We start from the raw sequence: 53,962 nt of genomic DNA on the forward strand, positions 1-53,962 counted from the left end.
CATAAACCCATACGTCGGCGATGACAGAACATTGACCAAGGATGTACTCCAGACAGGTGGCGATAACCTCGGCAGATGGAATGCCAGCGCCGGCCGTGATGACAACGTCGACCGTGCCCGCTCCCCGACGCTTGGGCAGTACCAGGGCGTCCGTGACGCCATCAACCTCTTTGGCCCAGCGTTCATAGTCATAGTCCGCACCACCCGCTGGCGGCCTCTGGATAATGTCCAGAAGCCTGGCTAACAGAGACTCGACCTTTTCCTGGTCCTCGCCGCCGGTAGTGGGCTCGCTGAATGCCGCTGCCGAATCCATGCCCAGTGGGGGACTGGTCAGTACGAGGTCGCCGGTAAGGCCGTTAAGTGCGCTACCGACTGTTTGAGCCTTCACGACGACTGTCGCGGTGTCATCGGTGCCAATTGTCGCACTAGATACAGCGGCGAATGGCTCGCCGGTCACAACATGCTTAAAGGCGGCTCCCTCCAGCAGCTCGATGCCTACCGCCCCGGTCAAAGTCACTGGCCCGGTTGCTGCTACTGCGTCCTTGCGCAGAACCCCGCGAATGGCGGCAGCATGGATCACTTCCGCCTCATCAGCGGTGTCAGGGAAGATTTGACGGTAAACCCAGCCGATCTTTTGATACAGCCCCTCAATAGCCGCCGCAATCGCGGCAGAGCGGATGTAGTGGTCGCTGTCGGTGCCGATGTCGGCTTCGTCCTGGACGTTGCGAATGTCCCGCAGGATGCCCGCGAGAATGCTTTCCAGGGATGGGAAGGTATAGGCCATGTCAGATCACCCTTACAGGTTGGCGAAACACCTGCGGATTGCCGGTGGCGTCCATGATTTCAATGTGTAGAAAGAGCCAGCCGTTATGGGGCTGCTCGACGGTTACGGTGATCGCCTTTGCGCGGTCGTCATCGAGCAGTGGCTGGAGGGCCTGCTCGGCGTATTGCTTGGCAAGGATGCCAACCCGAGGACGGTCTTTTTCGCGGCGAAGTTCATGCAGGCGAGAACCCAAAGTGGGATCTTTCCACCAGGTCCCGAGGGGAGTCATGAGGCGGATGTAGACGGCGTTTGCCAGCGTATTGATACGCTGGCCCGTCAAGTCACCTGTAGTTGGGTCTATGCCTGCGTCCATGGGGAGGCATGGTGACGCGCACGCAGGAAATACTGAGTATCAGCCCCGTTAAAGCTTGCAACAGTCAATGTCGTAGTGGTGCAAGGATTACTGTTGCTGCGTCGGCGGTGGCCCGCCGTTGTGGCTGTGCCCGTTATAGATACCTCGGTCGGCCTGCATGCTGCGCGTATGATCGGTGATCTCGCCCTTGGCCTTGATGTCCTTAGTGACCACCAGGTTTTCCGACATTTCGACCAAGGGCGTTTCAAAGCGAACTTTGTTCTTCACCTTGAACAACAGTTCATCGGTTACGACCTCAATCACCCGGCCGCGCTTCAAATGGACGTAGTCACCTTCATCGGTATAGAGCGATACCTCGCCGTCTTTTAGCGTCAACCGATAGCGGCCGTCCTCGCTGGCCACGACCACTGAATGCTTGCTGTTGCCCCCGACAGGGATAACGATGTATTCCGCACCAGGTAATGGCGCAGAGCTGAACCCATAGTTCTGGAACTGCTCCCCAACGACGGTTTCGCCTGATAGGCCCTGCATCTGCACACCAATCAACTTGCCGTGGGTGTTCCGGGCGGCTACAGCGCGAAATGGCTGGCGAATGTTCGCCATAACCCGGTTGATCTGCTCGCGCATGAGGCGCGCCATGGTACTCATCAGAGCCCCTTATAGAGTTCGATTAAGGCCGCATCCGGGTCGGCTTTCTTACCCTTACGTTTTTTCGTTGGGTTGCCGTCGAGTACCCACATTTTGTCTTCTCGCAACCGCAGCTCCGCAATGCAGCCTTCGCTTCGGGTCACGCGAAGGGTGCGCGACATCAGAAAATAGACGGCATCCAGCCCGTGGGGCTCACTGCGGACGGTGATCCGCTGCCCAGGTGTCCAGACCTGGCCGTTATCGGCGCGGTGGCGATCAACGATGGCGCGGATTTCGAAGCCCTCCAGACGAGTATCGGCCAGCAGTTTGCGGGCTCGAGTGGTCGCCATGTCCTGGCTCTCGCTGGCGCTATCAATGATCACCTTCGGCCGAAAGATCCCGCGCCGCGCCAGGGTTTCGTCCTGGATAACTGACTTGAGGTGCGAGCGCTTGGTATCAAGGCCGTCATTGTCATACTGCCCATGCTGGCCCAGGACGGTGATCTGGCTGTAACGATTGGCAATGGAGCGCCGCACACTCAAGCGCTCCACATTGTTTCCCACGCCGTTCTCACGCATGACCAGCGTTGCAACAGGCGCGGCGTTGTAGTCCGGCCCACCGACCACCAGGCGCCCATCCGGCTCAACCCAGGGCCATAGTCCGTTGGCCTCTGCCACCTGGAGCAGCGCCTCCCAAGCCGTTTGACCTGGCTCAATTTGAATGCGTCGCCGAGTCTTGGCATTGGCAGCGCGAATCTCGACCTGGTCGATACCCAATGGCTTTACAACCTGGTCGAGGATCTGGCTCAAACTCGCTTCACGCATCGCCACAAATGGCGCCGAGCAATCGACTAGGGGCGCGGCGCGGTCCCGGCCGGTGATGCGCATGAAAATTCCCTGGCGGGAAATGTCGTGCTCGAACTCGTCGATCTGCCCAGTCAACACCCTGTCTTTGCCCAACGTAAGCGAGCAAGGAGCACCCTCGGCCAGCACGCTTGGCAGTCGTGTGGCGTCCTTGGTGTACAGCTCCAGCTCGAAACCATCGGCAGGCGTCAGCAGGTCCGACTCTACGGACCACCCATCCCACGTTTCATGGGTCAGCCCACCAATGGACAGGCGGATCTCTTCATTTTGCGCTTCATTCGGCATAGGCACGCAGGATTACACCTGCCTCGATATTGTGAGGTGCTTTCAAGTCAGGATTGAGCCGGATCAGTTCCAGGGCGCGGTCATGGTCGCCGTACCAGCGGTGCGCCAGAAGACGCAGGCTGGCCGGACTGGCCACCACGCGCTCGACCAGCGGCGGGCTCTGCAAAATGACCTGCCGGGCGCGTTCCTGGATCAGTGCGGCAATGTTGCGCAACGACTCAATGACCTGCCGGGAGTCCTCTACGCTGTACAGCCGCCGTTGCAACAAGATCGCTGACAGGACGAGGGACCGCACCAGGTTAACCAACCCCTCAAGTTCCAGGGGGCTCAAAGTCGGTGTGTCGGCTTCGTCCTCGATGACGGTGGCCACCGCTTCGGCGTGGGACAAGGCCAGCTCAGTGATAACCAGGACGACCAGGGCGAAAGCATTCGCCGCGACAGGATCATCAGGCATTCCCTCTGGCAAAAGATCATCGGTTGACGCGGTCCCCTGGCGCGCACTGATCAAGAAGGCGTTGCCTGCTCGTGCTGCATCGGTGGTCAGGCTGGCAGCCCCTGGGAAGATGGCAGGGACACCAGATCGGGAGAGCAGCGCCGTAGACGAGGTGGGCGTACTCCCCTCGAAAGCGCCCCGTATCTCTGTTGGGGTTCGCATGAGGTCGGTCAACGGGTCAAACGCGCCTGACGTGTGCTTGGCCATGGAGCCAACCCCGGACACTACGCCCAGGATCTGCGAGCGGAGTTGTTGTAACCGCAGACCGATACCAGGAAGCCCCAGAGCCTTTTCGATCAACCCGACCCAGCCACCACCAATCCACGATTGAATCTCGCTGACCAGGGAATCAATCCGGCCGAACAGATCGAAGACACCATCTTGCCAGGTGTATACATCCGCCAGATCCGTCGTGCCGGAGTCGATGAATTCAAACTGACGCTCAAAGAACGGCAAATCAGGGGTGTCTTCGACGAACGTTAAACTGATCTCGGCGAAGTCTGGACTATCAGCGTGATGCTTTACTTCACCCGTCTGGTTGACGACGCTCAGTGTGCCGTAAATCGGGTGGATAAGTTCGCCAGGCCCTGGAGTGTTGAGGGCCTGCAACAGCTGCTGTAGTTCGATTTCGTAGTTGTCACCGAACAGCACCACCTGCATGGGAAAACGACGGGCGCCACGGCCAAGGTCTTTAACCCGGTCACCATCTTTAAAGGGCGTGCCATGCTCCGAAAGGGCTCTCTGCCATTGGAGGCTTTCACCCACGACATGGAAAGCCACTCCACGGTACGAGGCATCCAGAAGTGTCTGCGACCAGCTCATTTTCCGCGCCTCACTTCAATATCCGCACGGCGCCCGACCTCGGCAGTGATCATGCGAGAGTCAAGGCGAAGATCGATCACCAAGGGCTTGTCCAGGAGCGTTTGCAGGCGCGCCATAGAGGCCGGAGTTTCGGCTCCAGCGTTCGCTGCACGACTGGCCACACCCGCAGCCCAGGTACTGGCGCCATCCACTGATGTTCCTGTCGCGGTGAGTCCAGTTTGCTGATGTGCCAGGCGCTGCGCTTGAGTGGATAGCCAGTCCTGGCCCTGGTCGGGATTCTGGCCCGCCAGGGCAATTCGGTTGCGATAGAAGGCGTCCTGGTAGGTACGCTGACCATCGTTCAGCAGCTTGTTGCGGGAGACCATGGCCAGGCGGTCTTCATCCGTCCCCTGGACGCTTGATCCACCAACCTGGGCAGCAGACACACCCAGAGCAACAGGGGCAAGCCAAGGGGAAATAAAGCCCCCAGGCTTGCCTTTGCTGGCCGTTGAGTTAGCAGGAAGATCAGGCAAACCGCCACCCAGGGGTAGGTTGTTCGGCCAGTTCGTGACAAATACCGAAGTTACGCCGGTTGCTTCCTCCAGGACTTTGCCTACGGCAATGTTCTTGATGGTTTCGGGGCCGCCCAGGAACTTGTTCATTAATGCTCCTGCGCCGGCTTTGGCACCGCGCCCAGCGTAGTAACCACCAACACCGAGAGCCGCACCACCGGCCAACATTTGTTCGCCGGACAAGTTCAAGTCATCGAGCAGGTAGCGCCCCATATCAGCGAAGCCCTTGTTCAGAGGCATAGCCATACGGTCTATTGCCTCGCCCAAAGTTGCCTTCATACGTGAACCAACAGCGGTTGAACTATTCAGGTTGTCTGCTAGATCCTTCTCAATAATGCCTTTTGCATTATTAATGTCGCCGGTACTTTTAGCGAAGTTATCTAGACGGTCTCCCGTCAAGAAAGCATTCACACCTTTCTGAGTGTCTTGGTCCATTTTTCCGAAGACTACCCCCATGAATTTCGCGCGATCACGGTCCGTCTTTAGTTTTCCATACTTTCTCTTAAGGTCTAGGAAAACATCCTGCGTATTTCGCACATCACCTTTCTTGTCAAAGAAGTCTACTCCCGTCTTCTTAGTAACTTCTTGTCTGTAACCATCGTTATTAAATGCACGTAACGTTGACTGGGCGAGAGTTCCCAACCGATCAGGCTCAAGCTCAATCAAGGATAGTGTTTCAACAAACGAAAGGGACTGAGCCATGCTCATGCCAGCCTTTTTAGCATCTGCTCCAACTTTCGGGAAAATACTAGATAGGTTTTCTAGCTCAGCATTTCCCAAACGCCCAGCAACAATCATTTTTTGAAGCATGTCCAAGGCGGCCCCTGGTTTGGCCAAGTCAATATCAAATGCACTTGCACCAGTTACCAGCGCTTTTGCCAATATCCCTGAGTCAGCCCCTGTCACAGCAGTTGATTGAGCTATCGCCTCTGAACTTACCTTGGCCTTTTCATAGGACAGACCACTTGCAACTAAGGTGTCAAAGCCTGTTTGTACTTGTTCGCGCTCAATGCCGTAGTCTTTTGCTAGGCGCCATTGTTCGTTACGCCATTCTCCTTTTTGTTCACCAGTCATCCCCGCCGTTTGTTGAGTTCTGATTAGTTGACGATCTAAGCGGGCACTTCCAGTCAAACCAGATACGACGCCAACCCCAAGACCCAATGCCCCCAACTGTCCTTGCGCAGTAGTGCCCAGCCCTTTAATACGGTTGAACTCCTGGCGCACGCCCTGGGCAATCGCCTTGAGAGCAACAAGATGGCGTCCGCTGTTCTGCGCCATGCGACGGAAAGAGGACTCGGTCCGCTCGACACTCTGGCGCAGTGGCTGCACACCCTGACTGCCGGTATTGGCCAATTCGGTTTTGGCGTCCCGTGCGGCTTTGCGAGCAGCGTTGGCCATCTCTTTAAATTCGGCGGATGTTTTGCTGACCTCAATGCGCGTGCCTGAACCCGCTTGCGCTGTTTCACGCATGGCGCTACGAATGACTTTGTAACTGTTGGCCCCTACCTGACCGACCTTCCCGATAGCCGAAGAAGCCTTCCAGCTTTCATCGGCCAGGGACTTGGCGCCCTCCTTACCGGCCTTGCGAAGGTCGCGATTGATCTGCTCGATCTCGCGTCGACTGTTGCCAGCATGGGCTTGAAAGCGTAGCGCTACGCGCAGATCCGAACTCATCAAATACTCCCAACGAACTTACAGGGACAAGAAAGGCCCGATATCGAGCCTTGGTATTACTTCCGCTTCGGCAGCGGCTTACGGACGGCCTGACGCTTGCTGATGATGCGCCTGGCTTTAGGCTTGCCGATGATCAGATCCAGCCGAGCATCGATCTCTGCCCTGGTCATTCGGCGGATTTCGTCGACGCGGTATCCGTGTCGGACAAGGAAGTGTTCGACTCGACGCCAGTTGGCGTTGCCGCGCTCGGCGGCATGCGCTTTTTTTCCAGCTCAGCATCCGCATCAGCAATCACCGCCAGGTCAGTTTCGGTCAGCTTTTCGCGGAGCAGTTCGACGCTCAGTGATTCAACTGGAATGTCGCCCAGGGATAACAGCTGGCGCCGGTAAGCGGCGATGGTGACCAACTGAATGGAGGCGTTCGGGTATTCCTCCTGGACGCTGACCAGGTCACCCGCCATTGCCACCCGCAAAGTGAAATTCTTGTGGCGGCTGCCGGCGAAATAGACACCGTCGACCAGTTCGGCGGAAATCGTCAGGCCGTCCCATTCTTTATTGGTTTGCTCGCTCATTGCGTCACTCCGTGTAGTAGTTCAAAGCTGCGATAGTCAGATCGCGAGTGGCCTCGCCTTCGACCTGGTACTTAGAGCCGGTTTCCACCAGGCTACAGCCCGTCCAGGTTTCGCGATTGCCGCCGCCGTCCTGGGGATAAACCGTGATCTTGGCGTCGACCAGCGCACGCCAGTCAGGCTCGCCAGTCTTTGGAATGGCTACCGAGATTTTCAGTTCGTGTTCTTCAATGCCCTTCGCCGTGCCTGTTGCTCGGCCAGTCTTGTTCATCGTTTTCACGACCTTGCGCCCGGTCTTGAGGTTCGGCTCGACACTGGTTACTTCGTACTCCGTGCCGTTAATTTCCAGGACAATCAGCCCCACGTAGTCATCAGCCATCTAGATTCACTCCTTACAAAAGCAGGTCGATACGACCGGCGAACACATGCAGGCCGTTGACGATATCGGCGGGGATACTGGCTTTGAGCGTGCTTACATCCTGCCCCGAGCGCTCGACAACCAGACCCGCAGCGTTGGCGACGACTTCCTCTACGATCTCCGCGTCTTCCAACTTGTTGAGCACGTCGAGTAGTTCACCGCGTACCGCCGCCGGAGTTTTGTTGGTGAGTTTGGAACGTGGGAAGCGCAACCGAATACGGTCGCGGCACGCCTGGCGAACGTAGTAGAGCGTTCGCATGGTGGTCAGATCGAGCAACGACACGTCCGTCGCGCCGGTTGCCGACTTGGTATAGGTGCTGACAGCGCGGACGATCTGGACCACATCACCAGCACCGACCTCCAGCGGCGTGACGCCGTTGGCCAGGGCAGTTTCCTGTTCAACACGGCCGAGCCGCTTGGTGATTGGCGGCACCTCGATACCGCCGAGGACCAGGGTGTTCAGTGGACGCGCTGGATCTTCTTCAGAGGCGATCTGCGCGGCATATGCACACGCCACCTGGCGATCAGTCGATGCAGTCCCTGGTAGTACGGCCAAGCTGATAGCGCCGGAGTTCAGGCTCGCCGCCAGGGTGGTCGCCGCCGACAACGTAGTGGTGAGCGCTGCAACACCGATGATGCTCTGTTGCTCGACCGAGTCGGTATAGGTCTGGATGTGGGTGCGCAAGGCAGTCAGGGCTGTCTGGCTGAACCAGGCCGGCACGAGAATCGTGAAACCGCCCAGGGCGATAGAGTCCAGCGCTGCAACAATGCTCGGCTCAATTTCACCCTCGACCGCAACACCGACAATGGACAGCGTTGCATAGCGATAAGACTTGATAACAGCCTTGACCATTTCTTGGGCGACGGCGCTGTCTGTCATGGTCCCAGCTTCGATGTCATCTTTTACCTGGGTTGGCACATGAGGCAGCAAGGTTGCAGCTGCACCCAGCGGAACAATCAGGCAGATGCTCTGTTTGTTGGTTGGCAGATTGCGTACTGCGAGCCTGGTATTGAACTCGATGTAAACGCCAGGCTTGCGGATCGATGCCGGGATGGTGTCGAACTCAATCATTGCTCAGCTCCTTTCGCGGGCTCTTTGGCACTGCCGCGAGTCTTTTTGCCGGGCAGCAGTTCACCTGCTGCGAGACGGCGCCGGTAATAAGAGGTATCCGGCACATCGACAGATTCGGTGTCGCCGATGTACGCATATGGATCTTCTTGCTTGGGCACCTGATGACCAGGTGCGGCGATTACGTGCATTACACGTCCCTCAGTTCGATGTTGTCGGTAACAGTGATTTCGGGGTTGTCTGCCGGTACGTGATAGTCCAGGACAATGCGCTTCAACTCCGGCCAATCAGGTTCCGGAACGGTCCAGTCCAGGTCGATGGCGAACGACTGCCCGAGGACCGAGAGGCTTTGTGCCTGGAACCTTCCGCTGACCAGGTTGTTAAACTCGGTCGGCCGGACCCTGGCGCCATCGGTCTTGTGTTGCCAGTCAGTGAGCAGCCCCATGCAGGACTCCCACAGTAAGTAACTGCCCGGGTCGCTGATCTTGGCCTGGAGCTTTCGCTCGCGCTCCGAAGAGATGACTAGGCGAAATACCAGGGCAGCGGCATAGCGGCGATTGGTGCGCTGCTTAAAGCTGACTTTTGGGGTGGTGATCAGGATCGATGGCCCGCCAGCAATCAGCTTTACCATCTGGTCCGGGTCGCTCAATTCACCGCCATAGGTCTCAAGGCGCAGACGCGGGACCGCTTGTTTAAGCTCCCCCAGCCTGGCCAGTACGGCGTCTTCCAGTTCAGCCAGCATCACAACCCCTTCAAGCTGGTTCGCGAGAACAACCGCGGCTGGTGGACGATCTGCAACCCTGAATCACCGGCTTCCGATGCGCCCCGCGCTTCATCCTCGGCGGCCAGTTTTTCCAGACGCTTGATGATGTCGCGGTAACGAAGTCGCTTCGTTGAGTCTTCAACGGCCGTGCCTTCCAAGTGATAGCGGGCCAATTCAGGTAGGTCATCCTTGACCCAATCCGGCGCATCCTCGCCGGTCTTGCGAAACCGCAGGTAGAACGAGACCTCGCTACGAGCGCGGCCGATGGCATCGGCGATCCTGGCCAATGTATCCACAGCGGTTTCCACGTCCTCGGCGGGCCATTCATCCAGTGGCTTGCCTTCGGCAGCGGCCAGCAGCAGCGCGCTTTCGATAGGGTTACGTGGAGCCTTGATCGCCAGGGCGGTGATTTCTTCTTCACCAAACCGGTGCATCAGCTGTGCCGCGCTCGGTAACGAGATGTTCACTTGGCGTCGTCCTTGGGTTTGACTGCCCGAGTCTTGGCAGGCTTGGCCGGAGTTTCCGCAGTGTCCTGCGCCTGTTCATCGACCTGGTCAGCATCAGCCGAAGCCTGAGCAAGGTCAGTGGCCTGGCCGTCACGCTCTACCTGGTCGAGGTCATTCGCACCGTGGTCATCAGGTCCAGGTTGTTCGCTGTCCAGGATTTGTCGGCAGATCTCGCCCAATGCACTGCCCATAGGTGCAGTGCCTGCTTCAAGCGTTTGCGGCTGGGCAGCTTGTGGGATGTCGGGCGCTTCCGGTAGCGGACCCGAAATGGTCGAGGTACTTTCATAGCGTTGCTCCGATACCAGGTCCAGACCGTCTTCCTTGACGGCGAGAATCAGTTGAGGCTCTGCAAACAAGGCATCCCATTGCTTGTCCGTGAAAGCATCTTCGGGCCAGTCTTTCGGCTGGTCGGAGTGGGCCACACCGCAGCGGCGGAAGCCGTTGCGCTTGGAAATAATGGTAACTACAGTCGCCATGTCGCCCCCCCCTTACGCTTCGCCGCTCGAGCCGTAAGCCAACTGCCAGAAGCCGTAGCCACCAGCCGCCCGAGCTTCCGCACCGAACTTGTATTTCTTGCGGGTGAACACATCGTCCGCTTCGGGATCGACTTGCTGGACGAAGACCGGCGCCTTGCGCTCCTGATAGATGAACGGGCGGATGGGCTTGCTGGTGTCCAGGAGAAACCAGGCGGTGTCAGAGGTGATCCGGGTCGAAACCACCAGCTCGGCGGTGCCCTTGTAGAGGTTGACCTTGCCGTCTTCCAGGCGATCACTGGTCAACAGTGCGCGGGCGGTGTCCTCCAGGCCGGGGCCAACCAGGAGAATGGTTGGGTTCACATCCAGAGGGCGCCCCTCATCGTCCTTGAACTTACGCATGGCAGTACGTGCCGCGCCATAGCTGGCCTTTGCTGCCGCCTGGGTGGCGATAGAGAGTGGCGCGGTGCCTTTGTTACTGACACTGCCCCGGCCGACCGGGTGATCCGTGTCGAAGAAGTACTGACCGTCGTAGCAGAGGTTTTCAAAGCCGCCGTTCACCAGCTCATACACGATCTCGTCTGGCAGTTGCTTGGCCGAGAAACCAGCCATTTGCGCCTGAGGGGCATAGATCCCCAACTGATCGTCTTCAATATGGTTGCGGTCGACCTCAACGGTGGCTTCGAAGTCTTCGTTTTCAACGGTGTAGCTGAAGGCCTTGAGGCTCTTAACGTACTTCTCGCCGACCCAGCGGCGCATCTTGGGGAATGCCGACAACCAGGCGTACATGTTGCTCCCGGTCGTACTCGGAACCTTCATGGCGATTTTTTCCCAGGTGCTGGGTGCCGCTGAGAAGGCATTGTTGAAGAGGGTTTTCAGGGCAACAAAAGCTGCCTGAATCGAGGACTTATTAACTAACATGCGCGATGCGCTCCTATATAAGGTGGATTACTCGACCCAAACGCCGTCGGGATCGATGCCGACAATCCGACCGGCAGCGGAACGAGTGCCGGTGGCATCGCCAGCAGCAACTGTTTCGTCGTCGACGATGAAGGCGGTCTTGAAGAGATGGGCCTGGGTGATCGTGCCGTCGTTGGTCCAGCAGAAGGCTTTGCCATGGCGGACCTCGATTTGCAGCGCACCAGCGGCGCCGCCACGGTTGTCGGCGGACTCCTCAGCTCGGCCCAGGTAGGACAGATTCAGAGCAGCCGAACCAGGGGCGGCGTATCCGGTGGCGTTGGCCACGACCATCGACCCCGCGAAAATCAGGGTATTGGCTGCCACCGGAACGACCAGGACTTCCGTGTCCTTCATCGGCGTGTTGCGGTCTTGGGTCAGCGACATGGGTTAGCCCTCGCTCTGTTTGGATTTGGCGAACTCGACGGGGTCGATGCCGAGTTGCTGACACACCGCCTGTTCTTCGGAGTTCAGCGCCGTGGCGGTTTTCGGGTCGGCCTTGGCGCCGAGGCCCGACGCATCAGCCACCACCGGAGCGGCCGCAACGAATTCCTTGAAGCGCTGCAACCCGGCCTCGTCCTGGCACATGGCGCGGTGATAGTCGACCGTGGCCGGGGTGATTTTTCCGGCCTGGGTGGCCGAGGTGATCAGTTCGTCGACGGCCTTGTTGTGTTCGCCTGTCTTGTGAGTGGCCAGCGCTTGCTCGGCGTTGGTAGCTCGGGATAGCAGCGTGTTGTAATCCGCCCGAGGAACGAACTGTTCCAGGTTCGGCCGCTCGGTGTTCATCGCCTGAGCGGTGGTCTTGAGTTGATTGGTGGCCGCGATGGCCTGTTCTTCGGTGGCGGTTTCGGGCAAGCCGAGCGCGGCCAAAAGCGCAGGTGAAAGCTTCACTGGCGTGTTCTCCGGGTTTTCTTGGTTGAGAGCAGTCAAAAGGAAGTTGGGTTTGTTGGTCAGCGCGGCGCTGACCATCTGCACAATGCGAGTGCTGTCGGTTTCGTAATCGAATACGGGGGAGAGAAAGCGGTATTCGCGGCTTTCAATCTGGAGTGCACCGCGAGGGGTCCATTCGACTTTGGCCCAGAGCCCACCATTGCGGGTCTCAAAACTTTTGATCCAGCCACTGGCTGGGGACTCTAGGCCGACAGATGCGCGACGTTGCGTCGCATGTTCCCAATCTATTGGGAGATCAATTGCTCGGGCGACAAAGCTGGATTGCACCAGGTCGGCGGCTAGTTCATCGAATAACCATCGACGGCCATCACGGCCAACGACCATCGGACCAGGCGGAATAATCTCCACCCAATCGGGAGCCTGGCCATCGATGAGTTCGACGGAGCTATAGATTTCTGAATTGAGGGCGAGTTGAGTTTTCATGCCGCCAGTGTGAAAGGGCTGGCGGCATTACTGAGTATCAGCGGGGTTTAAGACTGAGCGGCGGGAGTCAAGCCGGGTTTCCGTTTAGCTCGCAGTCTCGTCATGACTGTGTCGCCATATGGCGTAAGCGTCCAGTAAGTATCTGTATCTTTCACACTTCGACTCTTGCTACTTTTAGTTATTAACCCTAAAGCGCGCAGCTGAATTATTATCGTCCGATAATCCTCGTCATGAACGGACAGGCTTTTTAGTCTCTTGTTCGCAAACTCTTCATCACCTGCCAGCTCTTCCAAACAGCAGTCACTCGTCATTTTATTTAGGGCGTCAAGGATTACTGCGTCGTTTGCCTCGTTCATCATGAATGGCGAAAGTGCGGAAAATATGCTGTTCCAGGTTATATTCAAAACATGTGTATGCCTCGTAACTTCTCCTCCCCATGCGGCTGTTGATACAGTAAAGTCGTAGCCTATTTCAAACCCATCATCTCCTTGAGCTAAACTGTCTGATCCCTCTGGCGCAGTCTGAGTGGCTGATTGAACTTCGCTCTCCAACTCTTCAATGCGACGCCGTAGTGTAAGAATTTCCTCCGCCGCACTCACACTTGGCATCAAGTCGGCTCTAACCCATCCAATGGCTGGATTACTTTTAATTAGCTTCACTAGGCTACGGCTGACCTGGCTTCCCAAGTCAGCTGGGCTCTCCCAAAACCGACATAGTTTTGTTTGGACTAATGCTTGAAATTCTTTGAGTTTGTTTTTTCCCTCCTCAGAAGCCTCGCAACGATTTGAGGGCAGATTCCCGGGGGCTTTATGAACAAAACCAATTACCGGCTTACCTGTTTCTTTTGCATACCGATACTCCATCTCGGTGTAGCTAAAACCATCTGGTCCGATGGAACCGTATCGGCCACCTAACAGGACAATGTAGTAATCGCTGTCATCAATTACTTTTTTTATCAAACTCCATTGGTCTTCATTAGCTGCTGGAAAAAGCTCCATGCCGGAGGGAATACAATCAAGCTCAAGCAACGCTTGCATGACCTCTTGCCTTTCCTCCTGTAAGTCTTGATAGGTTGAACTGACAAAAACCTGATAGCGTTTTTCCATGGTTTCGATGGCTCCATGCGTTTTTTAGGAGGACTGGTACCGACTCAATGCATTAGGCCGGCTTTGAGCCAATCTAACGTAGGTCTAACGCCTGCTTGTAGCGATATTTGTAACGACGTACCAATCCAATCAAAAAACGCCGCCAGCGAGCTGTGAGACAGTCATCTGTCATCCGGCGCCAACAGATAGTTTTGAATGATCAAAATGATTTCGTTCTCATCTTCAGAGGACATTCCTAAATATGGGCGGGCCTCAATCTCGGTCACGTGCGAACCACGGCTGACCCACTGCGCAAAGTTTGATTTCCGCTTGCTGACAAACCGGTTGCCGACCGAACCGTCTTTACCCTGACGGAAGTACACCTGCTGCGACCTGGCGGCGTGCTCGATCTTCCCGCCTTCCTGGTGGATAGCGCCATAGGGCCGGTCGGTACCGAAACTCATCTCAGTGCTACTGACGCTATGCCGCATGGTGTCCTGGAGCGTTCCTTTGTCCCGCAGGATGCGTCCACCTTTCTTGCGTGCCAGGGTTGACGCCGCCAGTGGCGCCCAGGGCGAACCATCCGGCGCCACCTGCTTAGCAAAGCGATCATCGGTCGACTGGTGCAGGTATTCCGCAATGTCGTTGAAAGGTGTTGTGAGGTCGCCCAGGCGTTCGACCAGTTCATCCAAGACCTTGCCGATCTGGCTTTCGTCGATGTTTACATCCAGCATGGCACCGGCCATATGTCCTCCTATTCGGCTCTACGATAGAGCCGTACACCCAGGCGCAACGCTTCCAGGTACTGCTCGCTGTCCTCCACAAAACCAGTGGCGCCAGTCCAGTCATCGGCGCCCTGGTCAAACACTGCGACAGCGGCTTGCCCTTTGACCTGGAAGTGGGCCAAGTAACGACGACGCAACACGGCCTTGCCCTGATCAGGCAGCCACTCAAGCCGCGCCCAAACTTCGTCCGGGGCTTTGATCGCCTCGGCGAGCAAGGGCAACTCACGCGGCAAGACATGGGGCGCCAACTGCACAGCGCCGGATTTGGCACCACTGAACATCTCCCGGCCTATTATCAGGGCGTCGCCTGTCACGTCGCGAAACACTGCCGGTGCGGTGTCGGCGCCGAACTCGCCCAGGAACTTGGCGACCGCCTTTGGGGCGGACGTGCTGACCGGCAGTAAACGTCCTGCAGGAACAGACCGGGGCATCGGCAATGCGCCTGCTGGACGACTGTTGGGCAAGCCTGGTGCTGGTACAGCGGGATGTTTACCAGGTGCCAGAGACGAATCGTTGGCGCGCAGCTGGGGCACCGAGTTAGAGAGACGGGATTGACCAGGTGCATGCTCGAAACCTGGATCAATACCTTTCGGCACCCGGACAGTGCGCGGGCCATTGGGGCTGTTCTTGCCAATGACTCGGTCTTCCCATTCGATCTCTGGAGCAGGGCCGACCTTGAGCCCCATACGTACCAGATCCCTGTCCGACGCCATGTACTTCTTACACTTGCAGCCCCAGCCGTTCTGCGGTGTGTGGTAGGCCCACCAGGGATCATCCAGCGGCAAGGTGATGCCATTCCAAGCCAGATGCTGCGGGCGTGGGTGTGCGCTGTCACCGTGCCGGTACACACCGTAAGGACGGCGCTTGCGTAACTCCGGGTCGGCCATCTGCGCTTCGCGGCCAGCGTTGTAGGACTGCCGCAGGTTGGTTTCCCAAATGACGTTTGTGCGCCATCCACGCTCGCCCTGGTACTGCCAGCCGTGTTTGCCCACGACCTGGTCAAAGTCCTTGCGGAACTGCTCCAGGGTGGTGCCGGTGGCAATGGACTTTTCAACGGCACCGCGCAGGTCGGCCAGCAGATCCCGCTTCACGGCACCAGCCACGACAAACGCATAGTCGTGTTCGGCGGTGTAGATGTCAGTCCAGGCGCGGGTCGGCAGGCTGACCTTGCTACGGAAGTAGTCGATCTGCTCTTTAAATGGGAGTGAGCCGTGGGAGACGGCCATGTGCTATACCTCAGACTCTGAAAATATGATCACTGCTCATCAAGCCAGGAATAGGAGTGCTTCATGAACCTCGCCGCCTTACGTCACATCGTTGAAAACAATCCAGAACTGATAGAAGAGAACGTTCCAGAAAGAGGCAATTCAGCAGCAACGATAGGGGTTGCCAAATTGCTTGTCGGTAACAACGGGAACGTAGCGGCCCTTTCTGAAAACCAGCGTTACCACTATGAAACTTATATTCGTCCGTTAGTTGAGAGCGTCCCATGTGACGGCATCTTTAGCGCTGACGCGGAAGGTGAGCACGATGGATGCATTGGTAACGGCATCATTGATGACGACGATTTAGAGGGCTGCTACATCTTGGATGAAATGCTTTGTCAGGAATGCCAAAGTCTTCAAGCCAGAATGGACGCCGATGATTAAAGCCCCCTCAAAATGTCATCCCGTCCAGCCAGGCTGGCAGCAGCCAAACCATCGGCAATAGCATCAGCCAGTTGGCCGGTGGTCATCGCCGGATAGGTCTCGATCAGCCGATCCCGGAATTCCTCCAGGCTTTCGACCTGGTCGAGCAGATCCTTGATTTGCTCGACCAGGTCATCCATATGACCCTCCACTGACTGCTCCAACGTCCGCACCTGGTTATCGACAATGTCCGGCAATACAACCGGCTTTGCAGGCTTTTGCTCGCTGTTCAGCGCCTGGGCCGTGGGCGTCTGAGCTGACTCCGCAGGTTTGCCCAGCAGCTTGGCGCCCTGGGCTGGTTCAGGAATGCCGAGCTTGTCGCGAACGACTGATTGCTCAACCTCCAACCCAAGCGGCACTAGCTCTTTTAGGGCAGTAACCAGGAGCGTCGTGTTTTCGGGCTCTGGGACATCAATGATTAACTTCGGATACTTTCGACCAGGTGCGAAGTTCAGTTCACACCAGGGCCGGACAAAGTAACGGTTCAACGTGTTTGAGAGCGCCTTTGCATCGGCTAGCAGCAGATCAAGGCGGACCTCATTATGGACCTTGGCCTGGGCCTGGCTGGAGCCGTCATCGGCCGACATGGTTTGGCCGACCACCGCCTTACTGACTTGCTTGTCCCACCACTCAGCCAGCCCCTTGAAGAAATCACCGGCACCGGCCACGTTCGCGGCCTGGGTGAATTCAATGCGCATACTGTCGGGGATCACTGCGGCGGCATCGCTGCCCAGGTTCGCAACTGCTGACATCAGGGTCAGAATATCGTCCTTGCTGGCCCCAGGCCCATAACGCCCCACGCGCATGGGCATCCCGAAGATGTCGGCAAAGCCCATCCAGTCTTTCCATGTCCAGGCCTTACACATGTAAGCCACAGCCGCGAGGCGGGCCAGGCCGCCCCGGATTGGCAGGCCTGACCGGATGCGCGGCAGATGCACAATAAACTTGTAGGGTGCCAGGGCCACCCCATTAATCATGTCGGCCTCATCCAGCAGACGCAGCTCCCGGCCGGTCTCGCGGTCGAATTGAAAGAAGCGCTGGTCGCGGGGCTCAAAGCGCGATGGGTTCCAGGTCTTGCCGCTGCGGTCCCACATGATTTCGGAGACGGCATAGCCCTTGCCCATGGCATCGGTCAGGTCGGCCTGGAGTTCGCCGAACTCAGCGGCTCCCACCAACTCCCGAAGCGCATCTGCTCGGCGGACATCTTCCGCGTCATCGCTGGCGGCTTCGACTCGAATATTCAGCCCGGCCAATGCCAGTTTGCGAGTGCCCAGGACAGAGGCGTAATGCAAGTCTCGCTCTTCCATTTCCTCTGCGAGCGTGAGGTAGTCATGGGCCGACCCTTCGGCAGCCGCCCGCAAGATGCTGTTGAGGCGGCCAGGTGTCAGTCCGCTTGCAACTGACGGGTGCCAAGGTTGGCGAACGCCAGTGATACGGGCTGCGGCCAGTTCTTCCGTGAGCTTGTCGTACTGGATAGGTCGGCCGTACTGGTCGACGATCTTGGACTGAGCCATTACCAAATGCCTTTTTGAGAGCGCCACCCAGCGCCCAGCCGGATATCACGATCCTGTTGGGCGGCCGGTTGGACTCGGTGGAATTCAAATACTTCAATGTCCTGACGGGACGCATAGTCAGCCAGGACGGCAGCGATACCGGCGTCGCCGTGACGCTTGGCACCGGATTTTTCGCTCTTTTCGTTGGTGCGCTTCTCCGGGATTCGGGCCACACCTTTGACCACCCGGAAGGCGCGCACATCGCCGACCACGTCTTTGTCAGCCGGAATGTCGTAAAAGGTGTCGTCTTCAAGCGCAGCCTTGAAGGGCGGCATGTTGTCGCGATACCAGCCCTCGGTCAGCATCACGCGCTCAATGCGGTTAAAACCGTATTCGACGGCGGTATCTTCTGACAGGTTGGAGCCGTTACCCCTAGCGTCATCGGCGCCTTTGATGAAGTTGGGAAGGCGGTCGAGGATGTAGAACTTGATCTGCCGCTGTTGTTTGAATGGCACGTTACGCAGCTCGACAACAAAGGGCGTGCGCTTGCGCAGGTTCTGCTCCTTGAGCAGTGGCCAGATCACCGACAGGTCTCCAGTCCGTCCAAAGTCCATGCCGTAGTAGCTCTGTACATCCAGCGGGATGGCGTCAAGCAATGGCTTCAGGTGTTCTTCACACCACTCCAGGGACTCGGCCAGGCGCAGATGTTCATCCAGAACTTCATATCCTGGCGGATACGCCAGACGCAAAACCGGCACGTCGCGATTGCTGCGCTGTTCGACCAGGGCAAGACTGAGGAAGGCACCACCGCCCTGGGACGGAACGCAATCCAGTTCCTCATCGGCAGCATCGCCATAGAAGTCGTACACGTCCTGGACCCATGCGGCTTCTTCCTCGGGCCGGTATTCGATGCCTTTACGCAGGCAAACCCGGTGATAGAGGCCATCGTCCACGGCTTCGCGGAACGGGCAGCGGAACAAGGCTCCCTTACGCTTGCCCGCACGAATATCGTTGATCAGCTCATTGAAGGCGTTTTCTGTGCCGTCGTGGGTACTGATTACATGAACCTCGCCGCCCCAGATCAGGAGTGCCAGCGCGGCTTTCAGCAGCTCGGCCAAGTCCTGGTGAAATGCCGCCTCGTCGATCACAACAACACCCTGACGCCCCCGTAGGTTGGACGGCCGACTGGTCAGCGCGACAATGCGATGCCCGCTGGGGAACACGATGGTGTAGGTCTTAATGTGTTTGTCTGGATCACTATCAGGCCATATGCCTTCCTCAATCTCTCCGGCTGCATAGTTGAATGCACGCGACCACATGGCGCAGGCCTGGATGTACTCGACAGTCATGTCCTGGTTGTAGCCCAGGTAATAAACGGTCTGGCCACCAGCTGGTTTTTCAGCTGCGGCGACCAGGACATTGTCTGCGGCCTCTGCCCAGGTCAGGCCAATACGGCGCGACTTTTCCCCGACCTTGAGTGGTGCACGAATGCCGATCCATTCTTTCTGGTACGCGAGCAGCACGGCTGGGGCGCTGAGGCTGGCGGTGTTATCCAGGACCAGGGGCAAGCTCAAGATGCCATCCCCAAGATTTCGCGTCGGATTTCGTCAACGGTGTCAGCACTCAAACCGCCTTTCTTGGCGATCTTCTCGACGCGCGCAGCAGCAGCCTCTGTCCTCTCCCGCCACTCGGCCTGCCATTTTTTCTGCACCACCGAAGCTTTACCCAGCTCAGCTACGGCCTTGGCCACCTTCGGCAAGTCAAACTTGTTGTCGCCCTCAGTCATCAGCAGCTTAAACAGGTGTTCCTGGACCAGGCGCATCAGCGCCTCGTTGACAGCGCCTTCCTCATCTGGTGCAGCAGCCACCACGGCGCGGGCCTGTTCGCTGGCCATCTTCAAGGCCGAGAGCTTGGACTCGAAATCCTGGCCGTAGCGATGCAGCGCTGACTTGCTGATCGAATAGCCCTGGGCCGACAGCTCGGCAGCAAGGCTTTCGTACTCGCTAAAGTTGTTTTCGGCCAAGGCCTTGTCTAGCCAATCCTTAACGGCCTTGGGCAGGCTGGCGACTTTGCTGCGCGGCGGCATTGATCAGCTCCAGTATTTTTCGGGGCGGGCAATGCCGGGATTGCAAGGAATGGTGTATTCGGCGATGTCGACGCCGTAGTGGGTTAGGCCACAGATCCAGACACCGTTCGGTTGTTTGTCCAGGGTGACCAGGTGACGGTCGGCCAGGTAGTCGAGTTCGCGTCGAAGCTCCATAGTTGTGGAGTCGGGAAAGATGCCCTGAATAGTTGCAAGGACGACGGCTTCGTGAGGGTCCACAGGACGGGATGTGTCCAGGGTCTTGATGATGTACCAGCGTAGGGATTCCCTGCGCACTTTGGCGGGATCAATCATTGTTTCATTCCTTTAAGTTGAACGTTTTCTAGCTTCAGTGCCAAGGCATCCAGCTTGGCCTCGATCACGGTTTGGTTGCGCACGTAGTCTTCGCGGCGGACGTAATGCAACGGCATGTCAGCGCGCAGACGTTCAAAGCTGAGTTCAAGGTTTCGCAGCCGCTCGCCATCCTTGGCGACGGCATTAAAGCGGTCATCCATAACCGCGTTGCGCTGATCCAAGCGCCTTTCCATTTGCAGCAACAGGAGCTTTACCAGTCCGGCAAAGCCACCAAGAACCGTCACGCCTACGCCGATCAACTGCCACGCAGGCATTTCGATCATCATCATTTGAAGCCCCTTTTTTCGCGGCGGGTTTGGCACTCGGCACAGAACTGCACACCCTCCATGGCATTGCGCCGCCCCTCGGGAATCGGCATTTCACAATCAGCCATCTGGCAGAACTCTGCGGAAGGACCAGTCAAGGTTTCGCGTTGTGCCAAATGCGCTGCTAAAGCGCTTTCGTTGTGGATCGCCTCCAGGTGGCTGGCGAAGTCATCTGCTTTCATTCAGAGCCCAATCAATCATGCGGTTGAGCTGCGCCCGACAAGCTCCGTACTGCTCGCCGTTGCGCACCTGGTTGAACAGGACTTGAGCCTGACCAATGCCGGAGTCGAGTTCGTCAGCGGCTCCGGCTCTGCTGGACGGCGCAGCAGTTCCGCTGGTGGTGTTCTGGGTTGGCATTGCGGTACTGGCGGTGCTGACTCCGTTGGCTGCGTTCCACACGCGGACAAAGCCAGTAGTGAAAACGCAAGCAGGTAACGGCTCGGGCTGCGCACCGATGGCGCGCCGGTAAAGGTTGGTGACATAGGAGATTTCCCCCGTGAGTTTGTCGGTGGTCTTGCGCAGGTTGTCCCTGGTGTCCGCAAGCTGGCTGGCCAACTGGTTGCCCTTGGCTTGTTCAGCCTGGAGATCAGCCAAGGCGCGATCTGTCGCGGCTTTTTTTTCCAGGGCGTGGGTCTCGCGCAGGATGGCGATTTCGGCTGCGCCATTGGCTTTGGCTTGCGCAAAGCCCTGGTCATAGCCGTCCTGGTGGTTCAGATGCAGGCCATACACCACGATGACGACAAGGGCGACGTACCAAGTTGCAGGGCTTAAAAGATTGAGCAGGTTTTTCATTGGCAGACTCCCTGGCCCCAGCCAGCAGCGACATATAGAGCTTCCCAGCGCAGCAGGATCAGGCGTGGGTATTGACGGTTTTCCTTGAATGCGGCGGCCGAGCGGCCATCGTTAAACCGCTCGACGGAGTTGAACCAGGTCAGCGGATCTGCCCCTTTTGCAGATGCCAACTTGCGGTCACGAATGACCCACCCCAAGCCGCCGTTGTAGGAAGACAGGAACATAGCGGCCTGTTCGCACGGGGTGCGTGCCTTGACCTTGGCATCCAGCCAGCGGTCATAGCTGACCAGCGCTTGCATGGACCAGATGGGGTTATACGGCTCGACCTTGCCCAAGGCCTTGGGGAACAGATCGGCTAGCCAGGTCGCGGTCGAGGGCATCACTTGGCCCAAGCCTTGCGCACCGACCGGCGATTTTGCGTCGAACCGCCAACGGCTTTCCTGGTGGATCTGCGCGGCGAAAGTCGCGACCGGAGCATCCAGCCCCCACTCGGCCTGGGCAATGCGGGTTAGGTCGCGTCGATAGTGTTCGGCCTGCTGGGGGATCTCGGCCTTGGCCTGGCCGTAAATGGCCAGGCCCGCGACCAGGAGCAGAAACAAGACAGAGGAACGGATACGGAGTCGCTGCATGTTCAGAGCCCCAGGGTCAGGCCGAGGATGCACGCAAGGACGACCAGGGCGCGGCGAACACCGGCCATGGCTCGTTCGGCACGCGCTACTTGATTGGGACGGGCATAAGGGAACAAGGCCCGGTCGATCCAGTAACCCAGGACGCCACCCAGGGTTACCAGGCCTGCCTTATAAAGGACGACCGGGAGTTTGGTGGGGGCGACCAGGGCCAGGCAGATCAGGAGTGCGAGGGTGATCAAGGTCCAGTCGGTCATGCGAGGCGCACGCGGGCGCCGCTTCGGAAAGTGGGTCATTGGGATGCTCGCGGTGATTGGATGGTGGCGCGCAGGGCGGCCAGGTGCTGGGCAGCAATCACAGGATTGCCAGGCACATGAACCGGAGCGCGATAGTCGGCAGTGGCTGGAGTGGCAGGGCTTACAGCGGGGCGAAACTTCTCGCGCTGGCGAACATGCTGTTGCGCTCGATCTTCACCGAGGGAAACATGGTCTTGAACCATTGCCTGCCATTCAGCAGGAACTTTGGCCCACAGCACCTCACGGGCGGTATCGCTCCCGGCTGCGAGAATCAGTTGTGCATGCTGACGCGGCCATTTAGGCCGGGTGATTCTTGAGTAAGAAGGGGCTTGCTGCATGGTGCGAACCTGCCGTTTAAGGTAACGGGGTCAGGTTCGCGTAAAGAGGGGATTGATTGAGTATCAGCGGGGTTTAAGAAAAAGCCCTGCTCGGTGGCAGGGCTGGATATCGCTGTATCTGATTTTAAGTTGGTCCAAGAATGCCGTTGTCGCGGCTGGCCTGAATGGTCTTATATGCGCCGATATGAGTAAGCCCACTTTCCCCTTCACCCGGAACCCTTAGCGTTAGATACATTGCAAGGATGCTCGCGCAATTCCAATCGGTCTTTCCATCACCAAGGGCGCTATAAACCACATCCAACAATTCATAATGCGTAATTGGAACCTGCGCTGCGTCCAGCTTCTGACGAGTAAAGATAATCATATTGCCAATATTCTCTGCCTCTTGACCCTTGGCGAGATTGTTATGACATTGCCGAGCCGCGCGCTGAGTCATTTCAAGCAACTGTTCTTTTCTTTCATTCGTTGAAGCTACGCCGCGCTCCTGATCTCTCTCCGCAAAGATGTCCGCTATAGATGAGTTGGTATACGCCTGTGCAAATGCATTTGGAGCAAGCATTAGTAGGGTGACTAGCGCCACAACATTCCTTTTCATCAGTGCAAAGTCCTTTCGTCAAACCCAAATAGATCAGGCTCATTTTTGCGATGCAAAGCCCGTTGGCGGCGGATGATCTCATAAATGGTCTGGCTCGCAAGATCGTACTTGCGCACCAGGTCTGGAATTGGGGCGCTCTCATCCCTCCACTCACGGAATATGGCAGCGTCCCGCATAGCCCGCTTTAAGGCATCCCCCCTAGGCAAGTAGATCACCCCGCCGCCCATGGTCGAGCAAATGGCAAAGACAACATGACGGGCCAGTTCGGGGGCGGTAGATGCTGGTCCCATTTCGGTAGCCAGCTTGGCCTCGGCAATCTCCACCATTTCCCTCAATGACCCTTCCCAACGAGAAAGGACCGTGGGGTCTTGCATGCTGTCCAAAACCTTTTTCGCATCCAGGTTGTCGATGTCACCAGGAAACATTTCATCGGTCATCGCTCAGGCCTCCCATTGCGGCGTGCATCATAGGTCAGTGCAGCAACCATCTTATGGAGCTGGACAGGGTCAAGCCATTCCGCACGCTCGACCTTGAACATACGTTTCGCCATGGCGTCGACGTATTCCCAGGGGCGCTTCGCCTCGGCCAAAAAAGCCTCGACCTTAGCTATCAGCTTCGCCCGATCTGGAACCGGCGCTGGGGCCTTCCGACCTTTAGCTTTCACCTTCGATGGCTGCCAACCCAGCCGAGTGAACTCGGCAAGTACCTGGCCAACTTGCTTCGGTGTGAGGTCTTTGGCCGAGCGCACACCGGTCACCCGAACCAACAATGCCCGGTACGTGTCATCGTCCATGCCGAGGTCTTTCTTTGCTATGTGGATCTTGCTCAGATCCAGGTTTCGTCTATTCACTTTTTTCTCCCTTCAGTGCGAAGTCGGGTCCAGACCGCTTTCGGTGATACGGGTGATGCTGGTGTTATTGGCCAGCAGGTGTTTTTTCAGGGAGTTGAAGCTTTTCCAGGACCAGTCATAGGTGATGAACTTGACCGCCTCTCTCTTCGTTGCTTCGCGCTTTCCAAAAAGCTTCCGGTAGACCTCGATATCCTTCTTGGTATGAAGGGCACGAGTCACCTTGCGCATGAATCGGCGAGTTTCCTCGTGTTCGGGTTCGCCGGTTTTGTGGTCGCAGGCCAGCCAGATACCCTTCAAATATCCATTCACATAGACCGTCGTCTCCCAATTCTTTTTAGTAGGGTTAGTCATCTGCACTAGGTCGATTTCAAACCCATCACACTTGAGCTTCATGCTGCCCCACGGGCTCGTCATCTGCTCCTTCAATGCATCCCAATCGGCTTGTTCCATTACGTCCTCGGCTGCTCATCAGTACCGGGCAACCACACCCGGCAGACCGTCCCGGAAGGCCGGGGCGGTTTCGCTCAGTGGAGGGTTGCGTTACTAGGCTGGCGGCGATGTGCTGGGAGTTCTCCCAGGATCTGCTCACAAGAGGCCATCCCCCAAAGCATGTCGGAGATAAAGCAAGCGGCGGATCGGTGGGCTGTACCAGTTGGCACACCCGACATGTCGAGGGTGACTGTCGGTGCACCATTGTCGGCGCGGCTGTCTTCTAAGGTGAAAATGATCTTGGCCATAAGTAGTTCCTTGGTTCCTGGAAAAAGTTAAATGCCCAGGGCTCGAAAGCCTGGCTGGTTGCTGCGAGCGAGCCACTGAATGAAACGGGCCAACGCCGTCAGTCCCTCGCGCTGGTTGGCAGCCTCTGGCACGCCAGGTACATAGAGTGTTTTGTTGTCGATGCGGGACAGGCGGGCGTTCACCTCGACAATCTCGCGAACCTTCTTTTCCTCGCCGACAGCAATGCTGATGCCGCCTTCTGGCACCTCAGTGCCGAACTCGATGTGGCCCGAGGCAAAGCAATAGGCAGTGATCAACGCGGCCTTGCTGCCGCCTGCGACGTAGGAAAAACGGTGCACCGCGGGCTTGCTGTTAGATTCGAGGCTGATCGTCTCTGCCCCTGCAACCTTGGCGCCTGGATGCAGCTTATTGATCAATGCAGAGCCAGCCAGAAAGGCGCTGATGGTGGAGGATGCATTTGCTTTCGCACCCTGCGTCGAGGCGTGATAGGCACCGGTTCTGTAACGGATCTTGATATCGATCAGTTCCATATCACTCTTCCTCCTGGTCGTCGTCCGTGGGTTCGATCTGGAACGGGAGCGGGGAAAAAGCCTCTACGGCTACACGCAACGCAGCCTTGAAACCTTTCCGGGCTTCGCCCTGTATCTCAACGCGCTTACCGTTGGCCCCTTGAAGAACAATGTCCGTGTCGTCCGGCGCGTCGACCAAGCTCTGTAGTTGGTCGATCTGTTTGCTGTGCCAGTTCTTGATCCTGTTGAGAATCTCGATCAGATCGCGGTGGCCAACTGGTTTGCTGCCCAGTACCTCATCGAACAAAACAGCGGACTCCTTGAGTTCCACCAGGCGCGCTGCTGCATGCTCAAACGACAGGCCATACAGCCAACCGCTACCGTTGCCATCGGCGGTGTCGTAGTTGAAGGAATAGAGGCGCCAAGTAATGCCATTGACCACTGGTGCCACGTCGAGTGTGAGGCAGGGTTTCACGCTCATCTCATACCCCCGCGATATCAAGGCTGATGGGCTCGTATTGGTCCGTATCGCCGACACGCTGATACACGCGGATATAGGACTTAGAGCCGACAACCTGGCATGCGTCGCTGATGGCCTGCATTGCCCGCTGCCAGCGCTCATCGGTGATTTCCATCCGGCGCAACGCAAGGACGCGAGCGGTGCGGATGTCGCCTTTCTGGTCGGTGCGAAAGGCGTCATTCACGAGGGTGACGACCTCTGGCCGAGCCCCGGCCGTCCAGTCCCGTAGACACTCGTCGATCAGTGCACGGGCTGCCTGTAGGCGCTCGTCAAACGCGATGCTTTCCTGTACTGCGCGCAGGATCTTGTAACGGCCGTCAAAGCTAATCAGGCTGACATTGCCCTTTTTGCCGCCGATCTGAGCGCCGTACTGCTCGGCACTGAGTTCAACGAACGCTTCGATATCGCCAAACGCTGCCGCCTTGAATTTCGCCAGTACGGCGCTGGCGGCGCGGGCTTGTTCAACCAAGGCAAGTACCAGAGCGTCACGCTCCAGGTCGATGGGTTTGATCAGGGTTTCGGGAATCAGGCGCTTTTGCGCGTCGACCCGGTAGCCTTCGGGGATGGCCTGTTGTTGTGCGGTCATTGCAAGGTTCCTCAGTGAATAGTGTTGCGAGCCCAATCGTCAGGACGGGCGGCGCTGATGGGCTCGCGCCACTCCAGGGTCACGCCCTGGAACTGCACGACGTAACGGGTGCTACCGGCGCTGGGGTGCTTCTGAAAGCCGGTGACAGGTTGGGTGCCGACGATCTTGAAACCCGCAGCAGGTTCGATGGTCAGGCTGTTTTCCAGCGGCTCGATGCGCAGTAAGCGAACGCCCATCAGTTGCAACGTGCGGGCCGCGTGATTGAACACGCGCAGGCGTTCGGCCAGTGTCGGGGTCAACACTTTCAGAGCTGGACGGCTAGTGGAGGCGAGCATGGGCGTTCTCCTGGTTGCAGCAGTTGGGGTTGATTGGGCAGTGCTGGCAGGCGCGCCAGTGCTGCATGGCCTGCGGGTTGTGAGTCGGTGCCGGTTTTTCGCGGTAGCTTTGGCACTGCTCAGTTGTGACCGTCTCGTCCAGGGCCACGCATTCAATGCGGCCCAGGGTTTCCATTACCCGCCGCTCGACGCCGGCCGTGCTGGGCGATGCATAGCGGTTGGAAAGAATCAGGCTGACGGCCGTGCGACTCATGCCGATTCGCTGGCCGGCCTTGGTCTTGTTGCTGTTCGCGACCTCGGCAGCCAGCAAGCGCACGAACAAGGGCGGCTCCGGGCCCCAGGCGGCGAGTTGAACGCTGTTCATAGGTCGTCCTCCTCGGGTTCATGGCGGAACACCACCTCGCCCAGGTTCGGGTCGAAGACCTGGCCGATGCGCTGGATCATCGGCGGGCGTGGGCCGGTGTACTTGCCATGCCCCAGGCGATAGCGGGCCTTTTTCCCTGGCTTGCTCGGGCTAACCTCGACGACATAACCCGCACGCTTGAGCCATTTCAGGTATGAGCGCGCAGTCCAGCTGGCGGTCGGCACTACAACAGAGGCTTGTTCGGCCAGCTCGTCCGCGTCCATTTCGCCGAGAATGCGCAGGCTGCGCCACATGGCTTCGGTGCCTTTACCTGCGGTACTCGGTTTGCCGTCGCGGGTGATGGCCGGAGCCTCGGCGCCCACGTCCTTGACCAGGCGCAGGGTCTGTTCCTCAAATTTCCGGCCATCGACGACTTCCACATACCCGCCCTTGATCAGCGATTGCAGGTAGCTGCGCACGGTGGTGTCATCGGTGTTTGCGCGGCGGGAAATACCGTAGGCCTGAAAGCCTGCGGCATTGGCCCGCATGGCCTCCCAAATGCGCTGGCGGTTGCCCTTGGAGCCCTGCATTTCCAGATCGATTGGTTTACGTCCGCGTCCGCCAGCCATCACACGCCCCTCCGTACAGGAGCATCGCCAGTGAACCATTCGCGTGTGCCCCAGCTCGCCAGGTCGACGCGGTCCCAGCAGTGGGTTTGGGCCTCGTTGTAAACGCGGTAAAGGTTGACCGCCACGCGACGCAGGCAGCCACGCACCCTGGCGCGCAGGTCATCCAGCAGGTCATCGGCGAAGTGCAGCGCGGGATAGCTGGCCTGGGCCAGGTTGCGCAGGTCGTCCAGAGTGGCCGGTTGGGCAGGCACCCATTCAAGGACACGGTTATGCAGACGCTCCAGCTTGGCCAGGCTGCTGGGTACACGTTCTTCGCCGATCAGTACGATGGTGCCTTGGCTGGCGTTGTAGATATCGGTCAGGACGTTGGCCACCGCTTTTTCGAGCAGGTATTGCACGTCATCGATCAGCAGCGGGCGGCCGCTGCGGGACAGTTGTTCGGCGACCTGGTCGACCATGATCGACAGGGTTTGGCCTGGGTTAATACCCATTTCCCGCAGGATCGCCTGGAGGAAAGCCTTTTTGCTCCAGGTGTCGCGGCACTCCACGTAGTAAGCGCGATGCAGGTTCGCGGCGAAGGCCGCACCAACGCTTTTGCCCAGGCCGCTTGGGCCGTACATCACAACCAGGCCAGGCAAACCGTGCGGGCGATTGTGGGCACGGTCGATAGCAGCAGAGAGTAAGCCGACGTTGGTTAGGGGAACGATCTTGGTAACAGTCATATAAAAAACTCCTAAAGGTCTGGTTAAGCGCGGGCCTGTTCCGCATGTGCAAACATTCGTTGCATCGAGGTGTAGTCCGAATGTTTGGGCCAGCGGTCGTGCCACTGGGCTTCCTCGGGTGACAGCAGTTCGCCGCCCTTCACGCGGCTATCAAGCTGTTTCCAAAGTTGGTATTTGCCGATGGGGTCGGCGGGGATTTCAAAAGTCGGGGCTTTCGGTGCGGCAAGCTGGGCGAAGCGCTGGGCTTCGGCGAGTTGTTCGGCGTTGAGTTGGGCGGATGGCGCAGTGGTGGGGGCAATCATTTCCACGCGCTTGCCGGTCAGGGTTTCCAGCTTGTCCAGGGCGCGTTTCATCTGGCCGTTTTCGCGCTTCTCATAAGCCTTTTCCAGCATCGCTTTCGGCATGTAATCGCTGGCGTTGCCATCCAGCAGGGCTTCGCCCACAAATTCGCCTTCCAGCGTGCGGACCCATACGCGGGAGGCATCGCGCACGTCGTAAGCCAAACGGATTTCCTGGCCGTGAAAGTCGCGCAGTGCGTCGAGGAAATAGTTTTCGCCGGCCCACGTCACTTCGCCGCGACGTGTTGGGCGAATGACTTGCGGTCGCATCAAGTCGGTCAGCACCTCGGCCGGTGCAACCATGGGTTCCCAACCTTCGGCGCGGGCAGCGTCCCAGGCCTCGTTCGGGCTCATGTGCCGTAACTTGCCGGTCAGCGGGTCGCGGATTTTCGCAAGGCCCCGGTGCGGGCTGTTGTTGTAGGTTTCAATTTCATATTCGACCCCGGCCATGAACTCGGCAAAGGTCGGAATTAGGCGGGTGCTACCGGTCTCGCGCAGTTGCTTGCGGCTGATCCGGTGGACCTTGGTTCCGGCGTGCTTGTCCATGTCGGCGCCGATGTAGCTGGTCAGCTTTTTAGCGGCGTTGACCCATATAGTCTGGTGGGCGCGCTCAATGAGTCCCCGCGCCTGGCTGTTGTATGGCAAGGCGTGGGTCATTTCACCGCCGAGCCGGTCGACGACTTCGCGCACGGTGTCGTTGGCGAAGCCTGAACCGTTGTCGACGTAGAACATGGCGAACATGCCGTGCTGTACCGCGTCGCGCAGGGCATCCATAACGCCGATGGTGGACTCTGCTTCACCGATGGAAATGCCAACGGCCTTGCGGGTGGCGACATCGAGGACGGTCGTTGTTTCCGGGCGGTACGGTTTGCCGGTACGAGGGTTCAGCACTTCGGCATCGAACTTATGGCCGTCAGCGGTGAACACATCACAGGGAAACAGGTTCTTGGTGAGGCGACGCTTAAACGGCTGTAGGGCCTTGAGTTCCTGCGGAGTGCGGCGACCACGCTCGCGGGCCTCGGCGCTCAGCTTATTAAGGAAGCGACGAACCACATGGATGCTTGGGCGTTCGGCCGGATGCTTGAGCGCGAACTCGGCATAGGCCGCTTCGACGCTGGGCTTGGTCGGGCGCTGATAGCAGGCCAGGAACGATGCCGACCAGGACGGCAAGCTCAAGTCTTTTTGACGGCGGGCCGGAGCCAGACCGGCTTCGCCTTGCTTGCGGTAGTCCGACAACCAACGCTTGAGCGTGCGCTCGCTCAGGGTGCGGTCGCCGGTCTTGCGGTCGTTGGCGCGCTGTGCCCGCTCTTTCAGGTATGGGCTGAGCTGATCTGCCTTAGCCAAAGAGACCAGGGTATCGATGGCCCGTTGCTGGCTGATGGTCTTGCTCATGCGCTCGACTTCCCGCACAAACGCCAGGCGAGCGGTCATTACCGAGCGCTGATCTTCGGTCAGGTGTGACGCTGAAATAGTGTCACGCTCAGCTGTATTGAGTTCTGGCTCTGCGACTTGGGCAGGCTGGCTTTCATTGACCGACGCGGCGATCAATGCGGCTTGGGTTTCTTCTGGCAAGGCCGCGAAGCGGTATTCAATGGCCTTGCTACCAAGACGGCCTTGGCCTTCCCAGCGTTCGCGGGCAGCCATAGCCTTGATATTGCGAGCGGTGCCCGGTAGGCCAGGCAGTCCCGCCAGCTCTTGGGCTGTGAACCAATTACGCATGGTCTTCACCCAGGAGCTTTTTCAGCTCGCGAGCCTGGCGAGTAGCGTTTGCAGCCACTCGTTCAAGGCGCCCCAGCTCTGTATCCAACGCTTCACGGCCATAGGCAACCCGACCGCCGCGCAAATGGACTTGCCAGTTTGTCAGGACGTGGCTGGCACAAACCTCTTCCAGTAATGCAGCCCTATATAGAGGAAGGTTGTGATCTGCCCGAGCAGGACTGGCCCAAGCGTCTAACATGTTCTTGCTGACGTCATCACCTGATAGGCGAGACATACGGGCGGCAATTTCGTAACGATCCAGCTCGGAGCCTTTCAGTATTTCGCTGACCAGCTCGCTGACCTGGGAGGCATAGTTGCCCATTCCAGGGATAGAAAGCACCGGCTGCGGCACAGAGAAGATGTCTAGCGTTCTGTCATCTTTTGGGCGGCGCATGTTTAGGTACTCCTTACCGCTTTACAGTGTCCAACCGAATAGAGTCCGGTATCCTTGCTGCTGGACGTGTTTATTTCCGCGCGTCCTGGACGTTGCCTGTGGGGACTGCCATCTGCGGTCCAGCGCTCCGGCCAAATGTCGGCCGGAGAGAGGTCCAGGGCGTCAGCAAGGGAACGTTCAATGCGCGGATAGGGCGTTTTTTTGGCATTGCGGATTGCGCGGTCGGTCACCTGTAAACGCCGTGCAAGCTCGGCCATAGAGGTGCCGCGAACGCGGAGTTGGTATTTGATCCACTCCCATCGGCTATCTGGGTCAGTGGGCATGTCGATTTCGCTCATAGTTTCGAACCATCTTCACGGGTGGTTTTTTTGGGACGTCTAACGTCCTGTTGCGGATAAACATATCGCGGATATCCGCGCATATCAATCAGAAAAACGCGCATCCGATTCTTTTTTACGCGTTGCGCGCTCATAAAAATGAATAACCGAGAGAAATCAATGACTTACAGGGAATCGGATAAAACGGATGCTTCAGATACGCAGCATCCGATTCCATTGGGGGCAATCGGATGCTTCCGGGATAGGCTCAAGGATGCGATGGGAACCAGAGCAGCACGCGTTTTTGCGCGTGACTCAGGCCTTTCTGAGGGGGCGATACGCAGTTATCTGAGCGGAGAGACATATCCGACACTCGACCGCCTGGAGCAAATAGCCAAGGCAGCTGGTGTTTCCGCTATGTGGCTCGCGTTTGGGGAAGAGCAGCAGACTCAACACATCGTTGAGGACGACAAATATAGTTACGTGCCTTTGTACGACGCTCGATGCAGTGCAGGCCATGGCTCCTGGACCGAAGGGGCTCGGGTTTTGACACACCTGGCGTTTACTACCTACTCGCTGCGCAAACAAGGGCTGGAGCCGTCCAGGTTGTCCGCGATTAGAGTTGATGGTGATTCAATGGAAGGCTTGCTGAGTGACGGCGATACGGTCCTAATTGACCATGGCCGCAATACTCTGGAGGGGGAAGCAGTCTATGTTATTCGCCTGGACGACCACCTCTATGCAAAGCGCCTGCAACGCCAGATCGGCGGCGGCGTGGCGGTGATCAGCACCAATCCTGCCTATCAGACGATGACGGTCGCGAAAGAGAACCTGAACGATCTGGAGATAATCGGCCGTGTGGTTTGGGCTGGCGGCTGGGTGTAAGTGAGCCGACGTTAATGCCTGTGCCAAAGCTTTTGCAAAATTGGTACAGGTACAGCCCCAATGTCTAAATTTGCCTGTTTATTGTTTGGCGCCTCTTTGGCACTGGTCCCGGTATGGGGGTTGCCCTGAACCCCTTGCTGGGCCTAGCTTTCCAGCCTCATACCGCTTTGTCCCGCCTCATCCCACCAGTTCCCCACCAGTGCCATATCTAGAACCTCCCCACATCGGGCCATTCGTCGGCTTGTTCTTGGGTGAACTGAAAGTCCCTAAATGACCGTCTAGTCTGAAGCGCTGTGACGGTCGATATTTCCAGGCAATCAGGCGCTTGCCGATATCGTCCGGTTGTTGAGGGAGCAGGGAAATGAGCGATCCTTACATCGAGGACAACGGGGATGAGTTCCCAATCAACAACCTGGTGCGCTGCGGCCAGGCAGCGTTTGAAAATGAACCGCCGACCAGGGCGTCGGCCATCAAGACCAGGTCCAGTGCGTTACCGAGGGTAAGCCAGACGAAGTTTTTCCCGAAAGTGACGCCTGTCCCGAGGCGTTAGTTCCAGCCTGAAACCCCGCCTTGTCGCGGGGTTTTTTATGATCGGAAAATCTCGAAAATGAATTGTTTCAGAACTATCTAGAGGGGTTTGAGATAGCTCTCATATGCCTGATTTTTCCATGGCGATAAGGTCCGCAGCCTCACTTTTCCGGTGAGGCCGACATCTCGTCGGGATGTTGTTTTCGATCAGGTATAAGGAAATAAATCAGTGAAAAAGGTTTTCCAACTCATTGCTCTGTCGACCCTCGTCGCTGCCAGCGGTTGCACCAGCTACAACATCAGCCAGCCCGCTGCTCCGATCGATAGCCAGGTCAAGGCTGACCTCAAGGCAGACGTTGCAGTAGGCGAGGCTATTTCGGGGCAGTCCTCGGTGAACGTCCTGTTCGGCGTGTTCAAGTTCGGCGGCGATAGCCAGTTCGCCGACGGTGTGACCTACGGTGGCGATACCGGTGGTGGCCTGGGCATGCTCGATCCCGTGGGTGCGGTGAAATCGGCCGCCGCCTACAAGGCTGTCAAGGCATCTGGGGCCGACCTGATCGTTGCGCCGCGTTATGAAGTCAGTGAAGAAAACTACTTCGTCTTCAAGAAGGTCTCGGTGACGGTCAAAGGCAACAAAGGCAGCATCCGTAGCATCAAGTAAGTCCCTTGCTGGAACTCCTGAATCAGGCCATTTGCAGCTGAACCGTTGCCCTCGCATTTCGTTCGCGGGGGGCGGTTGCATGGAGCCTTGGCGCAAGAGCGTGCTTCGTCGGAGGAGAAGAGGTGTGAAACAGGGGCCTCGTCCCGCGTCTTTGGGTTTCACACTTTCTTCACAATCGGCTGAGTAGTCTCAAGCCATCCGTTAAAGCAAATCCTGTTAGCCCGTTCCCCAGCGGGCTTTTTTTTGCCCGGGTGAAAACTCTTTGCATAGAAACGGTCCAACACAGTGACCAAAGGCGTTTTGCCGCGCCGCTCAGCGTTGGTCTGGCATCCCCTATGGAATGACTCTTCAGCATCTTTTTCGAGGTTTACATCATGCGTTTGACACTGCCTGCTGTGGTTTTGGGGCTCATGGTCGCCCAAGGCGCGATGGCCGCTGGTGATGGCACTGCCGCGGTTGGCGGCGGTTTGGGTGGCGCGCTGGGCAATGTGGTGGGACAACAGATTGGCGGCAGCACCGGTGCTGCGGTCGGCGCCGGGCTGGGTGGCGCTGCCGGTAGCGCGGTCGGTGCCCGCAAAGGCAGCCGTACCGAGGCGGCCATTGGTGGTGGCCTGGGTTCGGCCGGCGGTTCGGTGATCGGTAATAAATTGGGCGGCAGCACAGGCTCGACCATCGGTGCCGGCCTGGGTGGTGCGGCCGGTGGTGCTCTGGGCAGCAGCATGGGTGACGATCACTCCGGCGGCGGCAAAAAGCACAAGAACAAACATAAGCACAAGCACGATTGATTCGGCGGTAGTGCAAAGAAAGCCCGGCCTTGTGCCGGGCTTTTTCATGGGGAACGAATATCGTTCCTGCCCCTCGAATTCAGTGATGGCCCATTGTGTAGACGAGGTTCGCCATGACGCCGCAAACCGAAAGTAACAAAGAGCAGGATGCCTCTGGCGTGCCCGTGGTCAATGACCCGGGCAACGAGGATCCGGGTTCGCTGATGGACGACGCACTGGTGCCGCTGACCGATGACGATGAGGCAGACAAGCCGGAGAGCGCCCCCTCCTGAGTCTGCGTCGAACACGCCGGCATGCCGGTGTGAGGTGCCTATGAAGCATGATCCGAAACCTGTCGACAGGGATGAGACGCCCGAATACCCCTTGCCTTCGCCCACGGATGCCTTGCGGCCGGAGCAGATTCTGCCGGATGCCAACGCCGAACAGGAGGTTTCCCGCTCCGGCCCCCAGCCTGGACGCCAGCCCGACCGGGGCAAGGGCGATGCGGCCCGGGACGGCGGCACATCGAAGCGCGCCAAACTGCTCAGCCTGGTAGTGCTCGCGCTGGTGTCCCTGTTGTGTTTCTCCAGCCTGGCGCAATCCGCCGATGGGCAGAAAGCGCCAGGCTTCCCCAGCCGCCCCCTGGAGAATGGCTCGGGCAATGGGCTGATGCTGCGCCCAGGCGCCCTGGGCGGTAATGGCGCGGGCGTAAGCGACAGTCGTTCCCGGGCCGACGATCCGCGAGGTTCCGCCAGCCAGGCCGGGCGCATGGGCTCGACCGGCGTCAATGGCTCCGCCATGGGCGGCGGCGGTGCCGGCGGTGGCACCGGCGGCGCAGGGGGCGGCACGGGCGGGCCCGGAGGCGGCAGTGGCCGCGCGGGGCACTAGCGCTCTGATCATTGGTTTCATTGGCTACGATCGAGCCCGGCCTGGCCGGGCTTTTGTTTGCCTGGAGGGGGGTATGGTTGCTCGGCGCCATTCGCCGCGGCTATGCTGCTGAACCCTTTAATCGGGCAAGACTGGCCGTACCTGAGCCGTTCCCGGGATGCCTTTTATTAACGGATCAGATGCGATGAATGCACAGCTCAATGATGTGGGCCCGATCAAGGCCGTGATTTTCGACATGGACGGCCTGCTGCTGGACACCGAAGGCATCTACACCGAGGTGACCCAGCTCATCGCCGACCGCTACGGCCGCACCTTCGACTGGACTATCAAGCAGAACATCATCGGCCGCGGCGCCGCAGACCTGGCGCGTTATGTGGTCGAGGCCCTGGACCTGCCGATTACCCCGGAGGAGTTCCTGGTGATCCGCGAGCCCCTGATGCGCGAGCGATTTCCCCATGCGCTGGCGATGCCGGGCGCGCAGGAACTGGTGCAACATCTGAAGGCCAATAGGGTGCCTATCGCCGTGGGTACCAGTTCGTCGCGCCAGTCTTTCGCGCAGAAAACCACCCGGCACGGCGACTGGTTCGCACTGTTCGACACCATAGTCACCGCCGATGATCCTGAGGTGACGGCGGCTAAACCGGCGCCGGACATCTTTCTCACCGCCGCAAGGCGCCTGGGCGTGGCGCCCGAGGACTGCCTGGTGTTCGAGGACTCGCCCTTTGGCGTCACCGCAGCGAAGGCGGCGGGAATGACGGCGATCGCGATTCCCGATCCGGCGATGGCGGATGCCAGGTACGCCCATGCCGACGCCATCCTGCGTTCGCTGAAGGGCTTCCAGCCGGCGGCCTGCGGCTTGCCACTGTTGCAATGGGATTGAGGGTCGGACTGCGCCAAGCCCGAACGGAACCGCAAAAAAACGCCGGACAACCCGATAAAAGGTTGCCCGGCGTTTTGCATCGGGGCCGGATCAGGCGCCGAAACCACCGTCGATGGTCAAGCTGGCGCCGGTGATGTAGCCCGCTTCCGGACCGGCCAGGTAGGCCACGAAACTGGCGATCTCCTGCGCCTGGCCGTAGCGCCCGACGGCCATCAGCGGGATCAGGCTTTCCGCGAAATCGCCATGGGCCGGGTTCATGTCGGTGTCGACCGGGCCGGGTTGCACGTTATTGATGGTGATGTCCCTTGGTCCCAGATCGCGGGCCAGGCCTTTGGTCAGGCCGACCAGTGCCGACTTGCTCATGGCATAGGGGCCGCCGCCGGCGAAGGGCATGCGCTCGGCGTTGGTGCTGCCGATATTGATGATGCGCGAGCCTGGCCCCATGTGCCGGGCGGCTTCCTGGGTGGCGACGAACACGCTGCGCACATTGATTGCCAGGGTCCGGTCGAAGTCTTCCAGCTTGAAGTCTTCCAGGGGGCCGATGGCCAGGACCCCGGCATTGTTGACCAGGATATCCAGGCGGCCAAAGGTGGCGACGGTGCGCTCGACGGCCTGGCGAATGGCGGCGGCGTCGGCGCTGTCGGCGAGGATGGCCAGGGCCTTGCCACCGGACTCGCCGATGCTGTCTTGCAGGGCCTGGGCCTTGGCGGCGGAGCTGACGTAGGTGAAGGCGACGGCGGCGCCTTCGGCTGCCAGGCGCTGCACAATCGCTGCGCCAATGCCGCGGGAACCGCCTTGAACCAAGGCGACTTTGCCGCTGAGGGATTGAGTGGTCATGTCGTTCTCCAAAATGTCCAAGGCGGGGTTGCCTTGTGCTGGAGTCGAGTATCGACCCGGGATTAAGTGCTGTGTAGATGGGAATCGCTATAGTCTGTGTAAACCAGAAGTTTATAGTGAGCCACCATGGAAACCTTCAGCAGCATCGAATGCTTCGTGCGCAGCGCCGAAGTCGGCAGCTTTGCCGAAGCCGCGCGACGCTTGAGCCTGACCCCCGCCGCGGTGGGCAAGAGCGTGGCCAAGCTCGAGGCCCGGCTCGGGGTCAGGCTGTTTCAGCGCAGTACCCGCAGCCTGGCCCTGACCGAAGCCGGCCAGCTGTTTCTCGGCGAGGTCAGCGCCAGCCTGCATACCATCCAGAACGCCGTGGCCAACCTGGCGAGCGCCGAAGGGCTCCCGGCGGGCTCCTTGAAGGTCAGCATGGGCACGGTGTTCGGACGGCTGTACATCGTGCCGCTGCTCGGCGAGTTCCTGCGGCGTTTTCCGGCGATCAGCCCGGACTGGCACTTCGACAATCGCCAGGTGGACCTGATCGGCCAGGGCTTCGACGCAGCGATCGGCGGTGGTTTCGAGTTGCCCCAGGGGGTGGTGGCGCGTCGGCTGACGCCGGCGCACCGGATCCTGGTGGCCTCCCGGGAGTACCTGGCGCGGTGTGCGCCGATCGAGCAGCCCGAGGACCTGCGGCATTGCGAAGGCATTCTGATCCGTTCACCGCAAACCGGGCGCGTGCGCTCCTGGCAGTTGACCAGCCGGAGCCAGCAGCAAAGCCCGTTGAACCTCAGGGCGCGGATGACCCTGAGCGACTCGGCGGCGGCCTGCGCCACCGCCGTCCAGGGCCTGGGGGTGGCGTTGGTGAGCATGCCCTTTGCCGTCGACGACCTGGAGGCCGGGACCTTGCAGCGGGTGTTGCCGGACTGGTACGTCGACGACGGCAATATTTCCATCTACTACGCCGAGCACCGCTTGCTGCCGGGCAAGACCCGGGCCTTCGTCGACTTTGTCATCGAGCAGTTCGCCGAGCAGGGGCTGGCGCAGCGTTTCAGCGCCATCTGAAGTGCCGCTGCTTTGTGCTGGCTCGCCATCGCCCTTCGACGATAGAAGCTGTCAGCGCCCGAACCGCCCCGGCCAGCCGACGATGGTCTTCGGCCGGGGCCTGGCGTAGGTGCGTACCTTGGAGGTGGACAAGCCCAGGCGCACCAGGGATTCGGCAAGGGTCACCGCCGCGGTCACGCCATCCACCACCGGCACGCCGGTGCGCTGGCGGATCTGTTCGTCCAGGCCGGCCATGCCGCCGCAGCCCAGGCAGATCACTTCGGCCTTGTCCTGGCTGACCGCCAGTTCGGCCTGGCGCACGATGGATTCCACGGCCCGCGCCGGGTCTTCTTCCAGCTCCAGGACCGCCAGGCCGCTGGCCCGCACGGAGGCACAGCGGTCATACAGGCCGGAGAGTTTCAGGCGGTCCTCGATCAAGGGCACGGTGCGGTCCAGGGTGGTCACCACCGAGTAGGCGTGGCCGAGGAACATCGCCGTGCTGGCGGCGGCGTCGGTGATGTCCACCACCGGTACGTCGAGCAGCTCTTGCAAGCCTTCGCGACCGTGTTCGCCGTAGCCGGCCTGGATCACGGCGTCGTAGGGCTGGTCGTAGGACTGCACGCGGTCCATGACGGCGATGGCGGCCAGGTAGCTTTCGAAGTTGCCTTCGATGGAGTCGGCACCGAAGTGCGGGGTCAGGCCGACGATTTCGGTGCCGGGCGCGGCCACGGCCTGGGCCTGGCGGGCGATGGCCTGGGTGATGGAGTCGGTGGTGTTGACGTTGACCACGAGAATGCGCATGGGTTGTCCTTGTCGATGAGGGTGGGGCCCGCGGCCTGCGGGCCGTTCAGGTTCAATGGGAGACGTTTTCCACGGCGATGGATTCGCCGCTGACATCCGCATAGTGCGGCTGGCGTTTGGCGATGAGCAGGTACAGCAGCCCGGCAATGCCGGCGCCGATCAGCCAGGAGAAGGGCGAGACGCTGGCGAACCCCGGCACCAGGGCCAGGACGATGGCGATCAGCGCCGACGGGATGAACGCCGCCACCGCCCGCAGGTTGACCCCGTGGCTGTAGAAATACGCGCCTTGCGGGTTCTCGCTGTACAGCTCGGGCACATTGATCCGGCCTTTGCGCAGCAACCAGTAGTCGACCATGATCACGCCGTACAGCGGGCCGAGAAGGGCGCCGAGCCCGGACAGGAAGTACACGATCACCAAGGGGCTGTTGTAGAGGTTCCACGGCAGGATCAGCACCGCGACGGTCGCGCTGATCAACCCGGCACGGCGGAAGGTCAGGTACTTGGGCGCCAGGTTGCTGAGCACGAAGGCCGGGGCGACGAAGTTGGCCATGATGTTCACGGCCACGGTGACGATCAGGAAGGCCAGGCAGCCCAGCACCAGGAGGAAGGTGTTGGGGATCGAGGCGACGATTTCGGTAGGGCTTTCGATGATCTTGCCGTTGATCTGGAACTGCGCGCCGCACAGCAGGACTGTGATGATCGCGAACACCAGGATGTTCACCGGCAGCCCCCAGAAGTTGCCGACCTTGATCGTCCGGCGGCAGGGCGAGGAGCGTGCGAAGTCGCAGAAGTTGAGGATCAGCGTGCCGTAGATCGCCAGCCACAGCGCCCCGCCGGCAAAGATCTGGCGCCACATCTCGCCACCGCTCAGCGGCGCGTTGGTCGACCAGGCAATGCGCGCCCCGGCCTGGGTGTACATCCAGACGGCGAGGGCGGCCACGGTTACCAGAATCACCGGTCCGGCAAAGCCTTCGTAGCGCCGGACCATCTCCATGCCATAGGCGAGGATCGCCAGCTGGACGAACCAGATCACCACGAAACACACCCAGCCCAGGCTCGACAGGCCGAGGATCGAGTCATGGTCGTACTCGGCGAAGCCTGGGTGGATCGCCGTGAGCAGCACGCGGAATACCACCGAGGCCAGGTAGGTCTGGATGCCGAACCAGGCGATGGCGATCACGGCGCGGATCAGCGCCGGCAGTTGCGCGCCATGAATGCCGAAGCTGATGCGGCTGATCACGGGAAAGGGCACGCCGGTCTTCTGGCCCATGTAGCCGGACAGGTTCATGAAGAAGTACACCAGCGCCGCGCCTATGCCCAGCGACAGCAGGATCTGCCAGCCGCCCAGGCCCAGGGCGTACAGGCCGATGGCGAAGGAGTAGTTGGCGATGTTGTGCACATCGTTGGTCCACAGCGCGAAGATGCTGTAGCCGCCCCAGCGGCGGCCTTCGGCCTTGGTCGGCGCCAGGTCGCGGTTGTGCAGGCGGGGGCTGAGCTCGACCGGTGTGGGGTCGAGGCGGGCATCGAGGTTGGCGTGGGATTGGGAAGTGGGCAAATCCAGTGCGATGTTGGGGGAAAGGCTTGTACGCATTCCGGCAGGCTCCTGGTCCGGGCCCGCGCTGACTGTGCTTGAGCGCAGGGCTCGACAATCTTCGGCGCGGGTCCGGGAATCACTGGTTCTGGGCATCTGCAGGCGGATTCGGGAACCCGGCTTGCGGATATGAAGTGTATGTACTTGCTTGTTAAGTTGTATACAAGATGCGTATCGACTTAAGCCACTTCCGTGCCAGACCTCGATCTAAGCATGTGCCGGATAATTTCGGTTTGTTCTTATGAATTCGTAACTAACTGAAAGAATGGAATTATAAATTGACCGATTAAACAGGTATTTATTTTTGCGGGGCGAGATAGGCCAGCACCGGGCAGAACAGCCCGGCGCGAAGGGTGTAACTTTTTGGGGCGATAACAGACTAAGTGCACACAAAAATGGCACCCGTGGTGACACTTGTGTGTACAAAATTTCGAGGGGAGTAGAGGGCCTTTGTAGGAGCGAAGCTTGCTCGCGAGACGGCGTATCTGACACACCGCTTCGCGAGCAAGCTTCGCTCCTACAGAAAAAGAAGAAGAGGGGGCTCAGCCTTTGCTGATGATATTGCCGGCGTGCAGGCCACATTCCTTCTGCGTGGCTTCTTCCCACCACCAGCGGCCTTCGCGTTCGTGCTGGTTCGGCAGCACGGGACGGGTGCACGGCTCGCAGCCGATGCTGATGAAGCCGCGCTCATGCAGGCTGTTGTACGGCAGCTCGAGCATGCGGATGTAGCCCCAGATCTCCTCGCTGGTCATCTGCGCCAGCGGGTTGAACTTGTACAGGGTGCGCTCCGGGGTGGAGAAGGCGCTGTCGATTTCCAGCACCGCCACCTGGCTGCGGGTGCCCGGGCTCTGGTCGCGGCGCTGGCCGGTGGCCCAGGCGCGCACGCCGGACAGCTTGCGGCGCAGCGGCTCGATCTTGCGGATACCGCAGCATTCGCCATGGCCGTCCTTGTAGAAGCTGAACAGGCCTTTTTCCTTGACGAAAGGTTCGAGTCGGGCCTGGTCCGGCGAAATCAGCTCGATGGCGATCTTGTAGTGCTCGCGCACCTGTTCGATGAAGCGGTAGGTTTCCGGGTGGAGGCGCCCGGTGTCGAGGCTGAACACCTTGACGTTCTTGTTCAGCTTCCAGGCCATGTCCACCAGCACCACATCCTCGGCGCCGCTGAAGGAGATCCACAGGTCATCGCCAAACTCGGCAAAGGCCAGCTTGAGAATGTCCTGGGCGGATTTTTGGGCATAGGTCGCGGCGAGTTCGGCGACGTCGAACGATGGGCTCATCAGGGCGGTTTCCTGCAGGTCGGTGGCGCTGAGCGCTCTGGATGTGGGCGATGGTAACAAAATCCTTCACTGGCTGGCGCGCTCCGCTGCGTTGCGCGGCCCAGGGTGAATCGCTAGAGTCGGCAGTCCTTTGGCTCGCTCGAATAACCAATACAAATGGGAGTGTCTTGTGGAAATTGCCTGTCTCGATCTGGAAGGTGTGCTGGTCCCGGAAATCTGGATCGCCTTTGCCGAAAAAACCGGGATTGCCTCCCTCAGGGCGACGACCCGGGATATCCCCGATTACGACGTGCTGATGCAGCAGCGCCTGCGCATTCTCGACGAGCACGGCCTGAAGCTCGCGGACATCCAGGAAGTGATCGCCACCCTCAAGCCGCTGGACGGTGCCATCGAGTTCGTCGACTGGCTGCGCGAGCGTTTCCAGGTGGTGATCCTGTCCGACACTTTCTACGAGTTTTCCCAGCCGCTGATGCGCCAGCTGGGCTTTCCCACGCTGTTGTGCCATCGCCTGATCACCGACGACAGTGGCCGGGTGACCGGTTACCAGTTGCGCCAGAAGGACCCCAAGCGCCAATCGGTGCTGGCCTTCAAGAGCCTGTACTACCGGGTGATCGCCGCGGGGGATTCATACAACGACACCAGCATGTTGGGCGAGGCGGACGCCGGCATCTTGTTCCATGCGCCGGACAATGTGATCCGCGAGTTCCCGCAATTCCCGGCGGTGCACAGCTTCGCCGAGCTGAAGCGGGAATTCCTCAAGGCCTCTAGCCGTGAGTTGAGCCTGTAGGTTTGCGGCGCGTCTATCGCGGGCAAGTCGGATCGCCGCCCGCTCGCTCCTACGGATTGGCGTCGTTCACGGCCATATGGTGCGACCCGGACTTGTAGGAGTGAGCGGGCGGCGATCCGGCTTGCCCGCGACGCTTTCAAAGGCCCTGCAACGTCTCCAGCAGCACCTTCACCTTGGTGATGGACTCCTGGTATTCGGCCTGCCAGTCCGAGTCCGCGACGATGCCGCCACCGCCCCAGCAGCAGACTTGTCCGTCCTTGACCAGCAGGCTGCGGATGGCGATGGAGCTGTCCATTTCGCCGCGCACGTCCAGGTAAAGCAGCGAACCGCAATACAGGCCGCGTCGGGTCGGCTCCAGCTCATCGATGATCTGCATCGCGCGGATCTTCGGGGCGCCGGTGATCGAGCCACCGGGGAAGCTGCCGGCGATCAGGTCCAGGGCATCCTTGTGCGCCGCCAGCTCGCCGGTGACGCTGCTCACCAGGTGATGCACGTTGGGGTAGCTTTCCAGGCTGAACAGTTCCGGCACCCGCACCGAGCCGATGCGGCAGGTGCGGCCCAGGTCGTTGCGCAGCAGGTCGACGATCATCAGGTTTTCCGCGCGGTCCTTGGGGCTGGCCAGCAGATCGGCGGCGTTGGCCGCATCTTCGGCCGCGTCCCGGCCGCGGGGGCGGGTGCCCTTGATCGGCCGGGTCTCCACCTGGCCGTCGCTGACCCGCACGAAGCGCTCCGGTGACAGGCTCAGTATCGCGCCGCCTTGCGGCAGGCTCTGGAAGCCGGAGAACGGCGTCGGGCAGGCTGCGCGCAAGGCGCGATAGGCGCTCCACGGATCGCCGGCGCAGGGCGCGCGAAAGCGCTGGGCGAAGTTGACCTGGTAGCAGTCGCCGGCCTGGATGTAGGCCTGGATCCGCTCGAACGCTTGCTGGTATTGCCGGGCATCGAGATCGGCGCTCATCGGCGCGCTGAGGCTGAAGCGCTCCTCGGTGCTGGCGGGCATCTGTTCGAAGAGGGCGATCAGGCGCTGGCGTTCGGCAGCGGCGAGCGCAGGGTGGAATACCAGCTGGCTGGTGCCGTGCTGATGATCGCTGATCAGTGCCCAGTCGTAGAGACCGAAGCGCGCATCGGGCAGTTGCAGGTCGTCCAGGGCGCGGCTGGGCAGGCGCTCCAGATGGCGCCCGAAGTCGTAGCTCAGGTAACCGATCAGTCCGCCCGCGAAGGGCAGTCGATAAGGCGCGGGAATCGCTGCCTGGCCCAACTGGTGCAGGGTATGCCGCAGGCGCTGCAGGAAGTCGGCGCCGCTTTCGTCTTCGCGCACGGCCAATTGCTCCCGCGGCCAGGCGCTGAGCAGGTCGTAGCGGCCGCGTTCGGCTGCGGGGCGGCCACTGTCCAGCAACACGGCGCCGGGGGCATGGCGGATCGCCGCGAAATACTCGGCAGGGTCGGGGCGGTAGGGCAGCGGGTGTACGGAGCAGGTCAACATGCGGGGCGGATCAGCCATCGGAGGAGCGCGGCTGGCGATTGTAGTCCCCCCGGGGATTTGCTCCTAGTGGGGATGTCGGCGGTTGCAAGGTTTACGACGTATATCCCTGTAGCCGCTGCCGAGCCCCGGCGAGGCTGCGATCGATCGCGTAGCGGTCGCCAAAGCAGACGACCGTGCAGGTCAGGCACACCGAGCGGCAGTTTACGGGGCTGCGTCGGAATGCCGCCCACCCGATCGCAGCCTCGCCGGGGCTCGGCAGCGGCTACACCTGCCCCGGCAGGGTTATCCAGTGGGCGCGGCGGTGGCTCAGCCTTCCACCGCGGGGATATGGCCGAACAGGTCCTGGGCGAATTGCACGCGCTCCTCGACGCTTTCCTGGATGCCGCGCGCCTTGAGCTCTTCCAGGTGGGCTTCGACGGCGTGGGTGCGCTGGGTCAGGCCGCAGTCGTTGGCGATCTGGATGTTCAGGCCGGGGCGGGCGTTGAGCTCGAGGATCAGCGGGCCCTTTTCCTGGTCCAGCACCATGTCGACGCCGATGTAGCCCAGGCCGCACAACTCGTAGCAGCCGGCCGCCAGCTTCATGAAGCCGTCCCAGTAGGGCAGTTGCACGCCGTCCACCGCGTTGGTGGTGTCCGGGTGCTTGGTGATGATGTTGTTCAGCCAGGTGCCGCGCAGGGTCAGGCCGGTGGCCAGGTCGACGCCGACGCCGATGGCGCCCTGGTGCAGGTTGGCCTTGCCGCCGGACTGGCGAGTCGGCAGGCGCAGCATGGCCATCACCGGGTAGCCCATGAGCACGATGATGCGGATGTCCGGCACGCCTTCGTAGCTGATGCTCTTGAAGATCTGGTCGGGGGTCACCCGGTATTCGATCAGCGCGCGGTCGCGGTGGCCGCCCAGGGAATACAGGCCGGTGAGGATGCTGGAGATCTGATGCTCGATTTCCTCATGGCTGATGATCTTCCCGGAGACGGTGCGGTAACGCCCCTCGAAGCGGTCGGCGATCACCAGGATGCCGTCGCCGCCGGCGCCTTGCGCCGGCTTGATCACGAAGTCGTTGCGCCCGCCGATGATATCGTCGAGCTTGTCGATTTCCTTCTCGGTGGAGATCACGCCATACAGTTCCGGCACGTGAATGCCGGCCTTGATCGCGCGTTCCTTGGTGATGATCTTGTCGTCGACGATCGGGTACAGGCTGCGCTTGTTGTACTTGAGCACGTAGTCCGCGTTACGCCGATTGATCCCCATGATGCCCCGGGCTTCCAGGGCCTTCCAGGTCTTCCACAGGCCGAACATCAGGAGTCAGCCTTGACGAAGGCTTTGAACCGCATGAGCTCGGTCAGGCGGTAGCCGCGGTAGCGACCCATCGCCAGCATGAAGCCCACCAGGATCAGCAGCATCGCCGGGAAGGTGAAGACGAAGTAGACCAGCTCCGGCACGCTCATGATCAGGTGCGCCAGGGACGCGGCGAACAGCGTGCCGATGGCGACTTTCATCGCGTGGCCGGCGCCGCGTTCTTCCCAGGTGATGGACAGGCGTTCGATGGTCATGGTCAGGATCACCATCGGGAACAGGGCCACCGACAGGCCGCGTTCCAGGCCGAGCTTGTGGCTGAACAGACTGATGGCGGCGATCAGCACCACGACGAAGGTCAGCACCACCGACAGCCTCGGCAGCATCTGCAGCTTCAGGTGTTCCAGGTAGGACCTGAGCGACAGCCCGAGCGCGGTGATCACCGTGAACAGCACGATGCCGAAGCCCAGCTGGGTTTCGCGGAAGGCCAGGGCGATCAGCACCGGGGTGAAGGTACCCAGGGTCTGCAGGCCGATCAGGTTGCGCAGCACCAGGATCACCAGCACGCCGATCGGGATCATCACCATGATCATGAAGGTCTGCTGGGTCTGCAGCGGCAGGCCGTACAGCGAGTATTCGAGGAAGTTGGCGTCGGTGTTCTCGTCGGTCAGCTTGGCCAGGCGAATGGCGTTCATTTCGCTGTTGTTCAGGCTGAAGGTGACAGTGGCTTTCTTGCCGCCGTCGACGGTGATCAGGTTGTCGTCGCCGGTCCACCACAGCAGGCGGTCGCTGGGCAGGCCCTGCTCGCCGGTTTCCGGGTTGAAGTACAGCCAGTCGGTGCCGTTGAAGCTGCGCAGCCACAGCTCGGGCGCCTGTGGCTGGTCGGCCACCAGGCGGATGGTGTGGACCTTCTCCATCGGCACGTGGGCGATGGACAGCAGCAGGTCGACGATCTTGGCCTTGTTCGCCGGCGACGGATCGCCCGCCAGGAGCATCTTGGCGTTGTCGTCGTTACTGTTGTTGACGCGCTTGATGGCTTCGCTGATGAAGGTCTCGACGTCGGCCGAATGCTGGCGGATCGGCGCGAGCAGGGCTTCGGCGGCGATTTTTTCCGGGCCTTCGACGGCGAGGCTGTCGCGGAAGGTCGGGCCCTTGATCTTGGCTTTTTCGGCGCTGTAGCGCTTGGTCAGGACCAGGCGGTAGTAGAGGGTCTGGTTGCCCTTGGCGCGGCGGGCCGACCAGGTGACCTTGCGGTTGCCGTCGACGCGGTTCACCGCCACCCCGTAGTTATTGGAGATGAAGCTCTCGTTCAGGCTGACATAGTCGCGGCTCAGCGGCGGCACGAACATCTGGATCTTGATCGGATCCTTGGCGTTGGCGACGAATTCGACCTTGGCATCGATATTCCACAGGTCGTCGGTGGCGTCTTCGGTCACCGGGATGCCCAGCACGAAGATCTGATAGGCCGTGACCGAAATACCCAGCACCACCAGGATGGCGATCAGGACTTTCAGATGGAGGGTAAGAGAGCGCATTGGAATTACTCTGCGGTATGAGCGTCGGTGGCGCAGGCAGGTTTGCCAGCAGCGTATTTTAGACTGGGGTCGACCAGCGCATCGAAGCGCTTGAGCGCTTCGGAGCCGATCAGCAGCGGGTATTGGAAGGCACTGCGGTCGGTCAGGTTCACTTCGATGCTGCGCAGGGCCGTGCCCATGCAGATATCCAGTTCGATGACCGGGCGCGCGGTGTACTTCTTGTTGTCTTCTTCGGGGTCGTAGTCACCGGCGCGTCGCTTGATCTTGCTGACGCGTGCCAGCGGCCGCTCGATGGGGTGGGAATGGGCGGTGTCGATGGCCAGGTAGAAGCGTACCCAGGATTCGCCGTTGCGCTTGAAACGCTTGATATCGCGGGCGCTGAGGGAGGCGGTCTTGGCGCCGGTGTCGAGCTTGGCGGCGACTTCCAGGTCGATCCCGTCCAGTCTGGCGTATTCATTCAGGCCGTAGACGGTCTTGCCGGCGGCGGCGCTCAGGCCCGGCAGGCCGAGCAGGCAGAGCAGTATGGAGAAGGCCTTGAGTGTCATAGATCCTGGTGCGTTGCATGGGTTCTTCAGTTCAAGGCGACCGGCATTGCTGCGCAAGCTCCCTCGTGTGCTGCCTTACTAATCAGGACAGGCAAATGCGGGCGGCATTCTAGCATGCTGGTTTGGGCGCGCCAGCGGCGGGGCCGGGGTTTTGCGCCAGCCTGGTGCAAAGGGTTATTAGACGATTGTCGACAATATCTATTTTTCCTTTGACTGAAAGCCTGCTGTTAGCTAGTTTTTGTCGAATTGATTTTGAAGGTGTCGACAATATGCTGGATCAGCTCGATCCCCCCGGCGTCACCCAGGACGATTCGGAAACCTTGTCCGAAAACGTCTTCAGGCGTATCCAGGCGGCCATCGTCAAAGGCGAAATCGCCCCGGGCAGCAAGATTTCCGAACCGGAGCTGGCGCGCACCTATGGCATCAGCCGTGGGCCGCTGCGCGAAGCGATCCACCGCCTGGAAGGCCAGCGCCTGCTGGTGCGGGTGCCGCATGTGGGCGCGCGGGTGGTGTCCCTGAGCCACGCCGAGCTGATCGAACTCTACGAGATCCGCGAGTCGCTGGAGGGCATGGCCTGCCGCCTGGCCGCCGAGCGCATGACGACCGAGGAAATCGACGAGTTGCGCCGGGTCCTCGAGACCCACGAGCGCGATGCGGCGTTCCAGGCCGGGGTCGGCTACTACCAGCAGGAAGGCGATTTCGACTTCCATTACCGGATCATCCAGGGCGCGGGCAACCGCACCCTCACGCAGATGCTCTGCGGCGAGCTGTATCAATTGGTGCGCATGTACCGCATCCAGTTTTCCGCCACGCCCAACCGCCCGCACCAGGCGTTCGCCGAGCACCACCGGATTCTCGATGCCATTGCCGATCGCGACGGCGAACTGGCCGAGTTGTTGATGCGTCGTCACATCGGCGCTTCCAAACGCAACATTGCCCGTCACTTTCCAGAGTGCGCCCCCTAAAGAGGTGAGTCATGAGTTCCAACAACAAGAGCACCCCAGGCCAGCGCTTTCGCGATGCGGTCGCCAGCGAACGACCCTTGCAGGTGGTCGGCGCGATCAACGCCAACCATGCGCTGCTGGCCAAGCGCGCCGGCTTCAAGGCGATCTACCTGTCCGGCGGCGGGGTCGCGGCCGGCTCCCTCGGTGTGCCGGACCTGGGTATTACCGGGCTCGACGACGTGCTGACCGACGTACGCCGCATCACCGACGTCTGCGACCTGCCGTTGCTGGTGGACGTGGACACCGGCTTCGGTTCGTCGGCGTTCAACGTGGCGCGTACCGTCAAGTCGATGATCAAGTTCGGCGCGGCGGCGATCCACATCGAGGACCAGGTCGGCGCCAAGCGCTGCGGCCACCGTCCGAACAAGGAGATCGTGTCCCAGCAGGAAATGGTCGACCGCATCAAGGCCGCGGTGGATGCCCGCACCGACGACAGCTTCGTGATCATGGCCCGCACCGACGCCCTGGCGGTGGAAGGGCTGGAGTCGGCCCTGGAGCGTGCCGCCGCCTGCATCGAAGCCGGCGCCGACATGGTGTTCCCGGAAGCCATCACTGAACTGGAGATGTACAAGATCTTCGCCAGCCGGGTGAAAGCGCCGATCCTGGCCAACATCACCGAATTCGGCGCCACGCCGCTGTACACCACCGAACAGCTGAAATCCGTGGATGTTTCCCTGGTGCTGTACCCGCTGTCGGCGTTCCGCGCCATGAACAAGGCGGCGGAAAACGTCTACACCGCGATCCGCCGCGACGGCACCCAGCAGAACGTGATCGACACCATGCAGACCCGCATGGAGCTGTACGACCGCATCGACTACCACACCTTCGAGCAGAAGCTCGACGCGCTGTTCGCCCAGAAGAAGGGCTGAGCGGCACGGGTTGTGACGATTTGCCGATTCCCTAACAAATTCAAGATTGGAGAGAGCAATGGCCGAAGCAAAAGTATTGAGTGGGGCTGGCCTGCGCGGCCAGGTGGCCGGACAGACCGCGTTGTCCACCGTGGGCCAGGCCGGTGCCGGACTGACCTACCGTGGCTACGATGTGCGTGAACTGGCGGCCGACGCCCAATTCGAGGAAGTGGCCTACCTGCTGCTGTACGGCGAGCTGCCGACCCGGGCACAACTGGATGCCTACACCCGCAAGCTGAGCACGCTGCGCGACCTGCCGCAGGCGCTGAAGGAAGTGCTGGAACGCATTCCCGCCGACGCCCATCCGATGGATGTGATGCGCACCGGCTGCTCGTTCCTCGGCAATATCGAGCCGGAGCAGGACTTCTCCGAACAGCGCGACAAGACCGACCGCCTGCTGGCTGCCTTCCCGGCGATCATGTGCTACTGGTACCGCTTCAGCCACCAAGGCCAGCGCATCGAGTGCGTGACCGACGAACCCTGCATCGGCAGCCACTTCCTGCACCTGCTGCACGGCAAGAAGCCGAGCGAGTTGCACGTCAAGGTGATGAACGTCTCGCTGATTCTCTATGCCGAGCACGAGTTCAACGCTTCGACCTTCACCGCCCGGGTCTGCGCCTCGACCCTGTCGGACCTGTATTCCTGCATCACCGCGGCCATCGGTTCGCTGCGCGGCCCGCTGCACGGCGGCGCCAACGAGGCGGCGATGGAAATGATCGAGCGTTTCGGTTCGTCTGAGGAGGCGATCAAGGGCACCCTCGGCATGCTCGAGCGCAAGGACAAGATCATGGGCTTCGGTCATGCGATCTACAAAGACAGCGACCCGCGCAACGAGGTGATCAAGGGCTGGTCGAAAAAGCTCGCCGACGAAGTCGGGGACAAGGTGTTGTTCCCGGTCTCCGAAGCCATCGACAAGACCATGTGGGAGCAGAAGAAGCTGTTCCCCAACGCCGACTTCTACCATGCCTCGGCGTACCACTTCATGGGCATCCCGACCAAACTGTTCACCCCGATCTTCGTCTGCTCGCGCCTGACCGGCTGGGCGGCCCACGTGTTCGAGCAGCGCGCCAACAACCGCATCATCCGCCCAAGCGCCGAGTACGTCGGCGTCGAACAGCGCAAGTTCGTGCCAATCGAACGTCGCTGAATGGTGCTCTTGCCGGCTAAACCCAGAGCCCTGTAGGAGCGAGGCTTGCCCGCGAAGACGGCGTGACATTCAACGGCGATGTCAGCCGTTACACCGCTATCGCGAGCAAGCTTCGTTCCTGCAGGGGGAGCGGTTCCAGGCCAGCACCGCCTTTTGCAATCACCGTGACCGAGTCCTGACGATGAACACTGAATTCCGTAAACCGTTACCCGGCACCCGCCTGGACTATTTCGACACCCGCGCGGCCGTCGAGGCGATCCAGCCCGGTGCCTACGACACCCTGCCGTACACCTCGCGGGTGCTCGCGGAAAACCTGGTGCGTCGCTGCGATCCGGCGACCCTGAACGCTTCCCTGAAACAGTTGATCGAGCGCAAGCGCGACCTCGACTTCCCGTGGTTCCCGGCGCGCGTGGTGTGCCACGACATTCTCGGCCAGACCGCCCTGGTGGACCTGGCCGGCCTGCGCGATGCCATCGCCGACCAGGGCGGCGACCCGGCCCAGGTCAATCCGGTGGTGCCGACCCAGTTGATCGTCGACCACTCGCTGGCGGTGGAATGCGGCGGCTTCGACCCGGACGCGTTCGCCAAGAACCGCGCCGTGGAAGACCGGCGCAACGAAGACCGTTTCCACTTCATCAACTGGACCAAGAAGGCCTTCAAGAACGTCGACGTGATTCCGCCGGGCAACGGCATCATGCACCAGATCAACCTGGAGAAAATGTCGCCGGTGATCCAGGCCCGCGACGGCGTGGCGTTCCCCGACACCTGCGTCGGCACCGACAGCCACACCCCGCACGTGGATGCCCTGGGCGTGATCGCCATCGGTGTCGGCGGCCTGGAAGCCGAGAGTGTGATGCTCGGCCGCGCGTCCTGGATGCGCCTGCCGGAAATCGTCGGCGTCGAGCTGAGCGGCAAGCTGCAACCGGGCATCACCGCCACCGACATGGTGCTGGCGCTGACCGAATTCCTGCGCCAGCAGAAGGTGGTCGGCGCCTACCTGGAGTTCTTCGGCGAAGGCGCCGCGGCGTTGACCCTGGGCGACCGCGCGACCATCTCCAACATGGCCCCGGAATACGGCGCCACCGCGGCGATGTTCTACATCGACCAGCAGACCATCGACTACCTCAAGCTCACTGGCCGCGAAGAGCAGCAGGTGCAACTGGTCGAAACCTATGCCAAGCAGACCGGCCTGTGGGCCGACAGCCTGAAAGGCGCGCAATACGAGCGCGGCTTGCGCTTCGATTTGTCCTCGGTGGTGCGCAACATGGCGGGTCCGAGCAACCCCCACGCCCGGGTAGCCACCAGCGACCTGGCGGCCAAGGGCATCGCCGGCCAGTGGCAGGAGGTGCCGGGGCAGATGCCCGACGGCGCGGTGATCATTGCCGCCATCACCAGCTGCACCAACACCAGCAACCCGCGCAACGTGATCGCCGCCGGCTTGCTGGCGCGCAATGCCAACAAGCTCGGCCTGACCCGCAAGCCCTGGGTCAAGTCGTCACTGGCGCCGGGTTCCAAGACCGTAGCCATGTACCTGGACGAAGCCGGCCTGACCCATGAACTGGAGCAACTGGGCTTCGGCGTCGTGGCCTTTGCCTGCACCACGTGCAACGGCATGTCCGGCGCCCTGGACCCGGTGATCCAGAAAGAGATCATCGACCGCGACCTGTATGCCACCGCCGTGCTGTCGGGCAACCGCAACTTCGACGGACGCATCCACCCCTATGCCAAGCAGGCGTTCCTTGCGTCGCCGCCGCTGGTGGTGGCCTATGCGATTGCCGGGACCATCCGTTTCGACATCGAGAAGGACGTGCTGGGCCTGGACGCCAGCGGCAAGGAAATCCGCCTCAAGGACATCTGGCCGAGCGACGAAGAGATCGACGCGGTGGTCAAGGCTTCGGTGAAACCGGAGCAGTTCCGCCAGGTGTACATCCCGATGTTCGCCGTCCATGAAGACACCGGGCCGAAGGTCGAGCCGCTGTACGACTGGCGCGAGATGAGCACCTACATCCGCCGTCCGCCGTACTGGGAAGGCGCCCTGGCCGGTGCGCGCAGCCTGACCGGCATGCGCCCGCTGGCGGTGCTGCCGGACAACATCACCACCGATCACCTGTCGCCGTCCAACGCCATCATGCTGGACAGCGCGGCCGGCGAGTACCTGGCGAAAATGGGCCTGCCGGAAGAGGACTTCAACTCCTACGCGACCCACCGCGGCGACCACCTGACCGCCCAGCGCGCGACCTTCGCCAACCCGAAACTGTTCAACGAAATGGTCCAGGAAGGCGGCAAGGTCAAGCAGGGCTCGCTGGCGCGGATCGAGCCGGAAGGCCAGGTCACGCGGATGTGGGAAGCGATCGAAACCTACATGCAGCGCAAGCAGCCGCTGATCATCATCGCCGGTGCCGACTACGGCCAGGGCTCGTCCCGTGACTGGGCGGCCAAGGGCGTGCGCCTGGCCGGTGTGGAGGCCATCGCCGCCGAAGGCTTCGAGCGTATCCACCGTACCAACCTGGTGGGCATGGGCGTGTTGCCGCTGGAGTTCAAGCCGGGCACCGATCGCAAGACCCTGGGCATCGACGGCACCGAAACCTTCGATGTGGTGGGCGAGCGCAAGCCGCGGGCGACCCTGACCCTGGTGATCCACCGCAAGAACGGCGAGCGGATCGAGGTGCCGGTGACCTGCCGTCTCGACACCGCCGAGGAGGTCTCGATCTACGAGGCGGGCGGCGTGCTGCAACGCTTTGCCCAGGACTTCCTTGAATCGGCTGTCGCCAGTTAAGTGACGTACCGGGGGCGGGCCGCAAGGCGCCGCCCTCGGTCTTTATCAGGACCAGAAATCCATGGCTTTCGTACCTCAGATCAAGATTCCCGCCACCTACATGCGCGGCGGCACCAGCAAGGGCGTGTTCTTCAACCTGCAAGACCTGCCCGAGGCTGCGCAGTTGCCGGGCGCGGCCCGCGATGCGTTGCTGCTGCGGGTGATCGGTAGCCCCGACCCCTATGACAAGCAGATCGACGGCATGGGCGGCGCCACGTCCAGCACCAGCAAGACGGTGATCCTGTCGAAAAGCATCAAGCCCGATCACGACGTGGATTACCTGTTCGGCCAGGTGGCCATCGACAAGCCTTTCGTCGACTGGAGCGGCAATTGCGGCAACCTGTCGGCGGCGGTCGGCTCCTTCGCTATCAGCAGCGGCCTGGTGGCGGCCGAGCGTGTTCCGCAGAATGGCGTGGCCGTGGTGCGTATCTGGCAGGCCAATATCGGCAAGACCATCATCGCCCATGTGCCGATGAGCAACGGCGCGGTGCAGGAAACCGGCGATTTCGAACTGGACGGCGTGACCTTCCCGGCAGCCGAGGTGCAGCTGGAGTTCCTGGACCCGGCGGCCGAGGAAGAGGGCGCCGGCGGTTCGATGTTCCCCACCGGCAACCTGGTGGACGACCTGGAGGTGCCGGGCGTCGGTACATTCAAGGCGACCCTGATCAATGCCGGGATCCCAACCATCTTCATCAATGCCGGCGACGTCGGTTATCGCGGCACCGAGTTGCAAGGCGATATCAACGGCGACCCCAAGGCGCTGGCGATGTTCGAGACCATTCGCGCCCATGGCGCGCTGCGCATGGGGCTGATCCAGCACCTGGACGAAGCGGCCAAGCGCCAGCACACGCCGAAGGTCGCCTTTGTCGCGCCACCCGCGGATTACCAGGCCTCCAGCGGCAAGGCGGTGCAAGCCGGCGATGTCGATCTGCTGGTGCGCGCGCTGTCCATGGGCAAGCTGCACCACGCGATGATGGGCACCGCCGCGGTGGCCATCGGCACCGCGGCGGCGATCCCCGGCACCCTGGTCAACCTGGCGGCCGGTGGCGGCGAGCGCAGCGCGGTGCGTTTCGGTCACCCGTCGGGGACCTTGCGGGTCGGCGCGGAAGCCGTGCAGGACAACGGCGAATGGAGTGTGACCAAGGCCATCATGAGCCGCAGCGCGCGGGTCCTGATGGAAGGCTGGGTACGTGTTCCCGGCGACGCTTTCTAAGAAATACACCACCCTTGT

66 protein-coding genes and 1 other RNA gene (1 of these 67 running past the window's edge) are annotated in these 53,962 nt (G+C 60.4%); 14 read left to right on the plus strand and 53 right to left on the minus strand.

The genetic code is table 11. The features are described 5' to 3' along the window. The 19 genes from TO66_RS09265 to TO66_RS09345 all read right to left on the minus strand — a co-directional run. Positions 1–784 carry the 5' portion of a baseplate J/gp47 family protein gene (locus TO66_RS09265; RefSeq protein WP_044462054.1) on the minus strand. It extends 287 nt beyond the left edge of the window, so 784 of the gene's 1,071 nt are visible here — the first part of the coding sequence; its start codon is at positions 782–784; its stop codon lies off the left edge, out of view. 1 nt (position 785) lies between these two features. Continuing rightward, positions 786–1,136 carry a phage GP46 family protein gene (locus tag TO66_RS09270; RefSeq protein WP_044462055.1) on the minus strand — a complete coding sequence of 117 codons (351 nt, stop codon included), beginning with the start codon at positions 1,134–1,136 and terminating at the stop codon, positions 786–788. Between the two features lie 87 nt (positions 1,137–1,223). Beyond that, complete coding sequence (locus TO66_RS09275; RefSeq protein ID WP_052506100.1) at positions 1,224–1,784, minus strand: phage baseplate assembly protein; 561 nt, start codon at positions 1,782–1,784, stop codon at positions 1,224–1,226. Beyond that, the gene (locus tag TO66_RS09280; protein WP_044462056.1) at positions 1,784–2,911 is read right to left on the minus strand and encodes a phage baseplate assembly protein; all 1,128 of its coding nucleotides are present in this window, start codon (positions 2,909–2,911) and stop codon (positions 1,784–1,786) included. The genes TO66_RS09275 and TO66_RS09280 overlap by 1 nt, the downstream gene beginning before the upstream one ends. Next, positions 2,901–4,226, minus strand: coding sequence for a DNA circularization protein (locus TO66_RS09285; RefSeq protein ID WP_044462057.1), 1,326 nt, complete (start codon positions 4,224–4,226; stop codon positions 2,901–2,903). The genes TO66_RS09280 and TO66_RS09285 overlap by 11 nt, the downstream gene beginning before the upstream one ends. After that, a complete protein-coding gene (locus TO66_RS09290; RefSeq protein WP_044462058.1) occupies positions 4,223–6,451 on the minus strand; it encodes a phage tail tape measure protein in 2,229 nt (742 codons plus the stop codon). The genes TO66_RS09285 and TO66_RS09290 overlap by 4 nt, the downstream gene beginning before the upstream one ends. A 166-nt stretch (positions 6,452–6,617) precedes the next feature. Next, entirely contained in the window at positions 6,618–7,022 is a 405-nt protein-coding gene (locus TO66_RS09295) for a hypothetical protein (protein WP_044462059.1), read from the minus strand. 4 nt (positions 7,023–7,026) lie between these two features. Continuing rightward, the gene (locus tag TO66_RS09300) at positions 7,027–7,398 is read right to left on the minus strand and encodes a hypothetical protein (protein ID WP_044462060.1); all 372 of its coding nucleotides are present in this window, start codon (positions 7,396–7,398) and stop codon (positions 7,027–7,029) included. 13 nt (positions 7,399–7,411) lie between these two features. Beyond that, positions 7,412–8,509 (minus strand): phage tail sheath C-terminal domain-containing protein, encoded by a 1,098-nt coding sequence (locus TO66_RS09305; protein ID WP_044462061.1) that lies wholly within the window; start codon positions 8,507–8,509, stop codon positions 7,412–7,414. Further along, the gene (locus TO66_RS32365) at positions 8,506–8,697 is read right to left on the minus strand and encodes a hypothetical protein (protein ID WP_082061051.1); all 192 of its coding nucleotides are present in this window, start codon (positions 8,695–8,697) and stop codon (positions 8,506–8,508) included. Before TO66_RS32365 ends, TO66_RS09305 begins: the two co-directional genes overlap by 4 nt. Continuing rightward, positions 8,697–9,248, minus strand: coding sequence for a phage protein Gp37 (locus TO66_RS09310; RefSeq protein WP_044462062.1), 552 nt, complete (start codon positions 9,246–9,248; stop codon positions 8,697–8,699). The genes TO66_RS32365 and TO66_RS09310 overlap by 1 nt, the downstream gene beginning before the upstream one ends. Then, positions 9,248–9,736 (minus strand): phage protein Gp36 family protein, encoded by a 489-nt coding sequence (locus TO66_RS09315; RefSeq protein ID WP_044462063.1) that lies wholly within the window; start codon positions 9,734–9,736, stop codon positions 9,248–9,250. Before TO66_RS09315 ends, TO66_RS09310 begins: the two co-directional genes overlap by 1 nt. Then, positions 9,733–10,251 (minus strand): HI1506-related protein, encoded by a 519-nt coding sequence (locus tag TO66_RS09320; protein ID WP_044462064.1) that lies wholly within the window; start codon positions 10,249–10,251, stop codon positions 9,733–9,735. The genes TO66_RS09315 and TO66_RS09320 overlap by 4 nt, the downstream gene beginning before the upstream one ends. Positions 10,252–10,263: 12 nt before the next feature. After that, the gene (locus TO66_RS09325; protein ID WP_044462065.1) at positions 10,264–11,169 is read right to left on the minus strand and encodes a Mu-like prophage major head subunit gpT family protein; all 906 of its coding nucleotides are present in this window, start codon (positions 11,167–11,169) and stop codon (positions 10,264–10,266) included. Between the two features lie 27 nt (positions 11,170–11,196). Further along, positions 11,197–11,592 carry a hypothetical protein gene (locus TO66_RS09330; protein ID WP_044462066.1) on the minus strand — a complete coding sequence of 132 codons (396 nt, stop codon included), beginning with the start codon at positions 11,590–11,592 and terminating at the stop codon, positions 11,197–11,199. 3 nt (positions 11,593–11,595) lie between these two features. Next, complete coding sequence (locus TO66_RS09335) at positions 11,596–12,579, minus strand: phage protease (protein ID WP_044462067.1); 984 nt, start codon at positions 12,577–12,579, stop codon at positions 11,596–11,598. 47 nt (positions 12,580–12,626) lie between these two features. Continuing rightward, the gene (locus TO66_RS32370; RefSeq protein ID WP_082061052.1) at positions 12,627–13,685 is read right to left on the minus strand and encodes a DUF4062 domain-containing protein; all 1,059 of its coding nucleotides are present in this window, start codon (positions 13,683–13,685) and stop codon (positions 12,627–12,629) included. Between the two features lie 161 nt (positions 13,686–13,846). Continuing rightward, the gene (locus TO66_RS09340; RefSeq protein WP_044462068.1) at positions 13,847–14,410 is read right to left on the minus strand and encodes a phage virion morphogenesis protein; all 564 of its coding nucleotides are present in this window, start codon (positions 14,408–14,410) and stop codon (positions 13,847–13,849) included. 8 nt (positions 14,411–14,418) lie between these two features. Then, positions 14,419–15,675, minus strand: a complete 1,257-nt coding sequence (locus tag TO66_RS09345; protein ID WP_044462069.1) for a PBECR2 nuclease fold domain-containing protein — start codon at positions 15,673–15,675, stop codon at positions 14,419–14,421. 63 nt (positions 15,676–15,738) lie between these two features. On the opposite strand from TO66_RS09345, the gene TO66_RS09350 reads away from it, so the two are divergent. Beyond that, positions 15,739–16,098, plus strand: coding sequence for a hypothetical protein (locus tag TO66_RS09350; protein ID WP_044462070.1), 360 nt, complete (start codon positions 15,739–15,741; stop codon positions 16,096–16,098). Here TO66_RS09350 and TO66_RS09355 read toward each other — a convergent pair. From TO66_RS09355 to TO66_RS32385, 26 genes are all read right to left on the minus strand, one after another. Further along, on the minus strand, positions 16,095–17,651 hold the full coding sequence (locus TO66_RS09355; protein ID WP_044462071.1) for a DUF935 domain-containing protein: 1,557 nt from the start codon (positions 17,649–17,651) through the stop codon (positions 16,095–16,097). The two genes, TO66_RS09350 and TO66_RS09355, sit on opposite strands and share 4 nt — an antisense overlap. Further along, positions 17,651–19,204 carry a hypothetical protein gene (locus TO66_RS09360; RefSeq protein WP_044462072.1) on the minus strand — a complete coding sequence of 518 codons (1,554 nt, stop codon included), beginning with the start codon at positions 19,202–19,204 and terminating at the stop codon, positions 17,651–17,653. The genes TO66_RS09355 and TO66_RS09360 overlap by 1 nt, the downstream gene beginning before the upstream one ends. Next, entirely contained in the window at positions 19,201–19,716 is a 516-nt protein-coding gene (locus TO66_RS09365; protein WP_044462073.1) for a DUF3486 family protein, read from the minus strand. Before TO66_RS09365 ends, TO66_RS09360 begins: the two co-directional genes overlap by 4 nt. A 3-nt stretch (positions 19,717–19,719) precedes the next feature. Further along, entirely contained in the window at positions 19,720–20,028 is a 309-nt protein-coding gene (locus TO66_RS09370) for a hypothetical protein (RefSeq protein ID WP_044462074.1), read from the minus strand. Further along, positions 20,025–20,357: a hypothetical protein gene (locus TO66_RS09375; RefSeq protein WP_052506101.1), complete on the minus strand. Its 333-nt coding sequence runs from the start codon at positions 20,355–20,357 to the stop codon at positions 20,025–20,027. Before TO66_RS09375 ends, TO66_RS09370 begins: the two co-directional genes overlap by 4 nt. Continuing rightward, entirely contained in the window at positions 20,354–20,575 is a 222-nt protein-coding gene (locus TO66_RS09380; RefSeq protein WP_052506102.1) for a TraR/DksA C4-type zinc finger protein, read from the minus strand. The genes TO66_RS09375 and TO66_RS09380 overlap by 4 nt, the downstream gene beginning before the upstream one ends. Beyond that, positions 20,562–21,185, minus strand: a complete 624-nt coding sequence (locus TO66_RS09385) for a hypothetical protein (RefSeq protein WP_044462075.1) — start codon at positions 21,183–21,185, stop codon at positions 20,562–20,564. Before TO66_RS09385 ends, TO66_RS09380 begins: the two co-directional genes overlap by 14 nt. Continuing rightward, a complete protein-coding gene (locus tag TO66_RS09390; RefSeq protein WP_044462076.1) occupies positions 21,182–21,814 on the minus strand; it encodes a transglycosylase SLT domain-containing protein in 633 nt (210 codons plus the stop codon). Before TO66_RS09390 ends, TO66_RS09385 begins: the two co-directional genes overlap by 4 nt. A 2-nt stretch (positions 21,815–21,816) precedes the next feature. Continuing rightward, a complete protein-coding gene (locus TO66_RS09395; RefSeq protein ID WP_082061053.1) occupies positions 21,817–22,068 on the minus strand; it encodes a putative holin in 252 nt (83 codons plus the stop codon). A gap of 35 nt (positions 22,069–22,103) precedes the next feature. Further along, positions 22,104–22,445 (minus strand): hypothetical protein, encoded by a 342-nt coding sequence (locus TO66_RS33230; protein ID WP_156162048.1) that lies wholly within the window; start codon positions 22,443–22,445, stop codon positions 22,104–22,106. Positions 22,446–22,569: 124 nt separating this feature from the next. Further along, entirely contained in the window at positions 22,570–23,040 is a 471-nt protein-coding gene (locus TO66_RS09405) for a hypothetical protein (RefSeq protein ID WP_044462079.1), read from the minus strand. Next, complete coding sequence (locus TO66_RS09410; RefSeq protein WP_044462080.1) at positions 23,040–23,477, minus strand: Mor transcription activator family protein; 438 nt, start codon at positions 23,475–23,477, stop codon at positions 23,040–23,042. Before TO66_RS09410 ends, TO66_RS09405 begins: the two co-directional genes overlap by 1 nt. Then, on the minus strand, positions 23,474–23,890 hold the full coding sequence (locus TO66_RS09415; RefSeq protein ID WP_044462081.1) for a gp16 family protein: 417 nt from the start codon (positions 23,888–23,890) through the stop codon (positions 23,474–23,476). The genes TO66_RS09410 and TO66_RS09415 overlap by 4 nt, the downstream gene beginning before the upstream one ends. 12 nt (positions 23,891–23,902) lie before the next feature. Next, a complete protein-coding gene (locus TO66_RS09420) occupies positions 23,903–24,340 on the minus strand; it encodes a hypothetical protein (RefSeq protein ID WP_156162049.1) in 438 nt (145 codons plus the stop codon). A gap of 5 nt (positions 24,341–24,345) precedes the next feature. Continuing rightward, an RNA gene (locus TO66_RS32375) (hammerhead ribozyme type II) lies at positions 24,346–24,416 on the minus strand. Next, the gene (locus TO66_RS09425; RefSeq protein WP_044462082.1) at positions 24,415–24,627 is read right to left on the minus strand and encodes a hypothetical protein; all 213 of its coding nucleotides are present in this window, start codon (positions 24,625–24,627) and stop codon (positions 24,415–24,417) included. The genes TO66_RS32375 and TO66_RS09425 overlap by 2 nt, the downstream gene beginning before the upstream one ends. A 27-nt stretch (positions 24,628–24,654) precedes the next feature. Beyond that, on the minus strand, positions 24,655–25,158 hold the full coding sequence (locus TO66_RS33880) for a hypothetical protein (protein ID WP_256243110.1): 504 nt from the start codon (positions 25,156–25,158) through the stop codon (positions 24,655–24,657). A gap of 1 nt (position 25,159) precedes the next feature. Next, positions 25,160–25,618, minus strand: coding sequence for a hypothetical protein (locus TO66_RS33620; RefSeq protein ID WP_044462083.1), 459 nt, complete (start codon positions 25,616–25,618; stop codon positions 25,160–25,162). Position 25,619: 1 nt separating this feature from the next. Continuing rightward, a complete protein-coding gene (locus tag TO66_RS09440) occupies positions 25,620–26,243 on the minus strand; it encodes a DUF3164 family protein (RefSeq protein WP_044462084.1) in 624 nt (207 codons plus the stop codon). Positions 26,244–26,254: 11 nt separating this feature from the next. Beyond that, positions 26,255–26,578, minus strand: a complete 324-nt coding sequence (locus TO66_RS09445) for a hypothetical protein (protein ID WP_044462085.1) — start codon at positions 26,576–26,578, stop codon at positions 26,255–26,257. After that, complete coding sequence (locus TO66_RS09450) at positions 26,562–26,942, minus strand: hypothetical protein (protein WP_044462086.1); 381 nt, start codon at positions 26,940–26,942, stop codon at positions 26,562–26,564. The genes TO66_RS09445 and TO66_RS09450 overlap by 17 nt, the downstream gene beginning before the upstream one ends. Beyond that, positions 26,939–27,550: a helix-turn-helix domain-containing protein gene (locus TO66_RS09455; protein ID WP_044462087.1), complete on the minus strand. Its 612-nt coding sequence runs from the start codon at positions 27,548–27,550 to the stop codon at positions 26,939–26,941. The genes TO66_RS09450 and TO66_RS09455 overlap by 4 nt, the downstream gene beginning before the upstream one ends. Then, a complete protein-coding gene (locus TO66_RS09460) occupies positions 27,550–28,272 on the minus strand; it encodes an AAA family ATPase (protein WP_044462088.1) in 723 nt (240 codons plus the stop codon). The genes TO66_RS09455 and TO66_RS09460 overlap by 1 nt, the downstream gene beginning before the upstream one ends. A 23-nt stretch (positions 28,273–28,295) precedes the next feature. Next, a complete protein-coding gene (locus tag TO66_RS09465; RefSeq protein WP_044465986.1) occupies positions 28,296–30,329 on the minus strand; it encodes a DNA-binding protein in 2,034 nt (677 codons plus the stop codon). Next, the gene (locus tag TO66_RS32380) at positions 30,322–30,762 is read right to left on the minus strand and encodes a hypothetical protein (protein WP_082061054.1); all 441 of its coding nucleotides are present in this window, start codon (positions 30,760–30,762) and stop codon (positions 30,322–30,324) included. Before TO66_RS32380 ends, TO66_RS09465 begins: the two co-directional genes overlap by 8 nt. 2 nt (positions 30,763–30,764) lie before the next feature. Continuing rightward, entirely contained in the window at positions 30,765–31,100 is a 336-nt protein-coding gene (locus tag TO66_RS32385; RefSeq protein ID WP_082061055.1) for a helix-turn-helix domain-containing protein, read from the minus strand. 159 nt (positions 31,101–31,259) lie between these two features. Between TO66_RS32385 and TO66_RS09470 the strand changes: the two genes are divergently transcribed. The 6 genes from TO66_RS09470 (at position 31,260) to TO66_RS09495 (ending at position 35,685) form a co-directional block, all read left to right on the plus strand. Beyond that, a complete protein-coding gene (locus TO66_RS09470; RefSeq protein WP_044462089.1) occupies positions 31,260–31,964 on the plus strand; it encodes a helix-turn-helix transcriptional regulator in 705 nt (234 codons plus the stop codon). Positions 31,965–32,721: 757 nt separating this feature from the next. Next, complete coding sequence (locus tag TO66_RS09480; protein ID WP_044462091.1) at positions 32,722–33,153, plus strand: hypothetical protein; 432 nt, start codon at positions 32,722–32,724, stop codon at positions 33,151–33,153. A gap of 374 nt (positions 33,154–33,527) precedes the next feature. Next, positions 33,528–33,938: a hypothetical protein gene (locus TO66_RS09485; RefSeq protein WP_044462092.1), complete on the plus strand. Its 411-nt coding sequence runs from the start codon at positions 33,528–33,530 to the stop codon at positions 33,936–33,938. Positions 33,939–34,051: 113 nt separating this feature from the next. Further along, complete coding sequence (locus tag TO66_RS33625; RefSeq protein WP_171820067.1) at positions 34,052–34,210, plus strand: hypothetical protein; 159 nt, start codon at positions 34,052–34,054, stop codon at positions 34,208–34,210. Positions 34,211–34,250: 40 nt separating this feature from the next. Further along, on the plus strand, positions 34,251–34,805 hold the full coding sequence (locus tag TO66_RS33890; RefSeq protein WP_156162050.1) for a hypothetical protein: 555 nt from the start codon (positions 34,251–34,253) through the stop codon (positions 34,803–34,805). Positions 34,806–34,989: 184 nt separating this feature from the next. Then, complete coding sequence (locus TO66_RS09495; RefSeq protein WP_044462093.1) at positions 34,990–35,685, plus strand: HAD-IA family hydrolase; 696 nt, start codon at positions 34,990–34,992, stop codon at positions 35,683–35,685. A gap of 90 nt (positions 35,686–35,775) precedes the next feature. On the opposite strand, the gene TO66_RS09500 is transcribed toward TO66_RS09495, so the two are convergent. Beyond that, complete coding sequence (locus TO66_RS09500; RefSeq protein WP_044465988.1) at positions 35,776–36,522, minus strand: 3-oxoacyl-ACP reductase family protein; 747 nt, start codon at positions 36,520–36,522, stop codon at positions 35,776–35,778. A gap of 126 nt (positions 36,523–36,648) precedes the next feature. On the opposite strand from TO66_RS09500, the gene TO66_RS09505 reads away from it, so the two are divergent. Further along, entirely contained in the window at positions 36,649–37,572 is a 924-nt protein-coding gene (locus tag TO66_RS09505) for a LysR family transcriptional regulator (RefSeq protein WP_044462094.1), read from the plus strand. Positions 37,573–37,623: 51 nt separating this feature from the next. Here TO66_RS09505 and TO66_RS09510 read toward each other — a convergent pair whose 3' ends face one another. The 3 genes from TO66_RS09510 to TO66_RS09520 all read right to left on the minus strand — a co-directional run bounded on the left by TO66_RS09510 (position 37,624) and on the right by TO66_RS09520 (position 41,223). Then, a complete protein-coding gene (locus TO66_RS09510) occupies positions 37,624–38,352 on the minus strand; it encodes an aspartate/glutamate racemase family protein (protein WP_044462095.1) in 729 nt (242 codons plus the stop codon). 52 nt (positions 38,353–38,404) lie between these two features. Next, positions 38,405–39,943 (minus strand): NCS1 family nucleobase:cation symporter-1, encoded by a 1,539-nt coding sequence (locus TO66_RS09515; RefSeq protein ID WP_044462096.1) that lies wholly within the window; start codon positions 39,941–39,943, stop codon positions 38,405–38,407. 542 nt (positions 39,944–40,485) lie between these two features. Further along, the gene (locus TO66_RS09520; RefSeq protein WP_256243747.1) at positions 40,486–41,223 is read right to left on the minus strand and encodes a phosphoadenylyl-sulfate reductase; all 738 of its coding nucleotides are present in this window, start codon (positions 41,221–41,223) and stop codon (positions 40,486–40,488) included. A 166-nt stretch (positions 41,224–41,389) separates the two neighbouring features. Between TO66_RS09520 and thrH the strand changes: the two genes are divergently transcribed. Continuing rightward, positions 41,390–42,007, plus strand: coding sequence for a bifunctional phosphoserine phosphatase/homoserine phosphotransferase ThrH (thrH, locus tag TO66_RS09525; RefSeq protein WP_044462098.1), 618 nt, complete (start codon positions 41,390–41,392; stop codon positions 42,005–42,007). A 136-nt stretch (positions 42,008–42,143) separates the two neighbouring features. On the opposite strand, the gene pabB is transcribed toward thrH, so the two are convergent. The 4 genes from pabB to TO66_RS09545 all read right to left on the minus strand — a co-directional run bounded on the left by pabB (position 42,144) and on the right by TO66_RS09545 (position 46,857). Further along, positions 42,144–43,487 (minus strand): aminodeoxychorismate synthase component I, encoded by a 1,344-nt coding sequence (gene pabB / locus TO66_RS09530; protein WP_044462099.1) that lies wholly within the window; start codon positions 43,485–43,487, stop codon positions 42,144–42,146. 306 nt (positions 43,488–43,793) lie between these two features. Beyond that, entirely contained in the window at positions 43,794–44,780 is a 987-nt protein-coding gene (locus tag TO66_RS09535; RefSeq protein ID WP_044462100.1) for an alpha-L-glutamate ligase-like protein, read from the minus strand. Then, on the minus strand, positions 44,780–46,312 hold the full coding sequence (locus tag TO66_RS09540) for an inactive transglutaminase family protein (protein WP_044462101.1): 1,533 nt from the start codon (positions 46,310–46,312) through the stop codon (positions 44,780–44,782). The genes TO66_RS09535 and TO66_RS09540 overlap by 1 nt, the downstream gene beginning before the upstream one ends. Positions 46,313–46,317: 5 nt before the next feature. Then, positions 46,318–46,857: an ATP-dependent zinc protease gene (locus TO66_RS09545; protein WP_044462102.1), complete on the minus strand. Its 540-nt coding sequence runs from the start codon at positions 46,855–46,857 to the stop codon at positions 46,318–46,320. A 269-nt stretch (positions 46,858–47,126) separates the two neighbouring features. Between TO66_RS09545 and TO66_RS09550 the strand changes: the two genes are divergently transcribed. The 5 genes from TO66_RS09550 to prpF all read left to right on the plus strand — a co-directional run bounded on the left by TO66_RS09550 (position 47,127) and on the right by prpF (position 53,944). Beyond that, on the plus strand, positions 47,127–47,822 hold the full coding sequence (locus TO66_RS09550; protein ID WP_044462103.1) for a GntR family transcriptional regulator: 696 nt from the start codon (positions 47,127–47,129) through the stop codon (positions 47,820–47,822). An 11-nt stretch (positions 47,823–47,833) separates the two neighbouring features. Continuing rightward, complete coding sequence (gene prpB, locus TO66_RS09555) at positions 47,834–48,730, plus strand: methylisocitrate lyase (RefSeq protein ID WP_044462104.1); 897 nt, start codon at positions 47,834–47,836, stop codon at positions 48,728–48,730. A 58-nt stretch (positions 48,731–48,788) separates the two neighbouring features. Beyond that, on the plus strand, positions 48,789–49,916 hold the full coding sequence (gene prpC, locus TO66_RS09560; RefSeq protein WP_044462105.1) for a 2-methylcitrate synthase: 1,128 nt from the start codon (positions 48,789–48,791) through the stop codon (positions 49,914–49,916). Between the two features lie 181 nt (positions 49,917–50,097). Then, a complete protein-coding gene (gene acnD / locus TO66_RS09565; RefSeq protein ID WP_044462106.1) occupies positions 50,098–52,692 on the plus strand; it encodes a Fe/S-dependent 2-methylisocitrate dehydratase AcnD in 2,595 nt (864 codons plus the stop codon). A 61-nt stretch (positions 52,693–52,753) separates the two neighbouring features. Further along, on the plus strand, positions 52,754–53,944 hold the full coding sequence (gene prpF, locus TO66_RS09570) for a 2-methylaconitate cis-trans isomerase PrpF (RefSeq protein ID WP_044462107.1): 1,191 nt from the start codon (positions 52,754–52,756) through the stop codon (positions 53,942–53,944). The last annotated feature ends 18 nt before the right edge of the window (positions 53,945–53,962 follow it).

The organism is Pseudomonas sp. MRSN 12121, from assembly GCF_000931465.1.
Taxonomy (GTDB): domain Bacteria; phylum Pseudomonadota; class Gammaproteobacteria; order Pseudomonadales; family Pseudomonadaceae; genus Aquipseudomonas.

Bases quoted from the DNA above. Each gene is read 5' to 3' on its own strand.
- TO66_RS09330 (WP_044462066.1), bottom strand. From the start codon at position 11,592: ATGTCGCTGACCCAAGACCGCAACACGCCGATGAAGGACACGGAAGTC.
- TO66_RS09455 (WP_044462087.1), bottom strand. From the start codon at position 27,550: ATGGCTGGCGGACGCGGACGTAAACCAATCGATCTGGAAATGCAGGGC.
- TO66_RS32365 (WP_082061051.1), bottom strand. From the start codon at position 8,697: ATGCACGTAATCGCCGCACCTGGTCATCAGGTGCCCAAGCAAGAAGAT.
- TO66_RS09460 (WP_044462088.1), bottom strand. From the start codon at position 28,272: ATGACTGTTACCAAGATCGTTCCCCTAACCAACGTCGGCTTACTCTCT.
- prpC (WP_044462105.1), top strand. From the start codon at position 48,789: ATGGCCGAAGCAAAAGTATTGAGTGGGGCTGGCCTGCGCGGCCAGGTG.
- TO66_RS09305 (WP_044462061.1), bottom strand. From the start codon at position 8,509: ATGATTGAGTTCGACACCATCCCGGCATCGATCCGCAAGCCTGGCGTT.
- TO66_RS09485 (WP_044462092.1), top strand. From the start codon at position 33,528: ATGCGTTTGACACTGCCTGCTGTGGTTTTGGGGCTCATGGTCGCCCAA.
- TO66_RS09550 (WP_044462103.1), top strand. From the start codon at position 47,127: ATGCTGGATCAGCTCGATCCCCCCGGCGTCACCCAGGACGATTCGGAA.
- TO66_RS09325 (WP_044462065.1), bottom strand. From the start codon at position 11,169: ATGTTAGTTAATAAGTCCTCGATTCAGGCAGCTTTTGTTGCCCTGAAA.
- TO66_RS09290 (WP_044462058.1), bottom strand. From the start codon at position 6,451: ATGAGTTCGGATCTGCGCGTAGCGCTACGCTTTCAAGCCCATGCTGGC.
- TO66_RS33890 (WP_156162050.1), top strand. From the start codon at position 34,251: ATGAAGCATGATCCGAAACCTGTCGACAGGGATGAGACGCCCGAATAC.
- TO66_RS09495 (WP_044462093.1), top strand. From the start codon at position 34,990: ATGAATGCACAGCTCAATGATGTGGGCCCGATCAAGGCCGTGATTTTC.
- TO66_RS09445 (WP_044462085.1), bottom strand. From the start codon at position 26,578: ATGCTCGCCTCCACTAGCCGTCCAGCTCTGAAAGTGTTGACCCCGACA.
- prpF (WP_044462107.1), top strand. From the start codon at position 52,754: ATGGCTTTCGTACCTCAGATCAAGATTCCCGCCACCTACATGCGCGGC.
- TO66_RS33620 (WP_044462083.1), bottom strand. From the start codon at position 25,618: ATGAGCGTGAAACCCTGCCTCACACTCGACGTGGCACCAGTGGTCAAT.
- TO66_RS32370 (WP_082061052.1), bottom strand. From the start codon at position 13,685: ATGGAAAAACGCTATCAGGTTTTTGTCAGTTCAACCTATCAAGACTTA.
- prpB (WP_044462104.1), top strand. From the start codon at position 47,834: ATGAGTTCCAACAACAAGAGCACCCCAGGCCAGCGCTTTCGCGATGCG.
- TO66_RS09280 (WP_044462056.1), bottom strand. From the start codon at position 2,911: ATGCCGAATGAAGCGCAAAATGAAGAGATCCGCCTGTCCATTGGTGGG.
- TO66_RS09545 (WP_044462102.1), bottom strand. From the start codon at position 46,857: ATGACACTCAAGGCCTTCTCCATACTGCTCTGCCTGCTCGGCCTGCCG.
- TO66_RS09505 (WP_044462094.1), top strand. From the start codon at position 36,649: ATGGAAACCTTCAGCAGCATCGAATGCTTCGTGCGCAGCGCCGAAGTC.
- TO66_RS09320 (WP_044462064.1), bottom strand. From the start codon at position 10,251: ATGGCGACTGTAGTTACCATTATTTCCAAGCGCAACGGCTTCCGCCGC.
- TO66_RS09405 (WP_044462079.1), bottom strand. From the start codon at position 23,040: ATGAAAAGGAATGTTGTGGCGCTAGTCACCCTACTAATGCTTGCTCCA.
- TO66_RS09385 (WP_044462075.1), bottom strand. From the start codon at position 21,185: ATGAAAAACCTGCTCAATCTTTTAAGCCCTGCAACTTGGTACGTCGCC.
- TO66_RS09420 (WP_156162049.1), bottom strand. From the start codon at position 24,340: ATGGAACAAGCCGATTGGGATGCATTGAAGGAGCAGATGACGAGCCCG.
- TO66_RS09285 (WP_044462057.1), bottom strand. From the start codon at position 4,226: ATGAGCTGGTCGCAGACACTTCTGGATGCCTCGTACCGTGGAGTGGCT.
- TO66_RS09365 (WP_044462073.1), bottom strand. From the start codon at position 19,716: ATGCCGCCGCGCAGCAAAGTCGCCAGCCTGCCCAAGGCCGTTAAGGAT.
- TO66_RS33625 (WP_171820067.1), top strand. From the start codon at position 34,052: ATGACGCCGCAAACCGAAAGTAACAAAGAGCAGGATGCCTCTGGCGTG.
- TO66_RS09395 (WP_082061053.1), bottom strand. From the start codon at position 22,068: ATGACCGACTGGACCTTGATCACCCTCGCACTCCTGATCTGCCTGGCC.
- TO66_RS09440 (WP_044462084.1), bottom strand. From the start codon at position 26,243: ATGACCGCACAACAACAGGCCATCCCCGAAGGCTACCGGGTCGACGCG.
- TO66_RS09370 (WP_044462074.1), bottom strand. From the start codon at position 20,028: ATGATTGATCCCGCCAAAGTGCGCAGGGAATCCCTACGCTGGTACATC.
- TO66_RS09275 (WP_052506100.1), bottom strand. From the start codon at position 1,784: ATGAGTACCATGGCGCGCCTCATGCGCGAGCAGATCAACCGGGTTATG.
- TO66_RS09375 (WP_052506101.1), bottom strand. From the start codon at position 20,357: ATGATGATGATCGAAATGCCTGCGTGGCAGTTGATCGGCGTAGGCGTG.
- TO66_RS09540 (WP_044462101.1), bottom strand. From the start codon at position 46,312: ATGCGCTCTCTTACCCTCCATCTGAAAGTCCTGATCGCCATCCTGGTG.
- TO66_RS09345 (WP_044462069.1), bottom strand. From the start codon at position 15,675: ATGGCCGTCTCCCACGGCTCACTCCCATTTAAAGAGCAGATCGACTAC.
- TO66_RS09390 (WP_044462076.1), bottom strand. From the start codon at position 21,814: ATGCAGCGACTCCGTATCCGTTCCTCTGTCTTGTTTCTGCTCCTGGTC.
- acnD (WP_044462106.1), top strand. From the start codon at position 50,098: ATGAACACTGAATTCCGTAAACCGTTACCCGGCACCCGCCTGGACTAT.
- TO66_RS33880 (WP_256243110.1), bottom strand. From the start codon at position 25,158: ATGGAACTGATCGATATCAAGATCCGTTACAGAACCGGTGCCTATCAC.
- TO66_RS09535 (WP_044462100.1), bottom strand. From the start codon at position 44,780: ATGTTCGGCCTGTGGAAGACCTGGAAGGCCCTGGAAGCCCGGGGCATC.
- TO66_RS09300 (WP_044462060.1), bottom strand. From the start codon at position 7,398: ATGGCTGATGACTACGTGGGGCTGATTGTCCTGGAAATTAACGGCACG.
- TO66_RS09295 (WP_044462059.1), bottom strand. From the start codon at position 7,022: ATGAGCGAGCAAACCAATAAAGAATGGGACGGCCTGACGATTTCCGCC.
- TO66_RS09380 (WP_052506102.1), bottom strand. From the start codon at position 20,575: ATGAAAGCAGATGACTTCGCCAGCCACCTGGAGGCGATCCACAACGAA.
- pabB (WP_044462099.1), bottom strand. From the start codon at position 43,487: ATGTTGACCTGCTCCGTACACCCGCTGCCCTACCGCCCCGACCCTGCC.
- TO66_RS09465 (WP_044465986.1), bottom strand. From the start codon at position 30,329: ATGCGTAATTGGTTCACAGCCCAAGAGCTGGCGGGACTGCCTGGCCTA.
- TO66_RS09340 (WP_044462068.1), bottom strand. From the start codon at position 14,410: ATGGCCGGTGCCATGCTGGATGTAAACATCGACGAAAGCCAGATCGGC.
- TO66_RS33230 (WP_156162048.1), bottom strand. From the start codon at position 22,445: ATGCAGCAAGCCCCTTCTTACTCAAGAATCACCCGGCCTAAATGGCCG.
- TO66_RS09310 (WP_044462062.1), bottom strand. From the start codon at position 9,248: ATGCTGGCTGAACTGGAAGACGCCGTACTGGCCAGGCTGGGGGAGCTT.
- TO66_RS09350 (WP_044462070.1), top strand. From the start codon at position 15,739: ATGAACCTCGCCGCCTTACGTCACATCGTTGAAAACAATCCAGAACTG.
- TO66_RS09500 (WP_044465988.1), bottom strand. From the start codon at position 36,522: ATGACCACTCAATCCCTCAGCGGCAAAGTCGCCTTGGTTCAAGGCGGT.
- TO66_RS32385 (WP_082061055.1), bottom strand. From the start codon at position 31,100: ATGAGCGAAATCGACATGCCCACTGACCCAGATAGCCGATGGGAGTGG.
- TO66_RS09515 (WP_044462096.1), bottom strand. From the start codon at position 39,943: ATGCGTACAAGCCTTTCCCCCAACATCGCACTGGATTTGCCCACTTCC.
- TO66_RS09425 (WP_044462082.1), bottom strand. From the start codon at position 24,627: ATGGCCAAGATCATTTTCACCTTAGAAGACAGCCGCGCCGACAATGGT.
- TO66_RS09335 (WP_044462067.1), bottom strand. From the start codon at position 12,579: ATGAAAACTCAACTCGCCCTCAATTCAGAAATCTATAGCTCCGTCGAA.
- TO66_RS09470 (WP_044462089.1), top strand. From the start codon at position 31,260: ATGACTTACAGGGAATCGGATAAAACGGATGCTTCAGATACGCAGCAT.
- TO66_RS09410 (WP_044462080.1), bottom strand. From the start codon at position 23,477: ATGACCGATGAAATGTTTCCTGGTGACATCGACAACCTGGATGCGAAA.
- TO66_RS09510 (WP_044462095.1), bottom strand. From the start codon at position 38,352: ATGCGCATTCTCGTGGTCAACGTCAACACCACCGACTCCATCACCCAG.
- TO66_RS09450 (WP_044462086.1), bottom strand. From the start codon at position 26,942: ATGAACAGCGTTCAACTCGCCGCCTGGGGCCCGGAGCCGCCCTTGTTC.
- TO66_RS09270 (WP_044462055.1), bottom strand. From the start codon at position 1,136: ATGGACGCAGGCATAGACCCAACTACAGGTGACTTGACGGGCCAGCGT.
- TO66_RS09355 (WP_044462071.1), bottom strand. From the start codon at position 17,651: ATGGCTCAGTCCAAGATCGTCGACCAGTACGGCCGACCTATCCAGTAC.
- TO66_RS32380 (WP_082061054.1), bottom strand. From the start codon at position 30,762: ATGCGCCGCCCAAAAGATGACAGAACGCTAGACATCTTCTCTGTGCCG.